Annotated in this window: 47 protein-coding genes (1 of these 47 running past the window's edge); 24 read left to right on the top strand and 23 right to left on the bottom strand. The window is 49.4% G+C overall.

Annotated elements, in window-relative coordinates:
* Positions 1–3,036, top strand: the 3' portion of a protein-coding gene (locus Undi14_RS16635) for an alpha-2-macroglobulin (protein ID WP_200181677.1). It extends 2,757 nt beyond the left edge of the window; only the last 3,036 of its 5,793 coding nucleotides appear in the window; the start codon falls outside the window, past its left edge; its stop codon occupies positions 3,034–3,036.
* A gap of 77 nt (positions 3,037–3,113) precedes the next feature.
* A complete protein-coding gene (pbpC, locus tag Undi14_RS16630) occupies positions 3,114–5,318 on the top strand; it encodes a penicillin-binding protein 1C (RefSeq protein ID WP_200181856.1) in 2,205 nt (734 codons plus the stop codon).
* 18 nt (positions 5,319–5,336) lie between these two features.
* Here the strand turns inward: pbpC and Undi14_RS16625 are convergent, their stop codons facing one another.
* The 14 genes from Undi14_RS16625 to Undi14_RS16560 all read right to left on the bottom strand — a co-directional run bounded on the left by Undi14_RS16625 (position 5,337) and on the right by Undi14_RS16560 (position 20,381).
* The gene (locus Undi14_RS16625; protein ID WP_200181676.1) at positions 5,337–6,899 is read right to left on the bottom strand and encodes a DHA2 family efflux MFS transporter permease subunit; all 1,563 of its coding nucleotides are present in this window, start codon (positions 6,897–6,899) and stop codon (positions 5,337–5,339) included.
* Positions 6,899–8,122 (bottom strand): HlyD family efflux transporter periplasmic adaptor subunit, encoded by a 1,224-nt coding sequence (locus Undi14_RS16620; RefSeq protein ID WP_200181675.1) that lies wholly within the window; start codon positions 8,120–8,122, stop codon positions 6,899–6,901. Before Undi14_RS16620 ends, Undi14_RS16625 begins: the two co-directional genes overlap by 1 nt.
* Complete coding sequence (locus Undi14_RS16615) at positions 8,119–9,612, bottom strand: efflux transporter outer membrane subunit (RefSeq protein ID WP_234030654.1); 1,494 nt, start codon at positions 9,610–9,612, stop codon at positions 8,119–8,121. Before Undi14_RS16615 ends, Undi14_RS16620 begins: the two co-directional genes overlap by 4 nt.
* Before the next feature lie 83 nt (positions 9,613–9,695).
* The gene (locus tag Undi14_RS16610; RefSeq protein ID WP_200181673.1) at positions 9,696–10,169 is read right to left on the bottom strand and encodes a MarR family winged helix-turn-helix transcriptional regulator; all 474 of its coding nucleotides are present in this window, start codon (positions 10,167–10,169) and stop codon (positions 9,696–9,698) included.
* Between the two features lie 109 nt (positions 10,170–10,278).
* Positions 10,279–12,033: a PhoH family protein gene (locus Undi14_RS16605; protein WP_200181672.1), complete on the bottom strand. Its 1,755-nt coding sequence runs from the start codon at positions 12,031–12,033 to the stop codon at positions 10,279–10,281.
* Between the two features lie 116 nt (positions 12,034–12,149).
* Positions 12,150–12,626 (bottom strand): peroxiredoxin, encoded by a 477-nt coding sequence (locus Undi14_RS16600; RefSeq protein WP_200181670.1) that lies wholly within the window; start codon positions 12,624–12,626, stop codon positions 12,150–12,152.
* A 43-nt stretch (positions 12,627–12,669) separates the two neighbouring features.
* A complete protein-coding gene (locus tag Undi14_RS16595) occupies positions 12,670–13,605 on the bottom strand; it encodes a polysaccharide deacetylase family protein (protein ID WP_200181668.1) in 936 nt (311 codons plus the stop codon).
* Positions 13,606–13,616: 11 nt separating this feature from the next.
* Positions 13,617–14,657, bottom strand: a complete 1,041-nt coding sequence (locus Undi14_RS16590; RefSeq protein WP_186883417.1) for a bifunctional UDP-4-keto-pentose/UDP-xylose synthase — start codon at positions 14,655–14,657, stop codon at positions 13,617–13,619.
* Between the two features lie 59 nt (positions 14,658–14,716).
* Positions 14,717–15,631, bottom strand: coding sequence for a formyltransferase (locus Undi14_RS16585; protein ID WP_200181666.1), 915 nt, complete (start codon positions 15,629–15,631; stop codon positions 14,717–14,719).
* Position 15,632: 1 nt separating this feature from the next.
* Positions 15,633–16,595 carry a glycosyltransferase gene (locus Undi14_RS16580; RefSeq protein ID WP_200181854.1) on the bottom strand — a complete coding sequence of 321 codons (963 nt, stop codon included), beginning with the start codon at positions 16,593–16,595 and terminating at the stop codon, positions 15,633–15,635.
* A gap of 17 nt (positions 16,596–16,612) precedes the next feature.
* Entirely contained in the window at positions 16,613–17,740 is a 1,128-nt protein-coding gene (locus Undi14_RS16575) for a DegT/DnrJ/EryC1/StrS aminotransferase family protein (RefSeq protein WP_200181664.1), read from the bottom strand.
* Positions 17,741–17,913: 173 nt separating this feature from the next.
* On the bottom strand, positions 17,914–18,285 hold the full coding sequence (locus Undi14_RS16570) for an SMR family transporter (protein WP_186883414.1): 372 nt from the start codon (positions 18,283–18,285) through the stop codon (positions 17,914–17,916).
* Between the two features lie 24 nt (positions 18,286–18,309).
* Entirely contained in the window at positions 18,310–20,007 is a 1,698-nt protein-coding gene (locus Undi14_RS16565) for a glycosyltransferase family 39 protein (RefSeq protein ID WP_200181661.1), read from the bottom strand.
* Positions 20,004–20,381, bottom strand: a complete 378-nt coding sequence (locus Undi14_RS16560) for an Mth938-like domain-containing protein (RefSeq protein WP_200181659.1) — start codon at positions 20,379–20,381, stop codon at positions 20,004–20,006. Before Undi14_RS16560 ends, Undi14_RS16565 begins: the two co-directional genes overlap by 4 nt.
* Positions 20,382–20,690: 309 nt before the next feature.
* Here Undi14_RS16560 and Undi14_RS18485 point away from each other — a divergent pair, with 309 nt between their 5' ends.
* A complete protein-coding gene (locus tag Undi14_RS18485) occupies positions 20,691–22,298 on the top strand; it encodes a methyl-accepting chemotaxis protein (protein WP_200181657.1) in 1,608 nt (535 codons plus the stop codon).
* Between the two features lie 141 nt (positions 22,299–22,439).
* Here Undi14_RS18485 and Undi14_RS16550 read toward each other — a convergent pair whose 3' ends face one another.
* Entirely contained in the window at positions 22,440–24,194 is a 1,755-nt protein-coding gene (locus tag Undi14_RS16550; protein WP_200181654.1) for a methyl-accepting chemotaxis protein, read from the bottom strand.
* 332 nt (positions 24,195–24,526) lie between these two features.
* Here Undi14_RS16550 and Undi14_RS16545 point away from each other — a divergent pair, with 332 nt between their 5' ends.
* The 4 genes from Undi14_RS16545 to Undi14_RS16530 all read left to right on the top strand — a co-directional run bounded on the left by Undi14_RS16545 (position 24,527) and on the right by Undi14_RS16530 (position 29,097).
* On the top strand, positions 24,527–25,756 hold the full coding sequence (locus Undi14_RS16545; RefSeq protein WP_190478171.1) for a pyridoxal phosphate-dependent aminotransferase: 1,230 nt from the start codon (positions 24,527–24,529) through the stop codon (positions 25,754–25,756).
* 25 nt (positions 25,757–25,781) lie between these two features.
* Positions 25,782–27,092, top strand: coding sequence for a homoserine dehydrogenase (locus Undi14_RS16540; protein ID WP_200181652.1), 1,311 nt, complete (start codon positions 25,782–25,784; stop codon positions 27,090–27,092).
* 170 nt (positions 27,093–27,262) lie between these two features.
* Positions 27,263–28,504 (top strand): MFS transporter, encoded by a 1,242-nt coding sequence (locus Undi14_RS16535; RefSeq protein WP_200181650.1) that lies wholly within the window; start codon positions 27,263–27,265, stop codon positions 28,502–28,504.
* A gap of 263 nt (positions 28,505–28,767) precedes the next feature.
* Positions 28,768–29,097: an antibiotic biosynthesis monooxygenase gene (locus tag Undi14_RS16530; RefSeq protein ID WP_200181648.1), complete on the top strand. Its 330-nt coding sequence runs from the start codon at positions 28,768–28,770 to the stop codon at positions 29,095–29,097.
* Between the two features lie 194 nt (positions 29,098–29,291).
* Here the strand turns inward: Undi14_RS16530 and Undi14_RS16525 are convergent, their stop codons facing one another.
* The 3 genes from Undi14_RS16525 to Undi14_RS16515 form a co-directional block, all read right to left on the bottom strand.
* Positions 29,292–30,035: an NRDE family protein gene (locus Undi14_RS16525; RefSeq protein ID WP_200181646.1), complete on the bottom strand. Its 744-nt coding sequence runs from the start codon at positions 30,033–30,035 to the stop codon at positions 29,292–29,294.
* Positions 30,026–30,349, bottom strand: coding sequence for a DUF4936 family protein (locus Undi14_RS16520; protein ID WP_200181644.1), 324 nt, complete (start codon positions 30,347–30,349; stop codon positions 30,026–30,028). The genes Undi14_RS16525 and Undi14_RS16520 overlap by 10 nt, the downstream gene beginning before the upstream one ends.
* A gap of 132 nt (positions 30,350–30,481) precedes the next feature.
* On the bottom strand, positions 30,482–31,540 hold the full coding sequence (locus Undi14_RS16515) for a folate-binding protein YgfZ (protein WP_200181642.1): 1,059 nt from the start codon (positions 31,538–31,540) through the stop codon (positions 30,482–30,484).
* 265 nt (positions 31,541–31,805) lie between these two features.
* Between Undi14_RS16515 and mltG the strand changes: the two genes are divergently transcribed.
* The 14 genes from mltG to Undi14_RS16445 all read left to right on the top strand — a co-directional run bounded on the left by mltG (position 31,806) and on the right by Undi14_RS16445 (position 47,803).
* The gene (gene mltG, locus Undi14_RS16510) at positions 31,806–32,792 is read left to right on the top strand and encodes an endolytic transglycosylase MltG (RefSeq protein ID WP_200181640.1); all 987 of its coding nucleotides are present in this window, start codon (positions 31,806–31,808) and stop codon (positions 32,790–32,792) included.
* A gap of 86 nt (positions 32,793–32,878) precedes the next feature.
* Positions 32,879–33,565, top strand: a complete 687-nt coding sequence (tmk, locus tag Undi14_RS16505) for a dTMP kinase (RefSeq protein ID WP_200181638.1) — start codon at positions 32,879–32,881, stop codon at positions 33,563–33,565.
* Between the two features lies 1 nt (position 33,566).
* A complete protein-coding gene (gene holB / locus Undi14_RS16500) occupies positions 33,567–34,601 on the top strand; it encodes a DNA polymerase III subunit delta' (protein WP_200181636.1) in 1,035 nt (344 codons plus the stop codon).
* Between the two features lie 19 nt (positions 34,602–34,620).
* On the top strand, positions 34,621–34,998 hold the full coding sequence (locus tag Undi14_RS16495; RefSeq protein WP_186883761.1) for a PilZ domain-containing protein: 378 nt from the start codon (positions 34,621–34,623) through the stop codon (positions 34,996–34,998).
* Between the two features lie 6 nt (positions 34,999–35,004).
* Complete coding sequence (locus Undi14_RS16490) at positions 35,005–35,508, top strand: GNAT family N-acetyltransferase (RefSeq protein WP_186883399.1); 504 nt, start codon at positions 35,005–35,007, stop codon at positions 35,506–35,508.
* Positions 35,509–35,586: 78 nt separating this feature from the next.
* Positions 35,587–36,516: a 23S rRNA (adenine(2030)-N(6))-methyltransferase RlmJ gene (locus tag Undi14_RS16485; protein WP_186883398.1), complete on the top strand. Its 930-nt coding sequence runs from the start codon at positions 35,587–35,589 to the stop codon at positions 36,514–36,516.
* Positions 36,517–36,857: 341 nt separating this feature from the next.
* On the top strand, positions 36,858–38,510 hold the full coding sequence (locus Undi14_RS16480; RefSeq protein ID WP_186883397.1) for a 3-(methylthio)propionyl-CoA ligase: 1,653 nt from the start codon (positions 36,858–36,860) through the stop codon (positions 38,508–38,510).
* 117 nt (positions 38,511–38,627) lie between these two features.
* Positions 38,628–39,863 (top strand): branched-chain amino acid ABC transporter substrate-binding protein, encoded by a 1,236-nt coding sequence (locus tag Undi14_RS16475; protein ID WP_186883396.1) that lies wholly within the window; start codon positions 38,628–38,630, stop codon positions 39,861–39,863.
* Positions 39,864–39,962: 99 nt separating this feature from the next.
* Positions 39,963–40,910, top strand: a complete 948-nt coding sequence (locus tag Undi14_RS16470; protein ID WP_200181634.1) for a branched-chain amino acid ABC transporter permease — start codon at positions 39,963–39,965, stop codon at positions 40,908–40,910.
* A gap of 2 nt (positions 40,911–40,912) precedes the next feature.
* Positions 40,913–42,199, top strand: a complete 1,287-nt coding sequence (locus tag Undi14_RS16465) for a branched-chain amino acid ABC transporter permease (protein WP_200181632.1) — start codon at positions 40,913–40,915, stop codon at positions 42,197–42,199.
* Positions 42,196–42,963: an ABC transporter ATP-binding protein gene (locus Undi14_RS16460; RefSeq protein WP_186883393.1), complete on the top strand. Its 768-nt coding sequence runs from the start codon at positions 42,196–42,198 to the stop codon at positions 42,961–42,963. The genes Undi14_RS16465 and Undi14_RS16460 overlap by 4 nt, the downstream gene beginning before the upstream one ends.
* Complete coding sequence (locus Undi14_RS16455; protein ID WP_186883392.1) at positions 42,960–43,667, top strand: ABC transporter ATP-binding protein; 708 nt, start codon at positions 42,960–42,962, stop codon at positions 43,665–43,667. The genes Undi14_RS16460 and Undi14_RS16455 overlap by 4 nt, the downstream gene beginning before the upstream one ends.
* Before the next feature lie 162 nt (positions 43,668–43,829).
* Positions 43,830–45,908: a 3-hydroxyacyl-CoA dehydrogenase NAD-binding domain-containing protein gene (locus Undi14_RS16450; protein ID WP_200181630.1), complete on the top strand. Its 2,079-nt coding sequence runs from the start codon at positions 43,830–43,832 to the stop codon at positions 45,906–45,908.
* A 293-nt stretch (positions 45,909–46,201) separates the two neighbouring features.
* On the top strand, positions 46,202–47,803 hold the full coding sequence (locus tag Undi14_RS16445) for an ABC-F family ATPase (protein WP_186883390.1): 1,602 nt from the start codon (positions 46,202–46,204) through the stop codon (positions 47,801–47,803).
* A 66-nt stretch (positions 47,804–47,869) separates the two neighbouring features.
* Here Undi14_RS16445 and Undi14_RS16440 read toward each other — a convergent pair whose 3' ends face one another.
* The 5 genes from Undi14_RS16440 to Undi14_RS16420 form a co-directional block, all read right to left on the bottom strand.
* Positions 47,870–48,457, bottom strand: coding sequence for a hypothetical protein (locus Undi14_RS16440; RefSeq protein WP_186897416.1), 588 nt, complete (start codon positions 48,455–48,457; stop codon positions 47,870–47,872).
* A 127-nt stretch (positions 48,458–48,584) separates the two neighbouring features.
* Complete coding sequence (locus Undi14_RS16435) at positions 48,585–48,845, bottom strand: hypothetical protein (RefSeq protein WP_200181628.1); 261 nt, start codon at positions 48,843–48,845, stop codon at positions 48,585–48,587.
* 2 nt (positions 48,846–48,847) lie between these two features.
* On the bottom strand, positions 48,848–50,737 hold the full coding sequence (locus Undi14_RS16430) for a ferrous iron transporter B (protein WP_200181626.1): 1,890 nt from the start codon (positions 50,735–50,737) through the stop codon (positions 48,848–48,850).
* Positions 50,737–51,027: a FeoA family protein gene (locus tag Undi14_RS16425; RefSeq protein WP_200181624.1), complete on the bottom strand. Its 291-nt coding sequence runs from the start codon at positions 51,025–51,027 to the stop codon at positions 50,737–50,739. The genes Undi14_RS16430 and Undi14_RS16425 overlap by 1 nt, the downstream gene beginning before the upstream one ends.
* Positions 51,028–51,195: 168 nt before the next feature.
* Positions 51,196–52,305 (bottom strand): DNA-binding protein, encoded by a 1,110-nt coding sequence (locus tag Undi14_RS16420; RefSeq protein ID WP_200181622.1) that lies wholly within the window; start codon positions 52,303–52,305, stop codon positions 51,196–51,198.
* Positions 52,306–52,708: 403 nt separating this feature from the next.
* Between Undi14_RS16420 and Undi14_RS16415 the strand changes: the two genes are divergently transcribed.
* From Undi14_RS16415 to Undi14_RS16405, 3 genes are all read left to right on the top strand, one after another.
* Positions 52,709–53,485, top strand: coding sequence for a site-specific integrase (locus Undi14_RS16415; RefSeq protein WP_234030653.1), 777 nt, complete (start codon positions 52,709–52,711; stop codon positions 53,483–53,485).
* A 177-nt stretch (positions 53,486–53,662) separates the two neighbouring features.
* Positions 53,663–55,306 carry a Na+/H+ antiporter gene (locus tag Undi14_RS16410; protein ID WP_200181618.1) on the top strand — a complete coding sequence of 548 codons (1,644 nt, stop codon included), beginning with the start codon at positions 53,663–53,665 and terminating at the stop codon, positions 55,304–55,306.
* Between the two features lie 585 nt (positions 55,307–55,891).
* Positions 55,892–57,442, top strand: coding sequence for an FAD-dependent monooxygenase (locus tag Undi14_RS16405; RefSeq protein WP_200181616.1), 1,551 nt, complete (start codon positions 55,892–55,894; stop codon positions 57,440–57,442).
* Positions 57,443–57,671 lie beyond the last annotated feature (229 nt).

Raw genomic sequence — 57,671 nt, 5'->3', positions numbered from 1 at the left:
AGACACAATGATTCACATCGGCGTCGTATTGTCGGTGGTTTTTATGCGTATGAAAATACAGAATCGAGCAAGGAGTTAGGCCAGCTTTGTAAAGGCAAATCTGACGCACGCGGCTTACTGATTTGCGAAGTTGAGATGACAGAATCCGGCAATATCGAATTGCAGGTCAAAGCTTCTGATAATCAGGGGCGGAGTTCTTATGCAAAAACCTCGCTCTGGGTCACAGGCAAAGGCGAGGTCTGGTTTGATGGTGAGAATCAGGATCGCATGGATGTTTTACCGGAGAAAAAACAGTATAAGGCCGGCGACATCGCGAGCTTTCAGGTGCGCATGCCTTTCCGCTCTGCGACAGCATTGGTTGCGATCGAACGCGAAGGTGTGATCGACACCATGGTGGTGGAATTGAATGGCCGGGATCCGACTATCCGGGTACCAATCAAAGCCAGTTACGGCCCGAACGTCTATGTGTCCGTGCTGGCAGTACGGGGGCGTATGCGTGAAGTGCCGTGGTATTCCTTCTTCAGTTGGGGATGGAAAGAACCCCTCAATTGGTGGAGTGAATTCCGTGAGTATCAGGCACCCGGCGCGACGGTTGATCTGGCGAAACCCGCGTATAAATATGGCATTGCGGAAATCAATGTCGGTATCGCTGCGCAGCAACTCGCAGTAACAGTCAGTAGCGACAAGCCAGCGTATCCTATCCGCGCCACATCAAAGGTCAGCATACAAGTCAGACTACCTGACGGTAAGCCTGCGGCCGGTGGTGAAGTCGCCATCGCTGCGGTAGATGAAGCCTTGCTGGAACTGCAGCCGAATGACAGCTGGAATGTACTGGCCGCGCTGTTGCAACGCCGTAGCTACGGTGTAGAAACAGCCACTGCACAAATGCAGGTGATAGGGAAACGTCACTATGGCCGCAAAGCGATTGCTGCCGGTGGCGGCGGGGGAAAATCACCGACCAGAGAGTTGCTTGATACGCTGTTGCTCTGGAAGCCTGCAGTACAGCTTGATGCCAATGGTCGGGCGCAGATTGATGTGCCACTCAACGATGCCCTGACCAGTTTCCGGATTGTGGCTGTCGCGCAAAGTGGTGATGGCATGTTCGGTACTGGAACGACAAGCATCAAGGCAACGCAGGATCTGCAAATTGTTTCAGGATTACCGCCGCTGGTGCGCGAAGGTGATCATTACAACGCAATGCTGACCGTGCGTAACACGACAAGCCGTGCGATGAAAGTGATGCTGCAAGCAAAAACCAATGGTGCCTCAGCATTATTGCCGGCACAAGAGTTACAGATACCGGCAGGCGAGGCACGTGAAGCAAGCTGGATTGTGGATGTGCCGTTGCTCGGCGCTGATGTGCAGAGTCAGCAATTGCAGTGGGAATTCAGTACACAGGAACAGGGGGCAACTAATCAGGGGGCGAAAGATGGTTTGAAGTTCGTGCAAAAACTGATTCCTGCGACACCGGTGACGGTGCAGCAAGCGACGCTGATTCAGCTTGATAAGCCTTTGACTTTACCGGTGGTCAAACCCGCAGATGGTTTGCCCGGCCGGGGCGGTATCGCAGTTTCTTTCCTGCCCAGCCTGATCAGTGGTAGCGATGGTTTGCGCCGGTATTTTGAAAACTATCCGTACATCTGCCTGGAGCAAAAGACATCAAGAGCCATTGGTTTGCGTGATGCAGGAATGTGGCAGAAGGTCGTCAATGAATTGCCGACTTATCTTGATGCCGATGGTCTGGCGTATTACTACCCGCCTGCCGATAGTGGACAAAGGCTGGGAAGCGATACGCTGACTGCCTACCTTTTGTCGGCAACGCAGGAAGCGGGCTATGCGATACCCGAATCCCTCAGAGATAAGATGCTGCAAGGCTTGCAAGCTTTTGTAGAGGGTAAGATTACCCGTGATTTCTGGTCGCCGCGCAAGGATTTAGATGTACGTAAGCTGGCGGCGCTGGAAGCCTTATCCCGTTATAACCTTGTCCAACCTAGAATGCTGGGTTCGGTGCAAATCACGCCAAACCAATGGCCAACTGGTGCGGTGTTGGATTGGTATCTGATACTGCAAAGAAGCAGCGCCTTGCCGCAACGTAATCTGGCTATGAAAGAAGCAGAACAGATCTTAAGCAGCCGGCTCAACTATCAGGGCACGCGCATGGGGTTTTCCAATGAGCGCGATGATTACTGGTGGTGGCTGATGGGGAATAGCGACGTCAATGCAAATCGTTTATTGCTGGCAATGATGGACAATCCGGCGTGGCGTGATGATTTGCCTAAGATACTCAATGGTACATTGCAAAGACAGGTACGTGGGCATTGGATGACGACAACGGCGAATGTCTGGGGATTATTCGCACTGGAGAAGTTTTCGAAAAAATTCGAAGCTGAAAAAGTCAGTGGTTCCAGTCGCATCAGTTTGCAGCAAGCGGCAAATCCGGCATTGAATTCGCAAACATTTAACTGGCCAGCGAATGGCGATGGTAAGTTGCTGTTGCCGTGGCCGCAGACAACTGCTGCTGATACGAACCTGAAAGCGACGCATGATGGCAAGGGCAAGCCGTGGTTACAGTTGCAAAGTCTGGCAGCCGTGCCATTGAAAACAGCGTTTTCCAGCGGTTACCGGATCACGAAAACGGTGACGCCTGTGGAGCAAAAACAAGCTGGAAAATATCAGCGGGGTGATATCTTGCGCGTCAACATTGATATTGATGCGCAAACGGATATGACGTGGGTGGTGGCAACCGATCCTATCCCCGCTGGCGCGACCTTGTTGGGTTCAGGTCTGGGGCGCGATTCTGCGATTGCGACCGCTGCTGAGCGCAGCTCTGGACAGGCATGGCTGGCATATGAAGAGCGTAGTTTTGACAGCTTCAGAAGTTACTATCAGTTTGTTCCTAAAGGTAAATTCAGTATGTCTTACACGATCAGACTGAATAATGCAGGTGAATTTCATCTGCCATCAACCAGAGTCGAGGCTATGTATGCGCCGGAAATGTTTGGTGAGTCGCCAAATGCCTTGATGATAGTGAAGTGAAACGGTTTTTATCTTTATCCCGACTGACGCAATTGTTCTCCGGCAGCGTTAAGGCGCCTGATTTTTCGGGAAATATTTTGCGTCAGTTCGTTTATTGGCTGAGTGTATTGCTGTTGTTATGCAGTGGCAATGTTTATGCGGTGGTCAGTTATCAGGATGTCAAAGCACGGTATTTATCCTCAGATGCCGTGTTGCTCGACAGGCACGGCGTTATTCTTCAGCAGATGCGGGTGGATGCCAGAGAGCGCAAGCTGGCATGGGTGAGTCTGGAAAATATTTCCCCTGCACTCAGAAGCGCACTGATCGCATCTGAAGACAAACGTTTTTATCAGCATTCCGGCGTTGACTGGAATGCGGTAGCCGCATCTGCCTGGGGGAACTTATGGAATACGAAAACACGCGGCGCTTCCACCATCACGATGCAACTGGCTGGTTTGCTGGAAGAAGATTTACGGCGTCGCTCATCCGCCCGCAGCACGTCACAGAAAATTTCTCAGGCTTTTGTTGCGCAATGGCTGGAGCGTCAGTGGCGTAAAGATCAGATTCTGGAAGCTTATCTGAATCTGGTGCCATTTCGCGGCGAAATCGTTGGTGCGCATGCACTCGCAAGAGTGATGTTCGGCAAGCATCCGAGTGGCATGGATCAGATTGAAGCAGCCATTGCCGTTGCGCTGATACGCGGCCCGAACGCCAGCGTCAGCAAGGTCAGTGAACGGGCTTGCCATATCCTGCGTGAGCAAAACCACCCGGAGTTCTGTGTCAATCTGGAAGGGCAGACTGCGCTGGCCTTTTCTCATCTGAGCAGTAAATCAGGTGCTGCAACCAACAGCATGTACACAACAACGCAGAACGGATTAAATCTCGCGCCGCATTTTGCCCGCAGAGTCCTGACGGCGGATGCACGTCGCGTCACATCGACGCTGGATGCCCGTTTGCAGGCGTATGCGAAAGACAGCCTGGTGCGTCAATTATCTGCATTAGTTGATCGGAATGTCGAGGACGGCGCTATCCTTGTTCTGGATAATGCCAGCGGTGATGTTCTGGCATGGGTGGGTTCCAGTGGCAGCTTATCCGATGCCGCCCATGTCGATGGCGTAGTCGCACTGCGCCAGGCTGGTTCTACCCTGAAACCATTTTTGTATGAGCTGGGTTTGGAAAAACGCCTGATCACTGCAGCGTCGGTGATGGATGACACGCCGGTCAATCTGACGACAAGCAATGGCTTATATATTCCACAGAATTACGATAAGCACTTTAAAGGATTGGTCAGTGCGCGGACTGCATTGGCGTCTTCACTGAACATTCCTGCCGTCAGGATGTTGATCAGCATTCAACCGGAAGTGTTTTTCAGACGTTTGCAAGCGCTGGGGTTGCAACTGCGTGAATCGGGCGATTATTACGGTTACAGCCTCGCCTTAGGCAGTGCTGATGTCAGTTTGCTGAGTTTGACGAATGCTTATCGCAGTCTGGCTAATCAAGGGAATTTTAGTGCTCCTCGATACAGAAATACCGACCCGCGCCCATCTTCAGTGAGAGTGATGGATACAGCTGCGTCCTATATTGTGAACGATATTTTGAGTGACAGAGCGGCGCGGGCCATGACTTTCGGATTAGAAAGCGCGTTGGCGACACGAGTCTGGAGTGCCGTCAAAACCGGTACATCGAAAGATATGCGTGATAACTGGTGCATAGGATTTTCTGAGCGTTACACCGTGGGGGTTTGGGTAGGGAACGCTTCCGGCGCGCCTATGTGGGATGTTTCCGGTGTCACCGGTGCGGCACCGATCTGGCAGGAAATCATGCACTATCTGCACAAAGATAGTCAGCCGGTCAGGGCAGGGAAACGTCTATTGCCCGACGGCGTTGAGCAACGTCACATCAGTTTTTCTGACGAGATTGAAGCCGCCAGAAATGAGTTGTTTTTAAAAGGAACAGCACAGGACAAGATCGTGCGTGCGCACTCAGATCAGATACAGACAAAAATCACCTATCCCAAATCAGGGATGATCGTCGCTGTCGATCCGGACATTCCACCCGAACGGCAGCGCATGCGCTTTGTCTCTGCTGGTGATGGTCAGGTGCTGGTGTTGGATGGGCAACGTTTAAAAGCAATGACTGTCGTCAGTCCACAGCAAGAGAAAACCTCAAAGTATGACTGGTTCCCCATCCCCGGTAAGCATGTGCTGAGTTTGCTGACGCCTCAGGGATTGTTGCTGGATCAGGTCAGCTTTGAAGTGCGCGGAGCAACGCTGGTCTCAAATAAAAAAACGGGCCAACGCTAGTTGACCCGTTCATCTTTGTTAATGCGCACCACCTGCATCAACCGGTGCCGACGATTTTTTCGGTCTGGTCAACCAGACCAGCGCGATCAGGCCGAGAAACATAAACGCTGACAGGTAAAAAATATCTGTTGCGGCCATGGTGCTGGCTTGTACGCTGATGGTTCTCTCCAGAACCGCATACGCAGCGTGGTCAGACATTCCTTGCTGCGTCAGACCTTGCATACTCTGCACGAATACCGGTGAGGCATAGCCAGTGCTTTCAGTGATGTGCGCGTGATGCATCGTGCTGCGACTATCCCACATCGTTGTCATAATTGAGGCCCCCATGCCACCGCACATAATCCGGACAAAGTTGGACAGGCCGGATGCAGCGGGAATTTTTTCCGGTGGCTGACCAGATAAGATGATCGATGTCAGTGGAATAAAGAACATCGACATTGCCGCCCCCTGAATCAGGGTTGGAATCATCAGCGACATCGTATCGACTTCTGTGTTGAAGCGAGCTCTGAGGAAAAAAACCAATGCAAATCCCAAAAATGCGAGCGATGCAACCCGGCGGGCATCCACCTTCGGTAAAATTTTCCCGATGATAGGTGACAATAAAATCGCAAAAATACCAACCGGTGCCATGACTTTGCCTGCTTCAGTCGCGGTGTACGATAACTGCGTTTGTAACCACAGCGGCATAATAACGAGGCTGCCGAAAAACAGGCCATAGCCAACAGAAATAGCAACGACACCCGCGGAAAAATTTCGTCCTTTGAACAAAGATAAATCAACGACGGGATGGTCTTGCCCTTTTTCCCAGATGATGAAGTAAATCAGTCCAACGGCGGCAATCACGGTCAGTAAAATGATTTCACCAGAATTGAACCAATCGAGTTCCTTGCCTTTATCCAGCATCAGTTGCAAAGCGCCGACCCAGATCACCAGCAGAAACAGGCCAATCTTATCAATCGGCAACGCCCTGATGGTTGATTCGCGTTTGTGGTAAATCGACCATGTCGCCCAAGCGGTGAATAGCCCGACTGGAATGTTGATGTAGAAAATCCATGGCCAGGTGTAATTATCTGAAATCCAGCCACCAAGCAGAGGCCCCATAATCGGTGCAACCAGCGTCGTCATACCCCATAGCGCAAGCGCCATCGAACTCTTGGCCGGGGTGTAACTCGATAACAGCAAAGATTGGGACAGTGGGATCATCGGGCCAGCAACCGCACCTTGCAAAATACGCGCCGCGATCAGTGTCTCGATATTCGGTGCGATACCACACAGCCAGGACGACAACACGAATAATAATATCGATGTCATGAACAATCTGACTTGCCCGAACTGTGTGGTCAGCCAGCCCGTTAACGGAACCGAGATCGCATTGGCGACGGCAAACGAGGTGATCACCCAAGTGCCTTGTTGCGGTGATACGCCAAGGTTGCCTGAAATGGCCGGAATCGACACGTTGGCAATCGACGAATCAAGTACATTCATGAACACCGCCAGCGACAGGGCAAGTGTTCCCATTGCCAACTGTGCACCTTTCAGCGGCGGATGCGCTGCATGAGCAGCGCGGGATGCAGTACTCATTACTTTGCCTTGGCGTTAGCCGTATTTGCTGTGGATAAATTAGCGTTGATAATCGAAGCGATGCGTTGCTCAACATCTTTGCCGTTTTGTTCAAATACGCTGGTCTGATAAGCAGGCGTGTTGCGGGCTGCAGCATTTGCCGTGACCGGTGCTCCTTGTTGCTGAGAGATATTGACCTGTACCTGCATGGAAACCCCGATGCGCAATGGATGTGCTTCCAATTCTTTCGGGTCAAGAGAGATACGCACGGGAACACGTTGCACCACTTTAATCCAGTTGCCACTGGCGTTTTGTGCCGGCAGTAATGCAAACGCAGAGCCTGTACCCGCAGATAGCCCAATGACTTTTCCGTGATATTCGACGTCGCTGCCATACAGATCTGAATGCATAGTCACATCCTGGCCTATGCGCATATGGGCCAACTGTACTTCTTTAAAGTTGGCATCGACCCACAGTGAATTCAAAGGAACGATAGATAATAACGGCGCTCCTGCATTGACACGCTGTCCGATTTGTACTGCGCGCTTCGCAATATAGCCGCTGACCGGGGCGGGTAAAGAGGCGCGGTTATATGCCAGCATTGCTTCACGTACTTTAGTGGCTGCACGCAGCACATTCGGGTGCTGAGTGACGGTCGTATTTTCGGTCAGTGCACGGTTAGAGCTTAACTGTTCGCGCGTAGCCAGCAACGCAGCCTCTGCTGTTTTCAGCGCATTTTTAGCATGTTCCAGTTCTTCGGTAGAAATTGCACCGGAGCTGAGTAAAGTCTGACGGCGCGCCAGATCGGATTTTGCCCGTTCAACATCCGTGCTGCGTACGTCGATATTCGCTTGCAGGCTGGCATTGTTAGCAAACAGCACCTTCACTTCACGCACAGTTTGTGCCAGTTGCGCTTCTGCTTGCTCCAACGCAACTTTTGCGTCTGTCTTGTCGAGTTCAATCAAAGGTTTTCCAGCTTGCACCAGTTCGGTATCGTCAGCATGAATCGCAACGACAGTGCCGGCAATCTGCGGTGTCACCTGGATGACGTTACCTGCTGCATACGCATCTTCTGTATGTTCAAAATTACGTGCAACTAATGCCCACCATGCTCCGTACGCAATTGCGGCGATCGCAATAACGGCGGTAACAACGAGCAGGCGGCCGCGGCGCTTGCTTTTGTCCGGCGCAGCTTCAATTGCTGGCGCGGTAGGGGGATTCGTGTTTTGTGCTGGAGCGTTCATTGCGCTGCCTCCGGTTTGTTAGGTGCTGTGAAATTGTTGGATGTTGAATTCGCCGATGCGATGCTTTCGGCCTTGCTGTCATAGCCACCGCCGAGTGCTTTGATCAGATTAATCTGACTGTCAGTGTGGCGAATAGCGATGTCCAGCGTCAATTTTTGCTGTACGAGCAGCGCCGTTTCTGCGGCTAATACAGGGAGCATGTTTGCTGTGCCTGCTTTTTGTCGTTGCTGAGCGAGTTGCAAGGCGGTTCTGGCCGCTTGTTCAGCGATGATCTGCTGTTTTGCTTGCGCTTCACTGGTTTGTAAGGTCTGCAACTGATCTGCGACCTCATGCAATGCATCTGTCAGACTCTGATTGTATGTGGCAACAGCAACGTCGTAGCCTGCGACTTTATTTTTCAATTGCGCGCGCAGACGACCACCTTCAAAAATCGGCAGACGTATGGTTGGCCCTACGCCAACGATACTGCTGCCGCTCTTGACGAAATTGTCCAGACCCAGGCTGGATAAACCGGCAAATCCAACGATATTGATGTTGGGGTAAAACTGATTTTTCGCCAGATCAATCTCGCTCTGACCTGCTTCAACACGCCAGCGTGCTGCAACGATATCCGGCCTTCTTGAAATTAATTCCAGCGGCAGATTGGCTGGTGCCGCAATCGTCATATTTGTCTGCAAACGAGGAGCAGGAATTTGCTGTCCGCGTTCTGGCCCGGCACCTAGCAATGCAGCCAGCTGGTTGCGCGTTAAGGCGATGGCTTCTTTCCAGCTGATGATGTCGTTTTTGATACTGGAAATTTGCAACAAACTTTGTTGAATTTCAGATTTAGTTTCCAGTCCTGCTTTCAGCCTCTGTAACGTCAGTTGATCGATTTTTTCACGAACGGCAAGTTGTTGTTCGCTCAGCGCGAGTTGCTGATATTGGCGCGCCAGTTGCAACCAGCTACGGGCAATCGCACTACTCAATAGCAGCCGGGCGCTTTGTTTTTCTGCTTCAGCGACTTTTTCCTGCGAGACGGCAGTGCGCATTTCTGCGCTGTGTTTGCCCCAGAAATCAAGTTCATAGCTGGCATTCAGTGCCAGCTGATTATTGCTTTCGTAACTACCGGCCAGCGGTTTGGGAATCAGCCCGTGCTCGGTAAAACGTTGGTAAGTGCTGTCCAGACTTGCGTTAACCGAGGGAAGGGTGTTGGCACTGACCGCAGCACTGACTGCCCGTGCCGCATTGATACGCGCGCTTGCTGCCTGCAGAGATGGGTTGTTGTTTAAGCCAGCATCAATCAAGGACTGCAGTTCTTGGCCGCCGATCGCAACACCCCAGTCGCTGGCCGGCCACAGGCCTTGCTGTTGCGCAAATATGCCGGAATTTCCTTCGTTAGCTATCGACTTGAGTTGTGACTGACTTTGTATGCCGTCAAAGCTGACACATGCAGAAAGCAGTGCCAGCACTCCGGCAGCCATCGCATGATAAGCAATATGCTTGCTGTTCATCTTGTTTATCTCAGGAGGTTTCATTTGGTTTGTATGTTCACAGTTGGTATCGCTGCTAATGAATTTAATTGCCTGTGCAATGATTATTTTGACGACTCTAATAAAGGGCGGTTTGCGAGTGCCTTGCGCAACAGACACTTCAGAAAGCCAAGCTCTTCTTCTGAAAACCCGGTAAAGCCGACGTTAAGAACTTCTTTGTAAAGAGGCGGCAGTTGTGCGGCCATTTCTTTGCCACTCGCGGTCAGTTCCAGCTTAAAAAGCCGTTTATCTGCCGGGTCTTGCGTTCTGAGCAGAAAACCCTTGGACTCCAGTTTATCCAGCGTTCTTTTCATTGCAGCCGAATCGATGAATAAGTCACGCGACAGATCCGCCGCAGTATGGCATTTACCGAGACCCAGCATTAAAAAAACGCTGGCTTGTGAATGTGTGATACCACGCGAACGCAAAGCGCCATCAGCGGCGCGGGATAACATCGTTCTGGTTCTCGCGATCAGATAACCCACGCTGTCTTCGACGTGGCTTACATCAAACTGTAAGGAGGATTTTTCGTCAGTCATTTCATTAAATAATCATTGCTTAGGCAATAGTTTATCTCAGGTAAAAAATAATTGCTGGGCGTAAAAAAAGCGCTGCCGTGGCAGCGCTTAAAAAGTATCTTTGAATTATTTACAAGATTTCACTGGCGTGATCTGCCAGACGTGAACGTTCGCCGCGGGCTAAAGTCACGTGACCACTGTGTGACCATCCTTTGAAACGATCAACGACATAGGTCAGACCGCTGGAACCTTCGGTCAGATATGGTGTATCGATCTGCGCGATATTTCCAAGACAGATGATCTTTGTGCCTGGGCCAGCTCGCGTCACCAGAGTTTTTACCTGCTTCGGTGTCAGATTTTGTGCCTCGTCGATAATCAGAAATTTATTGACAAAGGTACGACCGCGCATGAAGTTCAGCGATTTGATCTTGATCTTCGAACGAATCAGATCCTGAGTTGCAGCGCGTCCCCAGTCACCGGCATCATTGTCTGATTTATTCAGTACTTCGAGATTGTCGTCAAAGGCCCCCATCCATGGAGACATTTTTTCTTCCTCAGTACCTGGCAGGAAGCCGATGTCTTCACCAACAGGCACGGTGACACGGGTGACAATAATTTCGTTGTAGGTTTTGGTTTCCAGTACTTGCGCCAGACCAGCAGCGAGCGCGAGTAAAGTTTTACCAGTGCCGGCCTGACCCAGCAGGGTGACGAAATCACATTCAGGATCCATCAGCAGATTCAGTGCGAAATTCTGTTCACGATTGCGGGAAGTGATACCCCAGACACTATTCTTCACATGGCCATAGTCGCGCAGAGTTTGCAGTACGGCGGTTTTACCGTTAATTTGTTTTACCTGACCATAAAATGATGCCTCACCATTATTTGGTTCAAGATAAACAAACTGATTGACCAGCAATGATGGAATTACCGGGCCAGTGATACGATAAAACGTGGTGCTGAGTCCGTTTCTGTTTTCTTGCCAGGTTTCTATACCTTTGCCATGTTTATTCCAGAAATCGTCAGGCAGCTGTACGATGCCGGAGTACAGTAAATCGCTATCTTCCAGAACATGGTCATTGAAGTAGTCTTCTGCTGGCAAACCCAACGCACGCGCTTTGATGCGCATGTTGATGTCTTTCGACACCAGTACGATAGGGCGTCCCGGAAATTCCTGTTCCAGTGCCTGCACGACGCCAAGAATCTGATTATCCGCTTTTCCTTGCGGCAGGCCGCGCGGCAACTCTCCGACTTGCAGCTTGGTCTGAAAATACAGATGACCCTTTGCTTCTTTATTGCCTAATTTAGATAAGGGAATCCCTTTTTCTATATCCTGATGGTCGATGTCACCAACCAGCGCGTCGAGAGAACGAGAAATCTGGCGCGCATTGCGCGCAACTTCCGACATCCCTTTCTTATGATCATCAAGCTCTTCCAGCGTGATCATAGGCAGGTAAATGTCATGTTCCTCAAAGCGGAATAAAGACGTAGGATCATGCATCAGGACATTGGTATCGAGTACAAATAGCTTGATGATTCCTGATTTGTCGGCAGCACGGCTGATGCTCGATTTAACGCGGATATCAGGAATTTTTGCTTCGGTAACAGCGGTAGTTGCTGGCGTAGCAATCTTTGCTGCTGCCGGTGCTGGTGCCGGTATTCGGGTCGCTTTGGCCGGTGCTGTTTTTTGCGTTGAACGAGGACCGGCTTTTGGGGTGGCAACAGGTGTCTGCGCTTTCTTTGCAGTGGCTGCCTGATTTTCAGCGGCTCTGGTTTTTTCAGTGTGGGCGACTTTTACCGCTTTGCTTGGCTTACCTGATTCCGCTTTTGGGTAGTCTTTTGGTGACAATAATGCTGCGGGTTTGGTCGGCATTTTTGGTAATGGCATGAATACCTCAATCAAAAAGTGAGAGCTGTAAAATCAAAAAGCCGCTGTGGCGACCCCAGCTGATTGCTGGTTTTGCCCCTGGCGGCTTCTAAGTATAGAAAATTGGTAGAGTTCAATTAGGTTTTTGCGCTCACGAATTCAAGTACTTCATCAACGTGTCCTGCTACTTTGACACCTCTCCATTCTTTCACTAATTTACCTGTGGCGTCAATCACAAATGTGCTGCGCTCTATGCCGCGAGCCTGTTTGCCGTACATGTTTTTCATTTTCATGACGTTAAACAGCAAACACAAGGTTTCGTCAGGATCGGATATCAGTTCAAATGGCAGATCGAGTTTCTTCTTGAATCCTTCGTGCGAACGCAAGCTATCCCGGCTGATGCCAAAAATTTCTGTGTTTGCTGATTCAAATTGTAGATATAAATCACGGAAAGCAATGCTTTCGGTGGTGCAACCCGGGGTGTTATCTTTGGGGTAGAAATAAATCACCAGATTTTTACCCGCGTAATTACTTAAGTGAAATTCCTTGTCGCCTGTCATGGCAGCAGAAAATTCTGGCACCTGGCAATTCAAAGCGGAAAGCGTGTCAGCCACTGTAATCTCCTTGGTTAGTGGTGGAGAAGGTGTTGCTGGCAGACTATATCAGGGCAACCAGTTCTCCGGATCTTCCAGGTAAGCTGGCCCATGAAAGGGGATATGTCGGCAATTCTTTATCTTTGATAACGTTAAAATAGTCAGCCATAGATATGCAACGATAACCTTGCTTATGCCAGCCTGTCAGCAATTCCTCGAATATGGGGGCGAGTTTTTGCCCTTCAAGTTCTGCATGTAAGGTAAATACATGGTCTCGCAGATTTTTTGTCAGATCCAGTATGTGTGCTGCAATTGTCGAACTGGTCAGCTCCTGACTGTTCACTGTTCGTCCCAGCAATTCATCCAACGTAGGCAGGGTTGTCGGCATTTGTATGCATGACTTTACCTCGTTACCTACTTTTAAACGGTAAGGGCCTGCTTCTGGATTGGCAAGGCTGCCATCGTCAGTCAACATGGCGCGGCCATCAGAAGCGTATTGCATTCCAAATTGATCAAGCTGGGCAAATGCGTGTGCATTCATTTGCCAACCGGCAGCTCCGTGCGTTGCTGGTGTATGACCAAAAATCTGCTGAAATTTCTGCTGCGCTTGTTGCATCTGACCGCATGTCCAGTCTTTGCCGCGCTGCCGGACATTGTCGTGCCAGACGACGTGATCCCAGGTGTGGATGCCACACTCAAAACCGGCATCAGCAACTGCACGCATTTCTGTCGTGCAGTTACCGATGTCCGGCGCAGGTAAGAGCACGCCATACATCAGGGTTTTGATGCCGTAATGTTCTACAACCGAAGTGCGGGATACCTTTTGAAAAAACCCCGGGCGAAATGCCCGGCGCAAGGCCCAGCCGGTATGATCTTTTCCCAGTGAAAACAGAAAAGTTGCTCCAGCCTGATGTTGCTTGAGTATCCGCACCAGATTCGGTACACCTTCCTTAGTGCCGCGAAAGGTGTCGACGTCGATTTTCAGAACGATGTTCGGCATGCTGATCCGTATCAGTCCATCAGCGAACGTGCTTCAGCAACTTGCGAACGATAAGCATCAAAAATATTGCGCATCGTATCTTTCATGTCGGTCGTTGGTGCCCAGCCCAATTCTTCGCAAGTATTGGTGATTTTTGGGACGCGATTTTGTACGTCCTGATAACCTGCACCGTAGTAAGCGCCGGATGTCGTTTCAGTCAGTTGTACTTTTTTCGCTGTTTCTGCGTATTCAGGATACTCGGCAGCGAGTGTCAGCATCATGTGGGCGAGTTCGCGAATCGAGTAATTATTGGATGGATTACCGATGTTGTAAATTTTGCCGGACGCGACACCATTTTTGTTATCGATGATGCGCATCAGAGCGTCGATACCGTCGTCGATATAAGTGAATGCACGTTTTTGCGCACCACCGTCTACCAGTGAAATGTTCTCGCCGCGAACAATGTGACCGAAGAACTGCGTAACTACACGTGAGCTGCCTTCTTTTGGTGTGTGAATATTGTCCAAACCGGCACCGATCCAGTTGAACGGACGGAATAAAGTAAAGTTCAGACCTTCCATGCCATAGCCCCAGATCACGCGATCCATCAGCTGTTTCGCGCAAGAGTAAATCCAGCGTGGCTTGTTGATTGGGCCGCAAATCAGTTCTGATTCTTCAGGATCGAATTCTTCATCGTGACACATGCCATACACTTCAGAAGTCGAAGGGAAAACCAGGTGCTTACCGTATTTCGCAGCCGAACGCACGATAGGCAGGTTGGCTTCAAAGTCCAGTTCAAATACGCGCAGCGGTTGTTTCACGTAAGTGGATGGTGTCGCGATCGCGACCAGCGGCAGAATGACGTCGCATTTTTTCACATGATATTCGACCCATTCTTTATTGATGGTGATATCGCCTTCAAAAAAGTGCATGCGCGGATGGTTGATCAGGTCGCCCAGACGCTCGGTTTGCATATCCATGCCGTAGACTTCCCAGTCTGTCGTTTCCAGAATACGTTTGGACAGATGATGACCGATAAAACCGTTCACGCCGAGAATGAGGACTTTTTTCATGGTGAGTTCTTCTTAAATGTAAATGTTGGGCTATGCCGTATGACGCAGTCTGATTGTGATCAGGCCGCCCCTGTCAATTGTTTCAATTCGTTGACCGGGATAGGTTTTCCATCGCAGTGCAATTCAATTATGCGCAATGCTTTACCATCGCCGCATACGCCAAGGGCGACATTATCTACTACATGCAAGCCTGTCGGCAAATTTCCGGTCGGTAAATTGGATAAACGTGCTTTTTGAATAATGAAATGATGCCCTGACTGCTCGAAAAATGCCCCAGGATAAGGTGGCGCGACAGCACGGTGCAGGTTATATACCTGTTGAGCTGACTGCGACCAGTCTATCCGGCCATCTTCAGGTTTGCGTCCACCGAAATAACTGCCTTCGCTGAGTTTGTTTTCTAATGCTTTGTATTCGCCACTGATCAGGCCGGGCAGGGCGTACCAAAGCGTTTGCTCAGCGGCGACAGTTAATTTTCCGAACACTTCATAGGCAGTGTCGTCCGGCAGAATAGGCACGGCTGTTTGCGCAATAATTTTGCCAGCATCCGGTTTGGCCGCCATTTCATGCAAGGTGGCGCCCGTTTCCGTTTCGCCGTGCAGAACTGCCCAGTTAACCGGGACGCGACCACGGTATTTAGGCAATAAAGAGCCGTGCAGATTGTAGGCGCCGCGTTTCGCCAGCGCGAGCAGATCCGTTGGCAACATGTGGCGATAATAAAAGCTGAAAATGAAGTCAGGCGCAATCGCGGCGATACGTTGCGCCAGGTCGGCGGATTTTGGATCTGCCGGCGTGATGCTCTCAATTCCATGTTCCTGACATAAAGCGGCGACAGACTCAAACCAGATCGTTTCTGTTGGGTTGTCTTCGTGCGTCACGACCAAAGCGATATGAATGCCACGGGCGAGCAGGGTTTTAATGCTGCGTACGCCGACGTTGTGGTAGGCAAATACGACGGCAGTGGGCTGGGTACTCATGTCAGTTTTCCTTCGCTGCAGCAGGCAGGTCTTGCAAAATCGTTTGCACCACGTAACGCGGACGACCGCGCACTTGCTGATAAATACGGCCGATATATTCGCCGAGCAAGCCTATGCCGAACAGAATTACGCCCATCAGGAAAAAAGCAATGGCAAACAAGGTGAACAGACCTTCGGCTTCCGCGCCAAAAACGAAACGGCGTATCAACAGCAACGTCACCAAACCACCCGAAAGCACCGATAGCAACATACCGAGCACAGAAAATATCTGCAAAGGCATGATGGAAAAACCGGTCATCAAGTCAAAATTCAGACGTATCAGACTGTACAGTGAATACTTGGATTCACCCGCTGCACGCTCTTCATGTTCGACCACAATTTCTGTCGGTTTGCGTGAGAAGGTGTAGGCGAGGGCAGGTACGAAGGTGTTAACTTCGCTGCATTGATTAATCAGATCAATCACGTTACGACCATAGGCGCGCAGCATATTGCCCTGATCGGTGATTTTGATGCGGGTGATTTTTTCGCGCAAGCGGTTCATTGCTTTCGACGCATAGGTGCGCCATGCAGAATCCTGACGCTTACGCCGTATTGAGCCCACGTAGTCATAACCTTCACGCATTTTGTCGACCAGCGCGCCGATTTCTTCCGGAGGATTTTGCAAGTCAGCATCCAGCGTGACCACGATCTCACCACGTGTGGCTTCAAAGCCAGCCAGAATCGCCATGTGCTGGCCGTAATTGCCATTGAACAGCACGACGCGCGTGACGTCGGGGCGAAGGCGGAACTGGTCGGATAACATCGCCGCGGTGTTGTCGCGGCTGCCATCGTTGACGAAGACAATTTCATAGCTGATGCCGCGCGCTGCCAGCGTATCGAGAGCCGGATAAAGGCGGCTGAACAACTTGGCGAGGCCTGCTTCCTCGTTGTAAACAGGAATGACCACTGATAGTTCGGGTTTCATCATAAGGCGTGCCAGATTCAAAGAAGGCGGGATTTTACCGCAGACACGACGCGTTCGACATCGGCTTTTGTCATGGCAGGGAACAATGGCAAGGTCACGATCTGACTGCCGACACGTTCTGCAATCGGGAACATGCCTTCTTTGAAGCCACGGGCGCGATACATGGTGAATAAATGAATCGGACGATAGTGGTAGCCGAGGCCAATCTTCACATCCAGCATTTGCTGCATGAAGACCGCGCGGTTCACACGTTCTGGCAGCACAATATGGAACATGTGCCAGTTGGAGTTGGTGAAATCTGCGACCGGCAACTCGGCGCCCGTTTGTGCTTCAAAATCAGGGCCGAACTGCTCGAAATAATATTGCGCCAGTTCTTTACGCTTGGCATTGAATTCCGCCAGATGCTTCATCTGACCGAGGCCAATTGCTCCAGCGATATCGGTCATATTGAATTTTCCGCCCAGCAAATCAACGTCAATCCCATCAATGCCGCTGCGGGTCACGCCTTGCAAACGATATTTTTCGGCGAGGCGCGCTTCTTCTGCGTTGTTCAAGACCAGGCAGCCACCTTCGCCGGTCATGATGTTTTTATTGACCTGAAAGCTGAACGACACAAAATCGCCAAACGAACCTATGCGTTTCCCTTTCCAGGTCGAGCCTATGGCCTGCGCCGCATCTTCGACCACGCGCAAATGATATTTATTGGCAAGTTCGTAGAGCTTATCCATGTCGCAAGGCAAGCCGCACATATGCACGGGAATAATCGCTTTGGTGCGTGGTGTGATCGCAGCCTCAACCCGGTTCAGATCGATGTTATGCGTTTTCGGATCGATATCGACAAACACTGGCGTCGCACCAGTTTCAATAATCACACTGGCGGTGGCGACCCATGAATTTGGCGTCGTGATCACCTCATCACCAGCGCCGATACCGGCGATGCGTAAAGCGATTTCCATGGTGCAGGTGCCGGAGTTGAAAGTACGTACCGGACGACCACCAAAGTATTCAGATAACTGTGCTTCCAACGCCTGTACTTTAGGCCCGCTGGCGAGCCAGCCGGAGCGCAATACTTCCGTGACGGCTGCAATGGTTTCTTCATCTATGCTGGGTTTGGTGAAAGGCAAAAATGCTAAAGAGTCGCTCATATTGATCCTTTAATTGCGTCTGAGACGCGTATGTACTGCATGTTTGGTACGTATTGATGCTGTATCAGTCTAATTATACTGGGTGGAGTATATCCGGATGCCGCTTTGTTTTCGCCGACAGTCAGGCGATTTTTGCGCATACTCCCCTAAATTCCATTAATTATCTCTTCAAATCAGCTCTTCATTAATAAAGCAACGCCAATGATGATGATGCCGATTGCCAGCATGCGTTGTAAGCTCATGACTTCGCCCAGGAAATACCAGGCGCCGATCGCATTGACGATGTAACCGATCGATAGCAGAGGGTAGGCAATCGTCACCGGAATACGCGACAAGCCAATAATCCACACGACAACGGACAGACCATAACACGCCAGCCCGCCAATAATCGGCCATTGGGTTGCGATCTGTACGCCGATATGGAACCAGTTGCTGGCATTGACGTGGATTTCGCCGATTGCGTTCGTGCCTTTTTTCAGCAGCAGTTGCGCTAACGCGTTCAACAGAATGCCGGTAATGATGAAACCGAAAGTATTGATATTCATTATGGTTCTTGTGTTTTTTATTCTTTAAGGGTGAATCGTCGCGATAATCACGCGGCGCGGATCTTCACCAATCACGCGCATCGGCAGGTTTTGCTGTTGGAATTCCTTATAGATATCCGTGCGGACAATCGCAACAGCCGCTTCGCCGCGCTGATTATGGGCACGCCAGCGCGCAACGAAATCAGCGCGATCAGGTATCCATAATTCGGGTTGCTGCTTGAGGCCGAATTCCATTTCATCCGGAAATTCTACCAGTGTCAGCGTGCGTTCCAGATAAAACGGCAGCGCCTGCTCATAACGCCCAACTGCATACAATGGCGTATCCGGTTTCGTCAGTTCGGCTTTCATGGCGGGAATATGCGCCGAGCCAGCGATGTATATCCCCCACGGATCGTGACCGAGGAAGGCGACTTGCCCGGCGATAAATCCGGCACTCGCCAGCAGAATAAGCGCCCAGTCTTTGCCAATATTGCCTTTACCCGCTGCGTACCATGCTGCCAGACCACCAAGCAGCGTCAAGCCCGCAGCCACGTACAGCCACGCGGCATAGCCCTGATACAGAGGAATTTCAAATGCATTCGAGCCAAGTCCCGCTGCTTTATTTACGAAGAGCAGACCCGTCAGCCCTAACAGCGCGAACAGGATGGCAGCGATTTTTAAGGCGCGCGCCTGACATTGATCGACGTAGAAGGCTATCAGCAAGGCCAGTGCCGGGAAAATCGGCAGAATATAGCCTGGCAATTTAGAGCCGGAAATGCTGAAAAAGAAAAAGAAAAACACTGCCCAGACCAACAGCAATTTACGCGGTTGAAAACCATGAGATTGCTCTTTCACGCCTGTCCATAATCCCTGCAATAACACGCCCAGCCAGGGCACGATACCCAGCAACAGGAAAGGAAAAAAGTAATACCAGGCACCGCCACGGTTGTGCACGCCACTGGTGAAGCGTTGAAAATGTTCGTGAATGAAAAAGAAGTGTGGATGTTCTGGATTTTTCAACGCAATTAAAATGAACCAAGGCGCAGTAATCGCAAAAAACAGAATCAAACCTTTGCCCATATGCAGGCGTGTCCATAACGCCAAGTCTCTGGTCAAAAGGGTGTAGATCACCAGCACGGCGCCAGGTAACACAAAACCAATCAAGCCTTTCGACATCGTTGCCAATGCCATTCCAGCCCAGCACACCAGCATCGCGTTGCGGCGTTCAGTGTCGCTGACGCCATCGCGTTGCCCGACTAACAGGCCGCACATGCAGAGCACCATCATGCCGGATAAACCCATGTCCAGCGAGTTGACGTGACCCATGCCCGCCCAGTAAAAGCTGGAACCCAGTACGAGTGCCGCGATAATCCCGACACGACGGCTGAATAATTTATTTCCGGTATAAGCGACAGAGGCAACACCGATCAGGCCGCACAGCCCGGTCCATAAACGTGCCTGCCAGTCGCCGAGGCCAAACACTGCAAAGGTCAGGGCATTCATCCAGTTTTGCAGCGGTGGCTTCTCGAAATATTTGATGCCGTTCAGGCGCAAAGTGATCCAGTCACCGGTTGCCAGCATTTCGCGCCCCATCTCGGCGTAGCGGCCTTCATCAGTCGGCACCAGGGTTCTGGCACCCAGCATATAAAACCAGATAATCAGGAAACCAATTGCCAATGCCCATAAAGTGCGCGGTGAGTCGAATGGTGATTGTGCGTTCTGCCCTTGATTGTGCAAATTCATGTGTTCTCCATCACCATTGCGAGCGCGACTTTGCGGCCTTCCGCCATCAGAATGTTATAGGTGCGGCAAGCTGCCTGATTATCCATACATTCAACACCGATGCGCTGCGCTGTCAGTGCTGCAATCAGGCGTGGATGGATGAAGCGTTGTTTGTTGCCCGTGCCTAAAATCACGACATCGGGTTTGGTCGCATCTATTTGCGCAAAATCATCAGCGCTCAGGGCGTCAAAGCTGCTGACCGGCCAGACGACAGGCTTTGCTTCGGGTAAAACAATCAGACTATGACGATACAGAATCGCGTTGATTTCAACGCTGTCTTGTTCGTAACCTGTGATGGTTTGATATTGTTGTGTCGGTGTGGAATGCAGCTTCATCTTTTCGTTCTGTCTATGAGGTAAGCCATGTGAGTGCGGCATTGTAACTTTTTTTAACAGAGAGTTCTTTGCTTTCACCTTGCTTGCGCCATCCTTACTGCGCGTCAAAATCCCTCGTCTGAAAATATCTTGCGGAAAACTTGCACCATCATGAATCACTATTGTGGTAAAGCCGCATTTTTTACGATCTTTAAAGAAAATCTCAGACGCCAATCAATGCGATGTTGCTGTTTTCTGTTACGCTGATTTTGTGGCTTTTTGTTGTTTTTATGATATCTAAAATAGGAATCATCTTTCACGGAGGAAGTGATGTGGAATATTTCGATACGCGCGCGTCTTAATTTTGCGATGTACGGACTTGGCACCTTATTACTGCTGATCGCTATTGGCGGATTTATGGGAGTGAGGAAGTCAAATCAGTCATTGCAAACGGTCTACGATGACAGACTGGTGGCAGTTGGTCAGCTAGATATCGTGATACGAGCCATTCTTCGCAATCAGATCGAACTGGCCAGCGCCTTGTCCGTTCCGCCAGAAGCAATCCCATATTACCTTGATGAAGTCAAAAAAAATAAGGCGATAGCAGACAAAGAGTGGGCTGATTACATGGCGACGTATCTGACGCCGGAAGAAAAATTGCTGGCCGATCAGTTTGTGCAAAGTCGTTCGCGGTTTCTGGAAAAGGGACTGGTGCCGACGGTGAAAGCCTTGCAGGACAAAGATCAGAAAACTGCAGCCGAATTATTCCAAGGGTTCGTAAGGACTGAATTTGAATCGGTCAAAAAAAATATGGATGCGCTTTTGGCATTGCAACTGAGAGTGGGAAAAGAAGAATATCTGGACAGTCAGGCGAATTATCAGCGTTTTATCTGGGTGGCAGGATGTATTGTGACGCTGGGGCTGCTGGTTGCCATTGGTATGCGTTTCTGGTTGGTGCGTTCGATTTCTGAGCCGTTGAACCGCGCCGTGGATTTTGCGGATGCGATAGCGGGTGGGGATCTGACGCGTCAGATCCGGATTGATTCCCATGATGAAATCGGCGGATTGCTGCTCGCATTACAAAAGATGAGTCATAACCTCCAGGAAATTGTGCGGAAGGTCAGGCACGGAACCGAAACAATTACCACAGCCTCGACAGAAATTGCCAACGGTAATTTAGACCTTTCCGCGCGAACTGAGGCACAGGCAGGGTCGTTAGAGGAAACGTCTTCGTCTATGGAAGAACTCAACTCTACTACCAGACAAAACAGTGATAATGCGCGTCAGGCAAATACCCTTGCTGCGTCTGCCTCCGCCATCGCAACCAAGGGTGGGGAAGTGGTTTCCCGCGTGGTCGATACTATGGGTTTCATCAATGCGTCATCGCAGAAGATCGTCGATATTATCAGCGTCATTGACGGTATTGCTTTTCAGACGAATATCCTTGCGCTGAATGCCGCCGTCGAAGCGGCGCGCGCCGGTGAGCAGGGCAGGGGATTCGCAGTTGTGGCATCGGAAGTGCGCAACCTGGCGCAGCGATCTGCCGCAGCCGCCAAGGAAATTAAAACTCTGATTACCGATTCGGTTAGCAATGTCGAACAAGGTAACCGACTGGTCGCCGATGCGGGCAATACGATGCAAGAGGTGGTCAGCAGTGTTCGGCGGGTGACGGACATTATGAGTGAGATTACGGCCGCCAGTCGTGAGCAGGAAATCGGAATTGAGCAAATTAACGAGGCCTTAATTACGATGGATGGCGTGACTCAACAGAATGCTGCGTTGGTGGAGCAGGCTGCGGCCGCGGCCAAATCGCTACAGGATCAGGCCGAAGAACTGGAGCGGGTCGTCAGCGTATTCAAACTGCAGCATCAGCAGGTGGTAAACACGGCTGACGGGCGCGCTCCGCATAACCGGAAGCTTACTTTACTCGCAGGCTGAATGACGCATTGAATTTATCTTAATCGACTTAAAAAAACAGACCGGACATCATATGTTGACCGGTCTGTTTTTTTCATTGTTTTCCTTCGCTGGGATTCCGCTCATAAAAAACTCAGCAATCCCATTGATCTCAGTAATTCATCAGAACTCTTCCCATTGATCGGCATCCCCTTTCTTTGGTGGCGCCTGCGTTGTCAGCGTTTTCTTTGCTGGTAAGGTTTTTACGATGTTGCGTGCTGTCTGACGCGGTGGATTTGCCTTGCTGGCTGGGCGTACCAGTTTAGGTTTCGGTCTGGCTGTACTACTGCTGCTGATGGGCGTGGCAGTTTCATTTTTTAATTGAAAGATACTGACGGCACTCAGTAAATGCGCCGACTGTTCCTGCATCGCTGCGGCTGCAGCAGCTGCCTGTTCCACTAAGGCAGCATTTTGTTGGGTGACGTTGTCCATTTCAACGATGGCCAGATTTACCTGGGATATACCTGCACTTTGCTCGGTGGTTGCTGCAGTAATTTCCGCAATAACATCGGTTACTTTACGTACGCTTTCGAGAATATCGTTCATCGTTTCACCTGCCTGATCGACCAGCTGGCTACCGTGATTGACGCTATCTACAGAGTCATTTATCAGCGCTTTAATTTCTTTTGCTGCTGTTGCGGAGCGTTGTGCGAGGTTACGAACTTCCGATGCAACAACCGCAAAGCCGCGTCCCTGCTCACCTGCGCGTGCTGCCTCGACGGCGGCATTTAACGCCAGGATGTTCGTCTGGAATGCAATGCTGTCAATCACGCCGATGATGTCAACAATTTTTTGTGATGAGGCATTGATGACGCCCATCGTGGAAACGACTTCTGCAACGACAACACCACCTTTCTTCGCCACATCTGACGCACTCAGAACGAGTTGATTTGCCTGGCGTGCGTTATCGGCATTGTGCTGGACGGTGCTGGTCAGTTCTTCCATTGATGATGCAGTTTCTTCGAGTGAGCTGGCTTGTGATTCGGTTCGGGATGATAAATCCATATTTCCTGAGGCGATCTCGGTAGACGCGCTGGAAATCGCTTCTGTCCCGGTACGTACATCACCGATAATTTTTGCGATACTGTCACGCATCGCCTGTATCGAGTACAGCAGGCTGGACTGGTCGTTGGCTTTCAGCTGTATATCTGCCGTCAGATCACCTTCCGCAATTTGTCGGGTGATTTCTGCGGCATAAGCTGGTTCACCACCGAGTTGCGACAACAGTCCTTTTGCGATCAGTAATGAAATAAGCAATAAGATGCCAGTGAGTATTGCAGCTCCGACCGAGGACGAAAGCAGTCTTTCATAAAATGTGGCATTAACGGAATCGATATAAACACCCGAGCCTATGACCCATCCCCAGGGTGTAAAACCCTTAACGAACGACACTTTTCCCACCGGAGTCTCACTACCAGGTTTTGGCCACATATAGAAAACAAATCCTTCGCCGTGGTCTTTCACCGTTTGTACCATCTCGGCAAAAAAACGTTTTCCGGTAGGATCTTTGTTTTCGGACAAATCAGTGCCATCGAGCGCAGGTTTAATAGGATGCATGACCATGCGATTGTTTATGTCATTGATCCAGAAATATTCGTCTGTCCCATACCTTAATGCCCGCACAGCATCTTTAGCTGCCTGTTTCGCGTCGGCTTCCGACATTTTGTTTTTGCTGGACAGATCGTAGTAATGCGCGACGAGTTTTTCAACGGTTTCTACCGTTTGCCTGACATTACTTTCACGTTCATGCAGAAGCATGGCTTTTTCGGAAAAAAGAAACAGTCCTGTTAAGACAATAATGCCTAACACCGCACTGAGGATAATGATGCGTAGCTGTCGGGCAATGCTCAGCTTCTGAATAACTGATAGTACTGACATGGTGTCTCCAATCAAAAAAATTTAGTTGCTTTAGCACATCTTTGCCAGTTTTGATACTACTCCGCTTTTGTAAAATGGAATAAATAATTAACAATCTGTGGCAATTGACATTTAATTTCGAATATTCCACTGTTATTGATCTTGGGTTGATGTGAAAAACATCAATTCTCTGCATGAAATCACGGTTGTGACATGGTTTTTTCGAAAACGAATTGATCAAACAGGACGCACTGTGCAAAAATGTTCCGTTTCGCAATGCAGCAAAAGTAGATGTCGTTTAAATGTCTGTGACTTTGCTGGCTTGCATGCTTATCGATTAAGGATATTTTTCAGTGCGCCCGATACAGAAATCACAAAAGTTAGCGAACGTTTGTTATGACATCCGTGGACCGGTGCTGGAAAAAGCCAAGCAGATGGAAGACGAAGGGCACAAGATCATTAAGCTCAACATCGGCAATCTGGCCGTGTTTAATTTTGATCCGCCGGATGAAATCGTGCAGGATATGATCCGCAATATGCACAATGCTGCGGGCTATACCGATTCCAAAGGTATGTTCGCGCCGCGTAAATCCATCATGCACTACACGCAGGAGAAATTTATTCGCGGCGTGACGATAGAGGATGTTTACATCGGCAATGGTGCATCCGAACTGATCGTGATGGGTATGAATGCTCTGCTCAATAGCGGCGATGAAGTGCTGGTACCGGCACCGGATTATCCTCTGTGGACTGCGGCTGTGAGTTTATCAGGCGGCAATCCTGTGCATTATGTCTGCGATGAAAGTGCCGACTGGATGCCGGATATTGACGACATCAAGAGTAAGATCACACCGAACACGAAAGCGATCGTCGTCATCAATCCGAATAATCCTACCGGTGCCTTGTATCCGGTCGAGATTTTGCAACAAATCGTCGAAGTCGCCCGTCAGCATCAGTTGATCGTGTTTGCCGATGAAATTTACGATAAGACTTTATACGACGAAGCCGAGCATGTTTCGATTGCTTCGTTAGCAGATGACGTGTTGTTCCTGACGCTCAACGGCCTTTCTAAAAACTATCGTTCTTGCGGCTACCGTGCTGGCTGGATGGTGGTTTCCGGTGAAAAGCGTCACGCTAAAGATTATATTGAAGGCCTGAATATGCTGGCCTCGATGCGCTTGTGTGCGAATGCGCCGGGACAGTTTGCAATTCAGACGGCGCTGGGCGGCTATCAGAGCATCAAGGATCTGGTCGGCCCTGGCGGTCGTTTATTGCGCCAGCGCGATCTCGCGCATAAGTTGCTGACGGCGATACCAGGTGTCAGCTGCGTCAAGCCAAAAGCAGCGTTGTATATGTTTCCGAAACTGGACCCCGAGATTTATCCGATCCGGGACGACCAGGAGTTCATACATGAGCTGCTGACCGAGCAGCGTGTATTGTTGGTGCAGGGAACAGGTTTTAACTGGATCAAACCTGACCACTTCCGGGTGGTATTCTTGCCAAACGCGGATGATCTGACTGAAGCATTCGGACGTATCGATTATTTCCTTGAGGGATATCGTAAGCGTCACGGTACTAATTAATTCCAATTTACTGTTTAAAAATCATATGAAACCCATCAAAGTAGGTCTGTTAGGTATAGGCACTGTCGGTTCCGGCACTTTCAACGTCTTGAAGCGTAATCAGGAAGAAATTACGCGTCGCGCTGGCCGTTCAATTGAAATTGCGATGGTGGCAGATCTGAACATTGAGCGGGCACGTGAACTCACGAATGGTGAAGTGGAAGTCGTCAACGATGCCAATCTGGTTGTGAATAATCCGGATATCGATATCGTGATTGAACTGATCGGCGGTTATGGCATCGCCAAAGACCTGGTGTTGAAAGCGATTGCGAATGGCAAGCATGTGGTGACTGCAAACAAGGCATTGCTGGCAACGCATGGCAATGAGATTTTTAAAGCGGCGCAGGAAAAAGGCGTGATGGTTGCTTTTGAGGCCGCAGTCGCCGGTGGCATTCCTATCATCAAAGCGCTGCGTGAAGGGCTGACGGCCAATCGTATTCAATGGATCGCTGGCATCATCAATGGCACAACGAATTTCATTTTGTCGGAAATGCGTGACAAGGGGCTGGACTTCAATACTGTGCTGAAACAGGCACAGGCATTGGGCTACGCGGAAGCTGATCCAACCTTTGATATCGAAGGTGTGGATGCGGCGCATAAAGCGACCATCATGGCATCGATTGCGTATGGCATTCCTATGCAATTCGATAAAGCCTATGTCGAAGGCATCACCAAGCTGGAAGCCAGCGACATCCGTTATGCCGAAGACCTTGGCTATCGCATCAAATTGCTGGGTATTACCAAACGCACACCGGAAGGCATAGAGTTGCGCGTGCATCCGACGCTGATTCCTGAAAAACGTCTGATCGCCAATGTGGAAGGGGCGATGAATGCAGTGCTGGTGCAAGGCGATGCCGTCGGTGCGACCTTGTATTACGGTAAAGGTGCAGGTGCAGAACCGACTGCTTCAGCGGTGATTGCCGATCTGGTTGACATCACACGTCTTGCTACCGCTGACCCTGAACATCGCGTGCCGCATCTGGCGTTCCAACCGGCCGCGATCAGCGATCTGCCGATTTTGCCGATGTCAGAAATCGTCACCAGCTACTATCTGCGCATGCATGTCGAAGATAAGCCCGGCGTGTTGGCAGATGTGACCCGCATTCTGGCTGATCTGTCGATTTCTATCGATGCGATGCTGCAGAAAGAGCCGGGCGAGGGTGAAACCCGCACCGACATCATCATCCTGACGCACCAGACTAAAGAGAAAAACATCATCGCGGCGATAGGAAAAATCGAAGCACTGGCCACTGTCACTGGCTCAGTTATCAAGCTGCGTCTGGAAGAGTTGAGTTAAGTTACACCGCATAAGATTATTGATGACTGTCACCACGAAATAGCCGTCATCGCAGGTGTCGCACAGAAAAAGCGCGTTCATGAAATAATGAGCGCGCTTTTTTTTTCGGTCTGATCCTTGATCCGATGCGGACGCATAGACGATGAACTAAAACAGAAAGAGACGTGCAGGTGAAAGCTTTTTCGCTCCCCAGATTGCTGGCGTATGGCTTGTTTGGCTTTCCACTGGCCTTGCTCGCCTTGCCGATTTACGTCTACGTGCCACAGTTTTATGCCGAGCGTTTCGGCATGTCGCTGAGTCTGATTGGCTCTGCACTGTTGGTCTCGCGTGTGCTCGATGCTTTTTTTGATCCGTTGCTTGGCGCCTGGATAGACAAGCGTCCGGCGAATCAGGGATACGGGCGCTTTATTCTTTATTCTCTGCCGCTGCTGATTCCTGGTTTTTACGCACTGTTTCATCCGCCAGCGGCAACGATGGTGACGCCAATTCTCTGGTTTTTCTGTGCCTTGCTGATGGTGTATGCCGGATTCAGTCTCGCCAGTATCGCCTTTCAAAGCTGGGGCGCCGCGCTGACCCAATTGCCCGGTGAGCGTCTGCGCCTGACTGCGACACGTGAATTATGCGGCGTCGCCGGTGTCGTCACTGCCGCTTTGTTATCGCAATTCGCTGATATTTCGTGGCTGTCTGCGGTGCTGATCTGTAGCTTGCTGATCGCCACCTTTTCGTTGCTGCGTTTTACTCCTGACATGGTCAATCGCCATCAGGATCAGCAAAGTAGCCTGCGTTGGCGTCATTTGTTCTCGAATCCATATTTTCGCTCATTATTTCTGGTCTTTGTACTCAATGGTATTGCGGCGGCGATTCCAGCCACCTTGTTTTTATTTTTCGCCAAAGACCGGCTGCAACTGGCAGCGCATTCCGGTGTGTTGTTGCTGCTGTATTTTGTCGCTGCCGCGATGTCACTGCCGTTGTGGGTCAGAATTGCGCAGCGCATCCACGAAAGTCGCGCATGGTTGCTGGCGATGTTGTTATCGGTGCTGAGTTTTATCTGGGCTTACAGTCTGCAAGCGGGCGATCTGACTGCCTTCGCGGTGATTTGCGTGTTATCCGGTCTGTGTCTTGGTGCGGACCTCGCTCTGCCGCCCGCCTTGCTGTCGGGCGTGATACGCCAGGCGGGGCATAGCGAACGCTATGAGGGGAGCTATTTCGGCGCGTGGAACTGGGCCAATAAAATGAATCTTGCACTCGCCGCAGGTTTGTCGCTGCCTTTGCTCGACTATCTGGGTTACACGCCGGGCATCAGCTCCGGCAGCGGATTGCAAGCACTGTCATTTGCCTACGCAGTCTTGCCCTGCGTGCTCAAGTGCCTGGCTGCTTTGGTGTTGTGGCGAGCGCCGTTGCGTAAGGTTTGATTTTGCAGTCGCTTTCACGTTTCGACGACCGTGTTTGTTAATCTGAGGTCGGCAATTGCTCGTGCATGTTTAATATCCGTTGGGACTGCGGGCGACTGTAACGTATTTTCCTAAAATCAAGCAATCGCGAGAATTTTTAGGGGATTAAATTCCCATATTGTCTCGTAAGCAATGATGCTAAGATAATATTTATACGTAGCTCAAGCCTTTTAGCTCCGTACGAATGAAAAAACCTACACACCAAAACCAATATCGCCATTTTGATGAAAAATCCCAATCCTCCCGAATTTATCGTCCTCTATCGCTGTAAGATCAAGCCAGGCATGGAGGATCAGTTTATTGAAGGCTGGTCGCAAGGTACTGCACTTTTCCGAGAAATGGGTTCATTAGGTTCACGTCTACATCGGGGTTCAGATGAACTCTGGTATGGGTATGCTCAGTGGCCAAGCGCCGAGGCACGTAGCGATGCGTTCGGGAGGTCTCTGAATTCACCTTGGTTTGCTATGATGCATGAGGCAATTGAGATGTCGCTTCCAGAAATTATTCTCGAACCAATCTCAGACTTCCTTGTGTTACCGATCGCAGCAAATTGAGCTGGAAGTCTAAAACGTAAAGCGAAAAGTGAGCTACATTCACGCGAGAATAATCAAAGCGATATGGCCTAACTGTTCATCAGCGAAGATGTCTACGATATATTGAATATTAGTAGGAACGTTGAGCTTGGTTCCTACCTGCATCGTTTCATTCTTTGATCTAAATTCATCTTAAAACCGAAGCCATTGTAAATTCAGCGCAGGATTTTTTCGTGGAACTCTGCCGGGTAATCCTGGTGCATTTTCACCAGCGTTGAGACGCGGGTGCCGTAGTTGGGTGAGACGATGCAGGGCGCGGAGAGCAGGCGTTCCATTTCAAACGAGACGCCAGTATCCGGCAGGCGGCAATCGGGAGCCGGATTCGTATTGGCCAGCATTTCGAAGAACGCGTCTTCTGGTGCAAGCTGGCAGAGAAGGCTGCAGAATTCTGCTTTCGTCTTGATGACTTTGTGCCAGCAGGTGTCGAGCGCCGCATTTGAAATGCCGTAAATGCCCGGCGCCAGTGGTAGGCCGTTACGCGGATCATCGGTGTGGCGGTTCGAAAACCAGATCAGGTCTTGCGCGTCACCGACGAGCAGGTTAAAGCCATTGTAGTGATCGACCTTGCCGCGTAATTGATCGACATAATCCTGCGCAGCCATGTCATTTTGCAGATAGTCAGAAACAAGAGCTCCACGCGAAGGTGCATCGTCACGTTTTTCAGAAGGCGCGCGGACGTTGGTGATGGCGGCAAATTTTCTGGCGGGCGCATCGGCTTGCGGGCTTTGTATTCCCAACCAGGTGCCCCCGGATTGCAGATCGCGCCCTGCATAAATCTGCGGATGATCTTGCCACCAGCCTGCGGGCGCCGCCGGGCGGTCATAGAATTCATCGCGATTGGCTGCGACCAGCAGCGGCGTGGCGGGGAGTAACTTCCATGCAAAAACGATCAGGCACATACATCTACATCCAAAAAATATTCAGTACGACGTTCACTGTACTGCAATTCAGCTAAGCCCGTTTGCTGCACCAGTTTTTCCAGCAGCGCGGAAAAATCACCGGGCACATTCGCGTACATCTCCATCCAGGTGTGCAGATCATTCGCAGATTCAGGGCGTCGTTGCAATTTCCCCCTGATTCCCAATCGCGCCAGTACGAGTTGTTGCAGGGATTTTTCTGCCGCGATCACTTTTTCCTCCAGCGCGGTTCCGGCTTTGAAATAAATATAACAATCCATCGTGTGTTTTAAGGAAAAAGGGGGAGTATCTGCCAATTTACCGCTAATGTCCGCATAGAATAAGGGCTGTAAAAAATACTCCGGGGAGTATATTTTTTCCTTGAAATCACTTTTCTGAGCTTGTTTTGCGCTTATTTTGGGCGGACGAGGTCTGGATAAACGGCAGATTTAACGCGTGATATCGGTGATCTCGTAGGGTAATGGCAAGAGTTGTGCCAGCGGGCCATCAATGCTGCCACAACGGATCATGCCGCTTTCCTGATCTGCCAGCGTCATTTCGATTAAAGCCAGACTATTGTTCTCATTGATTTGTTCCGCATTCACGATCACGCCGCAGGGCTGTTTGTTTTCGCCAGCATTGGTATCGTCGCCATCGTTGACATGAAAGACATCCATGCCGTCCGTCAGCCCGGCCGCCGGAATCTGCGCCAGCGTCATGCGGCGTTTCAGCTTGCCCAGGTACTGGCTGCGGGCAACGATCTCCTGACCCGGGTAGCAGCCTTTTTTGAAATTCACACCGCCGACCAGTTCAAAGTTAATCATTTGCGGCACAAATTTTTCCTGCGTATGTTGATTGATGTGCGCGATGCCCGCCTGAATCTCACTCAGATTCCAGTCGGCGGTATTGGTCGGCTGTAATTGTGAGCTGAGCGAGCCCCAAATCGCACCGGCGTTCTCAGCAGGACAGAACCATTGATAGCGGGCGACGTTCAGCACATCGGCACAACGGATCAACGTGCCGTATGTATTGCTGACATGCGCGTTGACCACAGGTAGAGCTGGAAACCAGTTGGTCAGCACCTTTGCTGCCTGTGCGCCGCCGAGCGCGAAACTGACATACTGATCGGTGACATCGTTGAGTTTTACCTTGGCGCGCAGAACAAACATGGACAATCGTTTTTGTACCGGTGCCTGTATAGATTTGGACAGTTGTAAAACGATCGCTGCATCGGTCTTCCAATATACAAAGCTGGCCAGCATCCGCCCCTTTGCTGTGCAATACGCGGCGCGGCGAACTTCACTCGCGGACAAATGTTCTACGTCATTGCTAAGCTGGTTGTGCAAGAAGCTGGCGGCATCGTCACCGTCGGCTCGAATCAGGCCGGTATCCGGCAGCAGTGTCACGAAGCCATCTTGAAATGCTGCCTTGTTCCAGACCGATGCTTGTCCGCTGAGTTTGCCATCGTTGATCTGTAGATGCTGTTGTTCTGTAAATTCTTGCCACATGATTAGATTTACTTTCTGCTGAACTGAATGAAAACCGACGGCATCTGCGCTGTCTGCGCGCGTTGCCTGCTGACGGTATTTTTGATGAATTATAGTAGCCTCAGCAAATCTTGGTGCAGCAGGCGCATTTTTTGCTGCCCGACAACGGCAGGATCAGAGAATAGCCTAGCGACTTGCGTTACACTACGCGCCTCAGATTTAATTGGCATATGATTTCCGCCATCTTTTTTTTCGCCATCGTTCCGCTATCAACCCACGCGCTTGTATGAGACTGATCAAAACTCTTTTTCTGTTGTGTCTATTGTCAGGCGCCGCTGCAATTGCAGGCTTTATTTACTGGACTGAGCAACCGATAGCGCTGACGTCGGCATCCGTCGAATTTACGATCAAACCCGGTAGTGGCGTTCGCAGCGCAACGAAACAGATACAGGAAGCGGGCATTCCATTGCCGCCGTTTGCATTTGAAATGCTGGCACGCGTGACGGATAAGGCGAATAAGCTCAAGGCAGGTTCTTACGAACTGCTGCCAGGAAAAACCCCGGTTGAATTGCTGGATAAAATCGTCAACGGCGATTTTTCACAAAGCTCGGTCGCGATTATTGAAGGCTGGACCTTTGCACAAATGCGCAAGGTCATTGATGCGAGCACGGCATTGAAACACGATACCAAAGGGCTTTCGGATGCAGAGTTGATGAAAAAAATCGGCGCTGAATTTAATGCGGGCGAGGGCATGTTTTTTCCGGATACTTATTTATTCGCCAAAGGCAGCAGCGATATTCAACTGTATCAGCAGGCGTATGCAAGTCAGCTAAAGCGTTTGAATGATGCATGGGAAGCGCGTGCCGCGAATCTGCCTTATCAATCGAAATATGAAGCGCTGATCATGGCATCTATCATCGAAAAGGAAACCGGTCAGCCGTCGGAACGCGCACAGATTGCTTCGGTATTTGTGAATCGTCTGAAAACCGGCATGTTGTTGCAGACCGATCCAACGGTGATTTACGGCATGGGTGATAAATATCAGGGCAAGATTTATAAGCGTGATTTGCTCACAGATACGCCGTACAACACCTACACCCGTGCCGGTTTGCCGCCGACACCGATTGCCTTGCCCGGCTTGGCATCGATTACGGCAGCCTTGAATCCGGCGCGCAGCGATGCTTTATACTTCGTGGCACGCGGTGATGGCACCAGTCACTTTTCAGAAAACCTGAGTGAACATAATCGCGCAGTGAATAAGTATCAACGCTAGAACTGTGACAGTAGCAAAGTAAATAACGACGCCAATGAATGTCTGTCATCGCTGATAGTAATTACAAATACCAATAAAAAGAAAAAATGAAAGCAACTGGAAAATTTATAACGTTTGAAGGCATCGATGGTGCTGGTAAATCGACGCATATTGCGTATGTCGCCGAGCGACTCAGACAGGCGCTGTCGCCACGCGGTGTTGAGGTCATCAGCTCACGTGAGCCTGGTGGAACGCCTTTAGGCGAAACCTTGCGTGAAGTATTGTTGCAACAAAAAATGCATCTTGAAACAGAAGCGCTGCTGATGTTTGCAGTACGACGCGAACACATCGCACAAGTCATCCAGCCTGCGCTGGAACGCGGCGACTGGGTTATTTCAGACCGTTTCACCGATGCGAGTTTTGCGTATCAGGGCGGCGGCCGTCATTTGTCGCTCGATAAGCTGAACGCTCTCGAACAATGGGTACATCCGGATTTGCAACCCGATCTGACCTTGTTGTTTGATGTGCCGCTGGCAGTGGCGCGCGCACGTCTGGATGCGACCCGCGAACTGGATAAGTTTGAACAGGAAAAAGCGGATTTTTTTGCCGATACCCGCAATGAATACCTGCGCCGTGCGGCAGAATTTCCTCAGCGTTTCCGTATTATTGATTCCACCCAAAGTATCGCTGCTATCCGTGATGAACTCGATGGCATCATTGATGCGCTGTTATTGTCTGCAACAGAACAGAATCAAGTAAATCAGATTCATCAAGTAAAAACGGGTAACGCCTGATATGACCAATCCGCTTTTCAGCTGGCAAACATCTGCGTGGGACTATCTGCAATCATTGCAAGGTCGCATGCCGCATGCTTTTTTGTTGCATGGGCCTGAAGGCATAGGAAAGACAGTCTTTGCTGAGCACATGGCAAAGTCTTTGTTGTGTGAGCAGCCGGATGCCGCCGGACATGCGTGTGGTGCTTGCGGTTCCTGCGGCTGGTTCAGTCAATACAGTCACCCTGATTACCGGCGCGTCCGCCCTGAATTGCTGGATGAGGAAGAAGCCTCTTCGGCCGACACTGATAGCGAGCCCGCCGCAAAAACGAGCAAAGCGAGCAAGACGCCATCGAAAGAAATTGTGATCAATCAGATCCGGGCGCTGGCGGATTTCATGAACTTGTCCACGCACAGACAAGGGCGGCGCGTGATTGTGCTCTATCCGGCCGAGGCGCTGAATATTCCGGCGGCGAATGCCTTATTAAAATCGCTGGAAGAACCCGGCGTGGATACCGTATTTATTCTGGTTTCGAATAGCATTGATAAACTGTTGCCGACGATATTATCGCGTTGCCATAAACTACCGATGGGGATGCCGGAACGATCGGTTGCGCTCGCGTGGCTCAAGCAGCGCGGCGTGAGTGATGCCGATGTCTGGTTGGCACAGCAGGGCGGTGCGCCGCTCGCTGCACTGGCGATGGCTGAGTCGGATACGCGTACAGAGCTGGATGATTTCCTACGACAATTAGCGCGCCCCAGTGTCGATACCAGCCTGAAGTTGGCCGATAAAATGCAAAAAATGGAGATGCCGGTGACGGTTGCGTGGATGCAGCGTTGGCTTTACGATATATTTTCTTACAAACAAAGCGGGAGAATCCGGTATTATCCTCGCTATGAAAAAGAGGTAAAGGCGTTGGCTTCCGCTATATCGAATGAAGCATTACTGAGCTTGATCAAGAGCAGTAACGAACGTCAGGCAATCGCGACGCACCCTTTATCGCCGAAATTATTTTTAGAAGATATGTTGCTTGAGTATTCTGCACTCTTCGCATAACCGTAGCGAAAGTATGTCTATGTCAGATTTAGCATTAGAACCGATGCACAATGCACCGAATCGCCCGTCAGTATTATCTCTGGCGATTAAGGAAAAAGCCGCGTTATTTGCTGCTTACATGCCGTTTCTGAAGAACGGCGGTATTTTTGTTCCGACCAATAAGGCGTACCGTCTCGGTGATGAAATTTACCTGATCCTGACTTTGCTCGATGATCCTGCAAAATACCCGATTGCTGGTAAGGTGGCGTGGGTGACACCTGCCGGTGCCGGCAATAATAAGTCTCAGGGTATAGGCGTTCACTTTCCCAGCGACGAAAGTGGAACAAGAATACGCTTGCGTATAGAAGATGCGCTTGGTGCCGCTATACGTTCTAATCGGCCTACACACACAATTTAGAGTATCATGCCGGATCATTTTTCATACAGAATCGCCAATTTTGACGATTTGCCAGCGATTGTCGCTATTTATAATTCGACGATCGCCTCCCGCCAGGTGACAGCCGATACGGAACCTGTGACAGTGGAATCGCGGCATCAATGGTTTTACGATCACGCGCCAGAGCGTCGGCCTTTATGGGTCAGTGAACAGGATGGTCAAATTACCGGTTGGTTGTCGTTTTCCAATTTCTATGGACGCCCCGCATATGCAGGAACCGCGGAATTATCGATTTACCTGCATGAAAATGCGCGCGGCAAAGGTCTGGGAAAACACTTTCTGAGTCTGGCGATCGGGCACGCGCCGGCAATCAATGTCCATACATTGTTAGGATTTATTTTTGGCCACAATACTCCTAGTCTGAAATTGTTTGAGAATTTCGGATTTGGAACCTGGGCTCACATGCCACGTGTTGCCACTTTGGATGGGATAGAGCGCGATCTGATTATTGTCGGCAAGCGTGTAGCCTGACATCCCTGTTCAACGGCTTGGTTATTATGGCAATCTGCGCAGGCAGGTTGCCTTTCATTTTTTATAGGAATTCAATTCATGCTCAGTTATCGTCACGGCTTTCATGCTGGCAATCATGCCGACGTACTTAAGCACCTGGTCTTAATTCAGTTGCTGCAATACATGAATCAGAAAGACGCAGCATATACATATATCGATACCCATTCCGGCGCAGGCTTGTATGCACTGGACAGTGGTTATGCCATGAAAAATGCTGAATATGAGACTGGTATTGCTCCTTTGTGGGATAAAAAGGATCTGCCGCCAGCGCTGGCAGAATATATGGCGCTCATCAAAGATCTGAATCCCAGTGGCAAAATGCGTTATTACCCGGGGTCACCATACTGCGCCGATAAGGTCATGCGTGAGCAAGACCGGCTGCGCTTATTCGAGTTACATCCAAGCGAAATCAAGATACTCAGTGAGAACTTCCGTAAGCTCGATGCGCACGCCGCCGAACAGGGGCGACGACCAACGGTACGTGGTAAGCGGGTCATTATTTCCGATGGCGATGGCTTTGAAAGTATGAAGGCATTATTACCGCCACCATCGCGTCGTGGATTAGTGCTGATTGATCCACCGTATGAGGTGAAAGACGATTATCGTCGCGTTAAAGTAGCACTGGAAGATGCGTTGAAACGCTTCCCGACAGGGACTTATGCCGTATGGTATCCGGCATTACAACGTCAGGAATCGCGACAACTGCCGGAAAAATTGAAGCGACTGGCGTCAAAAGAATGGCTGAATGTGACTTTATCTATCAGTGGGCCATCGCCTGACGGATTTGGCTTGCATAGCAGCGGTATGTTTATTCTGAACCCGCCCTGGACCTTGATGGCAACCTTGAAAGAAACGATGCCGTATCTGGTTGCAGCATTAGGACGTGATAAAGATGCCCGTTTTGAACTGGAAAGCGGCGCACCGCTGACGGGCATGAGCGCAAAAGCATTGCGCCCTCAACGCGGATAACACAGAAATAATGAAAACTTGACGGTAGTTACTTGCATAGCAGTAATTATTCTTGCTTGTTTAATAAAAAGGGTGGCAGACATTGCGTGTCTGCCACCCTTTTTATCGTTATCAGGAGCAGCTTATTTTTTCCGTTTTTGCGCAGTGCAATATGCGGGAATGCGTTACCAGAAAAGAGTTTGTAATAAATAGAGGAAATTCTCTAAGAGCATATGTTGCTATGCAAAAAAAATAGTGATTGACGGATTAGTACGGTCGTACAAAAATCAGCTAAGAATAAAATTTAGAAAATGCAGTTAAAAACGAAGTAAACAACTTAGTAGTTCATCAGAGGAGAACAAATGTCAGCGTACCCTAAGAGTCCGGTCATGGGCCAAATGATGCAAAAGCCTTTGCTTATCTCAAGCCTTATTGAGCATGCGGATCGGTATTTTGGACAAAGCGAGATCGTCTCTCGCCGCGTTGAAGGTGATATTCATCGCTACAACTACACTGAGTGCCATCGCCGCTCGAAAAAGCTGGCGAATGCTTTATCGAATTTTGGCGTCAAAATAGGTGACAGAATAGCGACGCTGGCATGGAATGGTTATCGCCATCTCGAAGCGTATTACGCCGTATCCGGCTCTGGAGCAGTGTTACATACCATCAATCCACGTCTGCATCCCGAGCAAATCACTTACATCGTGAATCATGCCGAAGATCAGTATCTGATGTTCGACATCACGTTTTTACCGATAATCAAAGCGATTGCAGCGCATTGCCCGACGGTAAAAGGTTTCATCATGATGTGCGGGCGTGAACACATGCCCGAAGACAGCGGGGTTCCGAATCTGTTGTGCTATGAAGAATTGATTGATGCGAATACAGATGATTTTGTCTGGCCATTATTTGACGAAAATTCGGCTTCCAGCCTGTGCTACACATCGGGTACAACAGGCCATCCTAAAGGTGCTTTGTATTCACATCGTTCGACTATTTTGCATTCGTATGCATCGGCGATGCCGGATGGGCTGAATGTATCTGCAAGGGACTCTATCGTTCCTGTGGTTCCGATGTTTCATGTGAATGCGTGGGGCTTGCCGTATTCAGCACCATTAACCGGTGCGAAACTGGTTTTCCCCGGTCCGCACCTTGACGGTAAATCCTTGTATGAATTATTTGAGCAGGAAAAAGTGACTTTTTCCGCCGGCGTTCCGACGGTATGGTTAGGTTTGCTGAACTACGTGGAGCAAAATAAACTGACGTTCTCTACGTTCAGACGCACTGTTATTGGCGGCTCAGCCTGTCCTCCGGCGATGATGCACACGTTCCGCCACACCTATCACGTCGAGGTCGTGCACGCCTGGGGAATGACGGAAATGTCTCCGCTGGGAACGGCTTGTTCCTTGCTGACCAAACATATGGATCTGAGTGAACCGGAAAAAGAAGCTGTGCTGACCAAACAAGGACATGTGTTGTACGGCGTTGATATGAAAATCGTCGGCGATGATGGCAAAGAGTTGCCTTGGGACGGTAAGACTTACGGCAATCTGTTGGTCAAAGGCCCGTGGATCATTAATTCGTATTATAAAAATGAAGGTGGTGAAGTGCTGGAGGATGGCTGGTTCCCGACTGGCGACGTGGCGACGATCGACGCCGATGGCTTTATGCAGATTACCGACCGCAGCAAAGACGTGATCAAATCCGGTGGCGAATGGATAGGCACGATAGATCTGGAAAACGTTGCAGTTTCTCATCCGGCGGTGATGCAGGCGGCGTGTATCGGTATTTTTCATCCTAAATGGGATGAACGTCCTTTACTGCTGGTGGTAAAAAAGGCAGGGGCAGAAGTAACGAAAGAAGAACTCTTACAATTCTTTGAAGGCAAGGTCGCGAAATGGTGGCTGCCGGATGACGTCGCATTTATCGATGCATTGCCATTGGGTGCAACCGGTAAAATTTTGAAAAACAAACTGAGAGAACAATTTAAGGAGCACAAACTACCGACAGCATAAAAGATCAGATTGCATTACTTTGGCTGCCTCTTACATAAAACATTCCAATGAGGCAGCCAGCGCAAGACAAGTCAGCAGGGTAAAAAATTTCCATTCCTAAAAAACGGAGAGAGACAAATGAAATTCCCATTACGCGCATCTTTCGTCGCAATTGCATTCGCTTTAACTTCACCAGTATCGATGGCAGAGAATATTAAAATAGCCTACATCGATCCTTTATCCGGCCCGTTTGCACCGGTTGGCCAGAACATTCTGAATTCCTTCCAATATATCGCCGATAAGGCAAACGCTGAAAAATGGGCAGGCAATAATACTTTTGAAGTCGTTGGCTTTGACAATAAAGGCAGCCCACAAGAGTCACTGAATGTACTGAAAACAGCGATCGATAAAGGTTTTCGTTATATCACGCAAGGTAATGGTTCTGGCGTCGGTCTGGCATTGCTGGATGCAGTCAATAAATACAATGAGCGCAATCCAGGCAAGGAAATCATTTACCTGAATCATGCCGCTGTCGATCCTGATATGACGAACAGTAAATGCAGCTATTGGCATTTCCGTTTCGATGCCAATTCCGACATGAAGATGGAAGCGCTGACGACTTATATGGCGGCAGATAAGACTGTGAAGAAGGTCTATATCATCGGTCAGAATTATTCTTTCGGTCATCAGGTAACGCGGGCTGCGAAAGAGTATCTCGCACGCAAACGCTCAGATGTACAGATCGTCGGTGATGATCTTCATCCTATCGGGCAGGTCAAAGATTTTTCCCCTTACATTGCCAAAATCAAAGCTTCCGGCGCGGATACTGTCATCACAGGAAACTGGGGTGCCGATCTGGCCTTGCTGATTAAGGCAGCCAAAGATGCCGATCTGAAAGCGAACTTTTATACCTACTACGGTTCGACCACAGGCGTGCCGACTGCAATGGGTGCGGCCGGTATCGATCACGTGAAATACGTGGGCTACTGGAATGTGAATAATGAGACCTACGCCGGTAAAGATATCGTCGAGGGATTTAAAGCCAAATATAAAGACGACTACTATTCCATGGCGACGTATTCCATCATTCAGGCAATGTCGCAAGCGGTAAAACAAGCAAAGAGTGCTGAACCGGCGAAAATTGCTGCTGCACTTGAAGGTGCGACCTTTAAGAGCCTCAATGGTGAAGCGGTGATGCGTAAGGTTGACCATCAGTTGCAGCAACCTCTGTACATCGCTACCTGGGTAAAAACCAACGGTAAAGATGTGAAGTTCGATCAGGAAAATACAGGACTGGGCTGGAAAACAAATCAGAAAATTGATGCGTTTGTAGCTTCCCAGCCTTCGTCTTGTCAAATGAAGCGACCAGGTTAATTTTTTAATCTGAAAAGAGAGTCATGCCACAATTGACTCTCTTTTTTTGTCACAAAATAGTACGATCGTTCATAAGATGTCGCTGAAAGGGATGTTGCTGTGGAATTTACCCTTATTACTTTGTTGAATGGGATCAGTTATGGACTGCTGTTGTTCATGCTGTCATCTGGCCTGACACTGATTTTCAGCATGATGGGTGTGCTCAATTTTGCGCATGCCAGCTTTTATATGCTGGGCGCCTATTTTGCCTACATGCTGAGCTCCAAATTTGGATTCTGGACAGCTTTTTTTATCGCACCTTTACTAGTTGGGGTGCTTGGTGCACTGGTCGAGCGTTATGGTTTGCGCTCGGTCCATAAGTACGGACACATTCCGGAATTGCTGTTTACGTTCGGATTGTCGTATGTGATCGTGGAAGTCGTGCAACTGATTTGGGGGCGATCCGTTGTTCCTTATGCGATTCCGACATCACTGGATGGCCCGTTGTTTACTCTCTACACCACAACCTTCCCTATTTATCGCGGCTTCATGATGCTGGTCGCGTTACTCATGCTGCTGTTTATTTATCTGCTACTCACCAGAACCCGGATTGGTCTCGTGATTCAGGCGGCATTGACACATCCTGATGCGGTGGAGGCGCTGGGACATAATGTGCCGCGCGTTTTCATGCTGGTATTTGGTGGTGGTTGTGCGCTCGCAGGTCTGGCCGGCGTTGTCGGTGGTAACGCGTTCGTTACCGAACCTGGCATGGCAGCGACGCTCGGCAGCATTATTTTCGTTGTCGTCGTCGTGGGCGGAATGGGGTCGCTGGCGGGGGCGTTTGTCGCGTCTTTACTGATCGGTGTGTTGCAGACATTTGCTGTTGCACTTGACCATTCGTTCGCCACCGTACTGGCTAAGTTTGGTGTGCTGATCAGCGCAAGTTCTCCTCTGTATTCTTTGCTGAGTCTGACGATTGCGCAGATCGCTCCAGTGATGCCGTATCTGTTACTGGTGTTGATTCTGATCTTCAGACCGCGCGGTTTGCTTGGCACACGTGAGGGATAAAAATGACTACAACTTTACAATATAAGCCCTTGAATCTGGGCCGCTGGCTGACCTGGAGTAGCTTTGCATTGATTCTGGTCGTCACTCCGCTGATTTTTCATGAAGGTGCTGCCTTATCTCTGTTGTCGCAGATGGGGACGCTGATGATTTTCGGATTGTCTTTCAATATGCTGTTGGGACAGGGCGGTATGCTGTCATTTGGTCATGCAGTGTATTCTGGGCTGGGGGCATTTTTTGCAGTCCATGCGATGAACATGATCGCAGAAGGCAGTCTGCCGATTCCCGTCTCCATGATTCCACTGGTAGGGGGGATTGCAGGAATGGGATTCGGAATTTTATTTGGCTACGTGACGACCAAAAAATCCGGCACTACTTTTTCCATGATCACGTTGGGGATGGTGGAACTGGTCTTTGCATGTTCCCTGATGTTCCCTAAGTTTTTCGGAGGTGAGGGCGGAATATCGACCAACCGGGTTATCGGGCAGGCATTCATGGGTATCACTTACGGGCCGCAAATTCAGGTCTATTATCTGATCGCATTCTGGTTGTTCGTCAGCGCGGTCGCGATGTTTGCTTTTACGCAGACCCCGCTGGGGCGCATGATTAATGCTGTCCGCGACAATCCTGAACGTGCAGAGTTCGTCGGTTACGACACGCAATGGGTACGTTATCTGACCCTGATTCTGTCTGCGTTTTTTGCCGGCATTTCCGGTGGTTTGTCTGCGATCAATTTTGAAATCGTGACGGCTGAAAACGTCAGTGCCATTCGTTCTGGTGCGGTATTGCTGTTCACCTTCATCGGCGGCATAGGTTTTTTCTTTGGGCCTTTGATTGGTGCCATTCTCGGTGTGTTTTTAACGGTGATGCTGTCGGACTTCACAAAAGCCTGGCAATTGTATCTGGGGGTATTTTTCATATTGATCGTGATGTACGCGCCCGGTGGCATTGCCAGCATCCTGATGATGAATTTGCGTCTGGTGAAGTTTTCAAAATTTGGCCGCGTCTGGCCAGTCTTGTGGAAACTGTTGGTTTCATCCTTGATCGGTATCGCCGGTCTGGTGCTGGCCATAGAGATGCTGTATCAACTCTCACTCGAATCAACACAAAATCCTGTGATTTCCATTTTTGGTATGACATTCAATTCTGTTGGCGGCGGCTCATGGGCCATTGCTTTACTGACGCTGGCGACAGGTGTTGCCGGGTTTGTCCTGTTTAAAGCACCTTTCCAAAAAGTATGGGGCGAGGTGAATACAGAAATAGAAGAAGCTATGCGGAGGGCGCAGGTATGAGTGGTTTTTCGCTGGAATTAAAAGACGTCCGGAAAAGTTTTGGCAGTGCTGAAATCATCCGCGGCGCAAATTTACAGGTGCCGAAAGGCGAACGTTTCGCCATTATCGGCCCAAACGGAGCCGGAAAATCAACCTTGTTTAATCTGATTTCAGGACGATTCGGTATCAGTTCGGGTGACATTCTCCTGAATGGCAACAGCATCCGGAATCTGAAGCCATACGAGATTAATCGCAGTGGTTTGTCGCGCAGCTTTCAGATTACGAATATTTTCCACCGACTCACCGTCTTTGAAAATTTGCGCTGTGCAGTTTTGTGGTCGCTGGGCTATAAATATTCGTTCTGGCAAAGGCTGAACGGCCTGAAAGATGCTCAGGAACGTGCAGAGCATGTGCTGGAGCAGATAGGCTTAAAACGGCGGCGTGATGTCACTGCTGGCTTGCTTACTTATGCAGAACAACGGGCGCTGGAGATCGGTATTACGATTGCTGGTGGTGCCGACGTGATTTTGCTGGATGAGCCAACTGCGGGGATGAGCCGTTCTGAGTCAGATGCTGCAGTTGAGCTGATACGCAAGGTCACGGAGGGTAAAACTTTATTGATGGTCGAGCATGATATGAGCGTCGTATTTGGTCTGGCCGATAAAATTGCGGTCGTGGTTTATGGTGAGGTGATTGCTTGCGATACGCCACAAAATATACGCAATAATCAAAAAGTCAAAGACGCTTATCTTGGTGGTCACGCACCGACGGAGGAACACGCATGAGTGCGCTGCTTGAAATTAAAGATTTAAACGCGTTCTATGGCAAAAGCCATGTACTGCATGGCGTCGATCTGCATGTCAATGATAGCGAGATTGTCAGTTTGCTCGGACGTAACGGAGTAGGGCGTTCAACCACGGTCAAAGCAACGATGGGACAAGTTCATGCAACCGGATCTGTCTTATTCAAAGGCGAGCAGATGATAGGTCTGAAAGCCTTTCAGATCGCGCACAAAGGCCTGGGCTACGTGCCGGAAAATCGCGATATTTTCCCGACGCTGACGGTAGAGCAGAATTTACTGCTAGGTGAAAAATCGAACACCAAGACGAAACCACGCTGGGAAATGGAAGATATGTACCAGATGTTTCCCCGCTTACGCGAAAGGCGCAATACCCTGGCTGGTGTGATGTCTGGTGGCGAACAACAAATGCTGACCTTGTGTCGGACGCTGATGGGGGATCCTGATCTGATCATGATTGATGAACCAACTGAAGGTCTGGCGCCGAAGATCGTTGAACTGGTGGCTGAGTATCTGAAAGAGCTGAAAAACCGGGGAGTTTCAGTGTTGCTGGTAGAGCAAAAATTGGCGATTGCACTGCAGATTTCGCAGCGGGTCTATGTCATGGGGCATGGCAGTATCGTGTTTGAAGGGACGCCCGAAGATTTGCTTGCCAACGACAAAATCAGGCAAGAATGGCTGGAGGTGTAATCGGTCTGTTGAATGGCGAAAAAAGAAAATCAACAAAAATAACACGACCGTACTATTTTTAAGTTATAGTCAAGTTTGTGTGTGTTTTGTTTGAATTCGCCCACCAGATTTGATTCATTTAGAAAAACCAATTCCATTCGTATTTCAACCTTAGGAAGAGACATGAGCGCAGAATACAAAGTTGACGGCAGCATTGCCGTTATTACCCTGAACAATCCACCGGTCAATGGTCTGGGGCATGCGACCCGCCACGCGATCGTCGAAGGCATGAAGCAGGCGCAGAATAACGATGCGGTCAAAGCCATCATCATCACCGGTGCAGGCAAAGCATTTTCCGGCGGCGCAGACATCAAAGAATTTAATTCTCCAAAAGCATTTGCTGAGCCCAGCCTGCATACGGTGATCAGTGTTATTGAATCGTCAGACAAACCAGTGATCGCAGCAATACACAGCGTCGCCATGGGCGGTGGTTTGGAATTGGCTTTGGGTTGCCACTATCGTGTCGCCAGCCCTGGCGCACAGATTGCGTTGCCAGAAGTGAAGCTGGGCATTTTACCTGGTGCAGGCGGCACACAACGTTTGCCACGCGTCGTCGGACTGGAACTGGCCTTGAATATGATCGTTTCGGGAACGCCGATCGCTTCAGAAAAACTAGCGAAAACAGCGCTGTTCAATGAACTTGCTGAAGGCGATCTGATGGCAGCGGCAACCGCATTTGCGAACAAAGTTGCAGATGTGCGTCCGCTGCCTAAAGTACGCGACATCAAAATCGATTACCCAAACTACGAAGCCTTCCTGCAATTTTCCCGCAATACCGTACGCGCAATGTCAGGCCCATTCCCTGCGCCATTGAAATGCGTCGAAGCCGTGGCCGCTGCGGTAACGAAAAAGTTCGATGACGGTATTAAATTTGAACGTGACTTATTCCTCGAATTAGTACAAACAACAGAATCTAAAGCGCTGCGTCATGCTTTCTTCGGTGAACGCGCAGCCAGCAAGTTGCCGGATGTTCCTGATGACACACCGACTCGTCCGGTGAAATCGGTCGCAGTGATCGGTGCCGGCACCATGGGTGGCGGTATTGCGATGAACTTTGCCAATGCCGGCATTCCTGTACAGATTCTCGAAATGAAACAGGAAGCGCTGGACAAAGGTTTGGCAACGATACGCAAAAATTACGAAAACACGCTGAAAAAAGGCAAGCTGACGCAAGAGAAATTTGAGCAACGCGTCGCTTTAATCACAGGCACGTTATCGTATGAAGCGATTGCTCAGGCAGACATGGTCATCGAGGCCGTTTTCGAAGATATGGGCGTCAAAGAGCAAGTCTTTAAAAAGCTCGATGAAGTCATGAAGCCGGGTGCGATTCTGGCGTCTAACACATCGACGCTTGATGTCGATAAAATTGCTGACTTCACCAAACGTCCGCAAGACGTGGTGGGTACGCATTTCTTCAGCCCGGCCAATGTCATGAAGTTGCTGGAAATCGTACGCGGTAAGAAAACGGCGAAAGATGTGTTGGCAACGGTGCTGGCGATTTCTAAAAAAATCAAGAAAACAGGCGTAGTTTCTGGTGTGTGCGACGGCTTCATCGGAAATCGTATGATCGAGCAATACAGCCGTCAGGCGGGGTTCTTACTGGAAGAAGGCTGCACGCCGGAACAAGTCGATAAAGCCGTTGAAAAACTCGGTTTTGCGATGGGACCTTTCCGCATGGGTGACTTGGCGGGGAACGATATCGGCTGGTATATCCGCAAGCGTCGCTACGTGGAAAAACCACACATCACTTATTCAAAAACTGCAGATTTGTTGTGTGAGTTGGGTCGCTTCGGCCAGAAAACCGGCGCTGGCTGGTATGACTACAAACCGGGCGATCGCAAGGCTTATCCATCTGCCGTGGTGAATGAGATGATCGTCAAACATTCCGCCGATCTGGGTATCGAGCGTCGCAAAATTTCCGATCAGGAAATCGTTGAGCGCCTGATTTACTCACTGGTGAATGAAGCGGCTTACATTCTTGAAGAAGGCATCGCAACACGGGCTTCTGACATCGATATGGTGTATCTGACCGGTTATGGTTTCCCATTACACACCGGCGGCCCTATGTTCTACGCGGATACAGTCGGCTTGCCGAATGTGGTGCGGGCGATGGAGAAATATGCCAAAGGTCGCCACGGTGATGCGTGGAAACCAGCGCCATTGCTGGCAAAACTGGCCGAGGAAGGGAAGACGTTTAATTAAGTCTGCCACAGTTGATTTCAACTGAAGTATTTCAGTTTGAAAACCTGAACAAAAAGCACGACGTTGATCGTGCTTTTTGTTTTAGCAGACAAAAATGATCAAAAAAGGGCGAAATATACTCCCCCCAGTATGTTTGAACCCCCATTGTTTCTGCGGAGATTAAGCGGTTTTATGCGGATACTCCCCCAAAAACCTGATTGAAGCAAAAGACTTCAAGGCCGTAGTGAAAATCCTTCTGTTCAGCAATGTTATAATGCAAGGTTAATTCATATCATTTTGCAAAAGGTTTTTCCGTGCTATCTACCGCAAATATCACCATGCAGTTTGGCCCTAAGCCGCTGTTTGAAAATATCTCAGTCAAATTTGGCGAGGGCAATCGTTACGGTCTTATTGGTGCCAACGGTTGTGGCAAATCTACTTTCATGAAAATCCTTGGCGGTGATCTGGAGCAGTCTTCCGGCACAGTCATGCTGGATCAGAATGAGCGTCTGGGTAAATTACGTCAGGATCAGTTTGCGTTTGAAGAAATGCGCGTTCTGGATGTAGTGATGATGGGGCACACAGAAATGTGGGCTGCAATGTCTGAGCGCGATGCGATCTATGCCAACCCTGAAGCAACCGACGAAGACTACATGAAGGCGGCCGATCTGGAAGCCAAATTTGCCGAATATGATGGTTATACGGCGGAAGCACGTGCAGGCGAGTTGCTGTTGGGTGTTGGTATCCCGACTGATCAGCATCAGGGTTTGATGAGTGCGATCGCACCGGGCTGGAAGTTGCGCGTTTTGCTGGCGCAAGCCTTGTTTTCTAACCCTGATATTTTGTTGCTCGATGAACCGACTAATAATCTGGATATCAATACCATCCGCTGGCTGGAAGATATTCTGAATCAGCGCAATTCAACCATGATCATCATTTCGCATGATCGCCATTTTCTGAATCAGGTCTGTACCCACATGGCGGATATGGACTATGGAACGCTGAAAATCTATCCTGGCAATTACGACGACTATATGCTGGCATCGTCGCAGGCACGTGCGCAGCAAATGGCAAACAATGCGAAGGCCAAGGAGAAAGTCGCTGAGTTGCAAGATTTCGTGCGTCGTTTCTCTGCCAATAAATCGAAGGCACGTCAGGCAACTTCCCGCGCCAAGCAAATCGATAAAATTAAAATCGAAGAATTTAAACCATCCAGCCGCCAGAATCCTTTCGTGCGCTTTGATGGTGAGAAGAAGTTGCACCGCCTGGCAGTAGAAGTGCAAGGTCTGACGAAGGCATACGATCGCACGCTGTTTAAGAATGTCGATCTGATGATCGAGGCGGGTGAGCGGGTAGCGATTATCGGTGCCAATGGTATCGGTAAAACGACTTTATTACGTTGCATTGGTGGCGACGATATTGCTGGTCTGCACGCTGATCGCGGCACTGTTAAATGGGCAGAAAATGCGAATGTCGGATATATGCCGCAAGATCCTACCGAAGAGTTCGCATCAGACAAAAATCTGACGGACTGGATTGGCCAGTGGACGCAGGAGGGCGATGATGATCAGGCCGTGCGCTCCATCCTTGGACGCCTTTTGTTTGGCGGCGACGATGTGAAGAAATCAGTGAAAGTGCTGTCCGGTGGTGAAAAAGGACGAATGATGTACGGCAAGCTGATGTTGGGTCGTCACAATGTGTTGTTAATGGATGAGCCGACGAATCACATGGATATGGAATCGATCGAGTCATTGAATATCGCATTGGAAAAATATGCGGGAACCCTGATTTTCGTCTCGCATGACCGTGAATTTGTATCGTCGCTGGCAACCCGCGTACTTGAGATCAAAGAAAATGAAATCATTGATTTCCAAGGTACTTACGAGGAATATCTGAGCAGTCAGGGGATTGAATAAACTACTGCGGCAGCGCACGTGGTGTAATAAAAAAAGCCGGGCTATCCCGGCTTTTTTATGTACTGATTACTTGTTACTAAAGTTGATTGCACTATCACGTAATAATGTATCGCTCTGCTGCACTTGTTCACCTTTGTATAGCAGATAATCGAGTCTGTCCCGCAAACTCCGCGCCATTTCCCTTCCTTTTGATTTCAGCACCGCTTCCAGATAAGGCTGCCGTAACTTCTTGAAATCATCCAATGTACCTGCACGCTCAACCTTCATCTGTAAGGTGAACCCGCGCAATCCAAGAACACTTTTAATCGTTTCGTTGAAGAAGGTATATACCTCGCGAAATTGTTCAGATTCACTCATCTCTTCAACCGCAACAGCGACGGGCGGAGGTAAGTCGCTGACGAGATTAATTTCAGGCGCAGCAGCGACGGGCGCTTCCCCGGCTTTGCTGACAACGGTGATAAATTCCTGATCTAAAAGTTCCTGTACATTATTTTCGTCAAACCCTAATGCGGATACTTTTTTCAATAAATCTGTGGCGCTTTGTTTTCCGTCCACCATGACCAGCAATGTGCGAAGACGGTTAGCCAAGTGATGTTTGCGGGTAGCGATTTCCTCACGCCCTTTTTCTGTCTTATCGTAAATGCTGTTCAACATATTGAGCATCGGCCCCAAATCATTGTTACACCAGAATCAGTATCTGGAACTCAGCAAAAGAATACAACACACTTGCCGTCGATGCTACAGGTATTGAAGGGTGCAACGGATAAAACACCTGACAATGTCAGATTTTATGGATAGGAATGATAGGTTTAGAGTGTTGGCTCAATTGCGTGGGACGCGATGTTTCATCGCAACTATGACACGATGAAGAGCAAGAACTGGCGCAGCTTTTCGCTGCACCTTCAAAGTGACTGGCGAGCTTGGGATGGCGACCACTCAGCTTGACCTGTATTTTTTTTCTGACAGACGCTGGCATCCATTTCAGCAGGAGATAGATCAACGCTGCGAATAAAATCAGAAAAGTGATTGCCATTTGTAACATGATTAAGCCCCGGTAAAAAATAGCGCCAATCGATACGTAATAAAAGACGCAACATAGGCAAGGCCAAATAAATACGCTGCCATCAATACAGGATATCGCAGGGTATTCGTTTCACGCTTTACCACACTCAAGGTTGCGATACATTGCGGCGCGAAGACATACCAAGCCAATAAAGATAAGGCGGTCGGAAGACTCCAGGATTGCGCAATAAGCGGCTCCAGCATGCTGCTAAGCTCGTCGCCGGATTGTGACAGGGCATAGACAGTGCCAAGTGCGGCAACGGCGACTTCACGAGCGGCAAGTCCTGGGACCAGTGCAATACAAATCTGCCAGTTAAATCCTATCGGGGCAAAAACGAATTCAAGCAGACGTCCGAGATGACCGGCGATGCTGTAATAAATCGGCGGTTGCGTTGCATTTTCAGGTGCGCCAGGGAAGCTGCTGAGAAACCACAGCAGAATCATTAACGCCAGAATGATGGTGCCGACGCGGGTGGTAAAGATTTTTACCCGCTCCCACAAGCCTAACAGTAAATTGCGCGTGTTCGGCAGGCGATAATCGGGCAACTCCAGCATGAGTGAATGCAGCTCGGCTTTACCCCATTGATATTTAAAAAACAGAGCGACCAGCATCGCAGAAACAATGCCGGCAATATATAAGGCAAACAAGACTAAACCTTGCAGACTCAGAATGCCGAGTACTGTTTTTTCAGGAATAAAAGCCGCAATAATCAGAGCGTAGACTGGCAGTCGTGCAGAACACGTCATCAGAGGGGCGATCATGATGGTAACCAAACGATCGCGCGGGTTTTGAATTGTGCGGGTCGCCATGATGCCAGGAATGGCGCAAGCAAAACTGGATAATAAGGGAATAAAAGCACGGCCGGATAAGCCTACTTTCCCCATAATTCTATCGAGTAGAAACGCTGCCCGGGGAAGATAGCCAGAGTCTTCCATGACGAGAATAAAGAAAAACAGGATGACAATCTGTGGCAGGAAAACCAGAACGCTACCGGCACCGCCGATGACACCTTTGACTAGCAGTTCTTGCAACATGCCTGCTGGCAGGGCTGATTCAACCAGACTGCCCAAACCTTCAATGGATGACTTAATCAAGTCCATCGGTAACTGCGCCCAGGCAAACACAGCCTGAAATACCAAAAACATGAGGCTAGCAAAAATCAGCGGGCCGAATACCGGATGCAATATCCATCGGTCTATGCGGTAACTGAGTGGGGCGTCTTCTTTGCCTGCATCTTTTACTTGCTGTACGCATGCGGCAATTAATGTATTTACGGCAAGTTGAATTTCTTCAGGTGATCGTGTTAATGCAGTCGCTGCGGGCGGGGCATTATCAGTACCATCTAATGATTGCGCGAGTATTTCCAGTTGACGAAGCAAGGCGTCAACACCTTCAGTTTCAACGGCAATCGTCTCAACAACGGGAATATTCAGTGCCGATGCCAATGCATTGATATCTATATTAATCTGACGTTTTTTTGCCAGATCCATCATGTTGACAGCGAGAATCAATGGTAAACCGAGGTCTTTAAGTTCAAAGGCAAGTCGCAGGCCTCGCTTGAGATTGGTTGCATCCACGACGCAAAGAATGGCATCAGGCAAAGCTTCGTTAGCGCGCTGTCCCTTGACGACTTCTTCTGTGATTTTCTCGTCGGGTGTGATCGCATTCAGACTATATGTGCCTGGAAGGTCAAGCACACTCCAGTGACGACCATTTGGTGCCGTGAAGTGTCCTTCCTTGCGTTCTATTGTTACACCGGCGTAATTGGCGACTTTTTGTCTTGCGCCAGTCAGTCGGTTAAATAAGGCGGTTTTACCGCAGTTGGGGTTGCCGACTAATGCAATGCGCTGTGGCTTAAGATGGTCAGTCATTACGCCACCTCCGTTTTGCTGACGCCTATTAAGGCTGCCTCAAAATTCCGGAGGGCAAACGTCGATTCTCCGACCCGGACCGCGATGGGTTCGCCACCAAAGTAACCTTTGTGCAATATTTTGATCTTCTCCCCATGAATGAATCCCAATTCCTTCAAGCGGCGGATGATATCTGTTGCCTGAATCAGGTTGCTTTGGGCTGGCTGGAACAGATCAGTCACGATGGCGGCATCGCCAACGCGAAGATGATTCAGGGTGATCGGGGAGGGGGATACAGGCAAACTGCTCATGGCACCAGACGGTAATTGATGTGAAGTAACTCTAAATGATAATGAGAATATATATCAATATCGCAGTCTATTCAATCATTCTTCCGCGTTCTTCCTGCTATTGAAAGTGAAGCGATTGATTTTACTTGGTTAAATTGAATTAAATATCTTCAGATAATATTAGCCGCTTCAGCGATCTGGCTTCGTTGTCGGGACGTCTTGTATGAGATGCTTGCTTTGGCTTTCAAGTGCCGGGTTGTCGTTAAGATTTTCGTTAGACGTAACATCATTTACCCTGGTTTTGATGAGCTCTATTATCAGTGCCTGTTTTTCCTCTTCAACCTGTCTTGTTTTTATTTCAGACTGCTTCAGTTGCTCAGTCAGTACGTCTTGTAACTTTGCTGAGACGGCAGCGGATGTCTGTAAACGTTGCGATTCCAGTTGAGCTGCTGACAGATCCTTTTTGAGAAGGAAATTTTCTTGCTTCGTTTCTTGCAAGAGAAAGTCTGTTTGATAATGCTTTATCTGAAGGGCATCCAGATCTTCTTTGCGCTTTTGCGCATTGTTGGCAATTTCAGCGTTAATTAATAGTAACTGCTGAATCTCTGCTTCCTGCTTTGTCTGAGTGCTTTCCAAAGTTTGATTATTTTTTCTGGCAAGCTGCAGCTCGCTTTCTATTTGTGTCATGCGAGCTTCGTAAGTTCTTCTGTCGTCGGCGCGTTGATTCGCTGTTGCGGTCTGGAAATGCTCAAACTGATGACGCATTGCCTCATTTTTCTGTTTTAACTCTTTGACTTCCTGACTTCTGTCGTCAAGCCGCAGCGTTAATCCTTCTTTTTCACTTTGCATGCCAGTGAATTTTAATTGAAGGGCTGAATATTTCTCCTCGATTGACTCCAGCTTTTCCTGTGTTGCTGCTAGTTGTGCCTCAAGAGTGATTTTGCTTGTAGTGAGAGACTCTATGAGGTCGCTAAGCGTTGCCTGCTGGGTCTTTGCGGCCTGAATCAATGCATCGTTTTCTGCGATCAGCGCAATAATCTTGTTCTCACAGTCGCTTTGCAGCAGCGCGTAAACTCCACGTACCGCATTCAGAATGGATTCAGGTAGACCAGATTTGGCTGCCTGAGCTTCGTCCTGATGTTCCTCTTTCCAGCGTTTAAGCATGGGGGCAATTGTACTTTTGCTCCCTGTGTCGCCCATCATCTTTCGCACATTATCTACGGTAGCGGCTTCTCCTTTTGCCGCAAGTTCAGTGGCGGCTCGTGCAACGTCAGAATAAAGAATGCCTGCTCTTGCCATTACTCACCTCAATAAGGTAATAAATTACGTAATACGTAATATTACGATAAAAATTAAAAAAATCTATTTTTATTTCTTAGAAATATAAGTATTGATAATGTATATTATCGAATGTTATATTTAAATTTAATCCAGTTTTCCCCGTTGCCTGTTACGAAATATGAATTCACTGCCAGAGTCAATCCAACTAACAGATAACATTTCTGAGCCAGGCAGGAATACGCGGTCAGTGTTGCTGCCTGGTTCGCAAAATGGATCTTTGACTACCTCCGCACAGCAACTGGCTGTATTTCTCGCGGCAGCAACGTCTGAGAACACCCGCCGGGCGTATCGGTCGGCCATCAGACATTTTTTGGAGTGGGGCGGACTGTTACCCGTCGATGAGGCCAGCCTGATTCGTTATATGGCAGAACATGCGGGGAAACTTAATCCTCGCACGCTATCTTTACGAATTACGGCGTTATCTCAATGGCATAAACATCAGGGCTTCCCTGATCCCTGCACTCATCCTAACGTACGAAAAATCCTGACTGGCATTACGCGAGTCCATGCGAAACCCAAAAAAAAGGCGAGGGCATTAGTTATCGAAGAGCTGGAGCGCATTGTGCTTTATCTCTCCGAACAGAGTGATATAAGAGCAATAAGGAACAGTGCTTTGCTGCAAATAGGCTTTTTCGGAGGTTTTCGTCGCTCTGAATTGGTGAGTTTGCGGTGTGAGGACGTGAAATGGGAAGCAGAGGGAATTACCCTGCTGCTGCCGCGATCAAAAACTGATCAGGCGGGGGAGGGAATCGTAAAAGCAATTCCTTATGGCGATAGCAGTTGTTGTCCTGCGACGGCGTTGAAACGATGGCTCAGTATTTCTGGTGTTTATACCGGCGCAATCTTCAGGCGGATAGATCAGTGGAAGCATGTCGGCGAACAGGCTTTGCATGCGAACAGCGTGAATAAAATACTGACTGAATGCGCGACTGCAGCGGGCTTAGATTACGTCCCTGAATTCAGCAGTCATAGCTTGCGGCGCGGCATGGCGACCAGTGCTTACCGTGCCGGCGCAAGCTTCCGGGATATTAAGCGCCAAGGTGGTTGGCGTTTCGACGGGACTGTTCAGGGTTATATTGAGGATGCAGATCAATTCAAAGAAAACGCCATGCATAGTCTATTGCGTCAAAAGAAATAAACTCAATGACAAATCGCTGACGCAATAGCGGCGTTCTGATCCGATAACAAGGTAAGACATTGATGATTTCTCGTGAATCATAGGAATTACCGAGATAAGCGGTAAATAGCTGTAACTCTTCTGCTATGATAATTGAGGTGCTTTCTTGGTCTGGAAAGCAATTTTTCCGGTTGAACGATGCAAATAATAACAATGGTTTTGATTCTGCTGCTTGCTGTTACTGTGAGCGGTTTTATTGTCAGATTGTCCCCGGTCGCACTGCCATTGCCACTGATTCAGATTGCAACCGGCGCCATTATTGCTTCTTTTTCCCCGTTTGATGTCTCGCTAGATCCAGCCATCTTTTTTCTGTTATTTATTCCCCCTTTACTATTTTTGGATGGCTGGCGCATACCGAAAGAAGCCTTTTTTCTCGATATGAAGCCCATACTGATGCTTGCCATCGGCCTGGTCATTTTTACGGTTGTTGGTATGGGGTTTCTGATCGACTGGCTGATTCCAGCGATTCCGTTACCAGTAGCATTCGCCCTGGCAGCAATTTTATCGCCAACTGATCCGGTCGCCGTTTCTGCAATTGCGTCCAAAACACCGATTCCACCGAGGCTGATGCACATTCTTGAAGGCGAGTCGCTGTTAAATGATGCGTCTGGTCTTGTCTGTTTTCGTTTTGCTGTGTTGGCAGCATTAACCGGGAATTTCTCCCTCGCCAAAGCGTCCTGGACTTTCATGCTGGTGGCTGGTGGCGGTGCTTTGATAGGAATTGTGCTGACCTACACCATTAATCTGGCAAATCGTTGGCTGATACGGCAAACCGGAGAAGAACCGGGTGTACAGATTATGATCAGCTTGCTGATCCCGTTCGCTGCTTACCTGACAGCCGAACATCTGAATGCATCAGGAATTCTGGCTGCGGTAACCGCCGGAGTTACCATGCATTACTCTGATCTGACCGGCCACACTTTGGCGGCAACCCGCATGCAACGGCGTACTGTATGGGATACGGTGCAGATGATATTGAATGGCATCATGTTTATGCTGTTGGGTTTGCAGTTGCCGCGAATACTCGAAAGCATAGAGGAAATTGCGATTGATACCGGTATCGCCAGCCTTGCACATTTATCTGCGTATATTGTTTGCATTACTTTTGCACTGACGACTTTGCGTTTAATCTGGGTTTGGGCTTCGCTCAAACTGACATTATTTGGCAAAAAGGGAAATGTCGCAGATAAAAAGTCCTTTCCCCGGTTATTGCTGGTAACCGCGTTTGCAGGTGTGCGTGGGGCAATTACCCTGGCGGGTATTCTCACTTTACCCTTGACTATGTTAGATGGCACCGATTTTCCGGCTCGTGATCTGGTGATTTTTCTCGCAATGGGCGTTATTTTGCTGTCGCTGATTGTCGCCAGCATTGCATTGCCTATCCTGGCTGCCGGCTTTGAGTTCTCCGAGCCTGTGGCTCAGATTAATAAGGAAACGGTTGCGCGTAATGCTGCGGCGTCTGCTGCAATCCGCCGGGTTGAAGATTTGTATCGTGGCATCCCCAATGATCAGCCTGAGAGCCTGGTGCAAATGGAAGCTGCAATGCACGTAATTGAGTTATATCGACGCCGCTTGGCACATGGGTTGCGGCAGAATGGCTCGTCACACCATATTCGGGAATTGGATGTCGAACGGCAGATGCGCATCGAAGCTTTACGTGCCGAGCGCGATCAACTGTATCAATTGCGGTTAAACAGGCAACTGGATGACGTCTTACATCGTCAGTTGGTGCATGAAATTGATCTGATAGAAACAGCGCTGACCAAACAAAAACAGCACTAATGTGATGCATCGGTATGATTTCTTGTTTTAAGGCGGCGCAAAAAAAATCATTGATAATCAGCCCCATCTCAAAAAAGAGTGACGGATAAAAAAATAGCCCGCTACGAGCGGGCTAAAATCCAAACCTTGACGGTGTTGGAGGAGACAGGAATGACTTTACCGCATTGCAGCAAATATTCAAAATCAAATTTACAGATATCGATTATTCATTAATTTAATAACTCTGATCTTTGGGCTCACTGAGATAGGTAGTCGAGATTTTCTGAAATACGCGATTTTCGAACCATGCAACGCCTTGAGTATTGCCCTTATCGACATGTTTTTGTGTGTGATAAAATCTCCGCTGTCGAAAAAGGTAGACCGGCGTGGTGAGCCCCGGTCAGCGTCCAACCATGGGACGCCAAATGCATCTGAAATTGTTTCGGATGACCACGGCGAGAGCGGACGTGCGCCGATTTCTCGTGGAGCCTTTGATCGACAAACGAAACGGTAAATTCCGTTTTCCCTCTAAAGTTTTCTTCACGGTAAGCACACGTCCTAATTCTGTTTATGGCTAATTCAATGGCCAAATATTAAGGACGAATCATGTCACATACTCCTGTTCTCATCGTTGGTGGTAGTCTTGTTGGTTTATCTGCATCGGTCTTTCTCGCTTGGCGCGGAATACCTCATATCTTAGTAGAAAAGCACTCCGGCAGCTCCACTCATCCGCGTGCCATGGGTTATACCGAAACCACGCTGGAGCACTACCGCATGGTCGGTATTGCCGACCGTATACCCCAAACACCTCAAAATTTCCGCTTACGCCGCGTTAAGGCATCAAGTCTTGCTGGCGAATGGCAAGGTGAACAGGCTTGGACGCCCGGCGAAGCCGACACGTACAATACTGGCTTGTCACCCAATACGGGAGCCGCCATTGCGCAAGACAAACTTGAACCTATCCTGCGCATGGCAGCGATCGAGTTCGGTGCAGATCTTCGCTACAGCACTGAGTTGCTACATTTCGAGGATCGTGGCGATAGTATTGTGGCGCAGTTACGAGATCGAAATGTTGGTCGAGATTATGCAATCTCAGCTGATTACATGATCGCAACAGATGGCGCCGATAGTCCCATTCGCGAACGTCTTGGCATTGCACGGGAAGGTGTGGGAAATATCCGGACAGTCCGCAGTGTACTGTTCAAGTGCCCGGAGGCGGATCAGTATCTCGCTAGTGGCGTTCAGCAGTTCGAGATCGAGCAAGAGAATTTACGGGCTTTTCTGACAACTTACAACGATAGCCGCTGGTTGTTAATGTTCATCGATGATATCGAGCGTAGCGATGATGAATTGCGCGTCGCTATCCGTAGAGCTTTAGGGCGCGATATGGCTTTTGACATCATAACCACAGGTCGCTGGGAAATGGCTGGACGCATCGCCAGGCATTACAGAAAAGGGCGTGTATTTCTCGCTGGGGATGCAGCCCACCAGCTTCCTCCAACCCGCGGCGGCTTCGGTGCCAACACCGGGATTGACGATGTGTGGAATCTTGCGTGGAAACTTCAGCGAGTACTGGAGAGCAGTTCAAATGCGACGCTGCTCGATACCTACGATGACGAAAGACGTCCTATCGGATGGCTGCGGCATCAACAAACCTTTTCCCGGCCGGATTATGTGAAATGGGTAAATTCTGATTTCAAAGCCGATCCCTTGTTTAGTAACGAAGCCATGGAACTAGGTCAGATTGTCCGATCCTCCGCCGTGCTTGGCGCCGGACTAGAGCTTCCTCCCGCTGCATCGCCTACAGATTGGCAGGGACAACCTGGCACGCGAGCTCCGCATGTCTGGGTTACAACAGCGGCAGGTGATGTGATATCCAGTCTGGATTTGCTCGGTAGAGAATTTGTATTGTTCGCGGTTGAGCCAGCTTGGCAAATGGCAGCAGATGCGATGAAGCTGAAATTTGTTCACATCAATCATGACATTTGCTTTTCAGAACCGGATACATTTGCAGCTATATTCGGCGTCAGGCAGCAAGGTGCAGTGTTGATTCGCCCTGATGGCATTATTGCCTGGCGAAGCAATAATACCGCCGAGGATGGGGGTGTTGATGAGTTGAAAATAGCATTTAATCAGGTTGCCGCATCGCCGTGCTAATGAAACTCTGAATAACGAAACTTCAGACTGAATGAAACATTTTCATCCAATCAGCATGAATCTTTTATATTAAATAATTCGGCCGTTCCGGTCTCTTGACCAGTAATTCCGAACAATCGTGACCGATTTTGGATAACGCAAGACCGGTCACGACTTAGTATCCATCGGTTTAAACTCCTGATTTGATAGATTTTCATAGAGGAACTAATTTTCATACATCCTGCAAAAA

Source organism: Undibacterium sp. 14-3-2, assembly GCF_016595265.1.
Lineage (GTDB): Bacteria > Pseudomonadota > Gammaproteobacteria > Burkholderiales > Burkholderiaceae_D > Undibacterium > Undibacterium aquatile.
This window is presented reverse-complemented; position numbering and strand designations above follow the sequence as displayed.

Excerpts from the sequence above, each read along its gene's own strand:
- Undi14_RS16625 (WP_200181676.1), bottom strand. The coding sequence starts at position 6,899 with ATGAGTACTGCATCCCGCGCTGCTCATGCAGCGCATCCGCCGCTGAAA.
- Undi14_RS16620 (WP_200181675.1), bottom strand. The coding sequence starts at position 8,122 with ATGAACGCTCCAGCACAAAACACGAATCCCCCTACCGCGCCAGCAATT.
- Undi14_RS16615 (WP_234030654.1), bottom strand. The coding sequence starts at position 9,612 with ATGAACAGCAAGCATATTGCTTATCATGCGATGGCTGCCGGAGTGCTG.
- Undi14_RS16610 (WP_200181673.1), bottom strand. The coding sequence starts at position 10,169 with ATGACTGACGAAAAATCCTCCTTACAGTTTGATGTAAGCCACGTCGAA.
- Undi14_RS16605 (WP_200181672.1), bottom strand. The coding sequence starts at position 12,033 with ATGCCATTACCAAAAATGCCGACCAAACCCGCAGCATTATTGTCACCA.
- Undi14_RS16595 (WP_200181668.1), bottom strand. The coding sequence starts at position 13,605 with ATGCCGAACATCGTTCTGAAAATCGACGTCGACACCTTTCGCGGCACT.
- Undi14_RS16590 (WP_186883417.1), bottom strand. The coding sequence starts at position 14,657 with ATGAAAAAAGTCCTCATTCTCGGCGTGAACGGTTTTATCGGTCATCAT.
- Undi14_RS16585 (WP_200181666.1), bottom strand. The coding sequence starts at position 15,631 with ATGAGTACCCAGCCCACTGCCGTCGTATTTGCCTACCACAACGTCGGC.
- Undi14_RS16580 (WP_200181854.1), bottom strand. The coding sequence starts at position 16,595 with ATGAAACCCGAACTATCAGTGGTCATTCCTGTTTACAACGAGGAAGCA.
- Undi14_RS16575 (WP_200181664.1), bottom strand. The coding sequence starts at position 17,740 with ATGAGCGACTCTTTAGCATTTTTGCCTTTCACCAAACCCAGCATAGAT.
- Undi14_RS16570 (WP_186883414.1), bottom strand. The coding sequence starts at position 18,285 with ATGAATATCAATACTTTCGGTTTCATCATTACCGGCATTCTGTTGAAC.
- Undi14_RS16565 (WP_200181661.1), bottom strand. The coding sequence starts at position 20,007 with ATGAATTTGCACAATCAAGGGCAGAACGCACAATCACCATTCGACTCA.
- Undi14_RS16560 (WP_200181659.1), bottom strand. The coding sequence starts at position 20,381 with ATGAAGCTGCATTCCACACCGACACAACAATATCAAACCATCACAGGT.
- Undi14_RS18485 (WP_200181657.1), top strand. The coding sequence starts at position 20,691 with ATGTGGAATATTTCGATACGCGCGCGTCTTAATTTTGCGATGTACGGA.
- Undi14_RS16550 (WP_200181654.1), bottom strand. The coding sequence starts at position 24,194 with ATGTCAGTACTATCAGTTATTCAGAAGCTGAGCATTGCCCGACAGCTA.
- Undi14_RS16540 (WP_200181652.1), top strand. The coding sequence starts at position 25,782 with ATGAAACCCATCAAAGTAGGTCTGTTAGGTATAGGCACTGTCGGTTCC.
- Undi14_RS16530 (WP_200181648.1), top strand. The coding sequence starts at position 28,768 with ATGAAAAATCCCAATCCTCCCGAATTTATCGTCCTCTATCGCTGTAAG.
- Undi14_RS16525 (WP_200181646.1), bottom strand. The coding sequence starts at position 30,035 with ATGTGCCTGATCGTTTTTGCATGGAAGTTACTCCCCGCCACGCCGCTG.
- Undi14_RS16515 (WP_200181642.1), bottom strand. The coding sequence starts at position 31,540 with ATGTGGCAAGAATTTACAGAACAACAGCATCTACAGATCAACGATGGC.
- mltG (WP_200181640.1), top strand. The coding sequence starts at position 31,806 with ATGAGACTGATCAAAACTCTTTTTCTGTTGTGTCTATTGTCAGGCGCC.
- tmk (WP_200181638.1), top strand. The coding sequence starts at position 32,879 with ATGAAAGCAACTGGAAAATTTATAACGTTTGAAGGCATCGATGGTGCT.
- holB (WP_200181636.1), top strand. The coding sequence starts at position 33,567 with ATGACCAATCCGCTTTTCAGCTGGCAAACATCTGCGTGGGACTATCTG.
- Undi14_RS16495 (WP_186883761.1), top strand. The coding sequence starts at position 34,621 with ATGTCAGATTTAGCATTAGAACCGATGCACAATGCACCGAATCGCCCG.
- Undi14_RS16490 (WP_186883399.1), top strand. The coding sequence starts at position 35,005 with ATGCCGGATCATTTTTCATACAGAATCGCCAATTTTGACGATTTGCCA.
- Undi14_RS16485 (WP_186883398.1), top strand. The coding sequence starts at position 35,587 with ATGCTCAGTTATCGTCACGGCTTTCATGCTGGCAATCATGCCGACGTA.
- Undi14_RS16480 (WP_186883397.1), top strand. The coding sequence starts at position 36,858 with ATGTCAGCGTACCCTAAGAGTCCGGTCATGGGCCAAATGATGCAAAAG.
- Undi14_RS16475 (WP_186883396.1), top strand. The coding sequence starts at position 38,628 with ATGAAATTCCCATTACGCGCATCTTTCGTCGCAATTGCATTCGCTTTA.
- Undi14_RS16465 (WP_200181632.1), top strand. The coding sequence starts at position 40,913 with ATGACTACAACTTTACAATATAAGCCCTTGAATCTGGGCCGCTGGCTG.
- Undi14_RS16460 (WP_186883393.1), top strand. The coding sequence starts at position 42,196 with ATGAGTGGTTTTTCGCTGGAATTAAAAGACGTCCGGAAAAGTTTTGGC.
- Undi14_RS16455 (WP_186883392.1), top strand. The coding sequence starts at position 42,960 with ATGAGTGCGCTGCTTGAAATTAAAGATTTAAACGCGTTCTATGGCAAA.
- Undi14_RS16450 (WP_200181630.1), top strand. The coding sequence starts at position 43,830 with ATGAGCGCAGAATACAAAGTTGACGGCAGCATTGCCGTTATTACCCTG.
- Undi14_RS16440 (WP_186897416.1), bottom strand. The coding sequence starts at position 48,457 with ATGTTGAACAGCATTTACGATAAGACAGAAAAAGGGCGTGAGGAAATC.
- Undi14_RS16435 (WP_200181628.1), bottom strand. The coding sequence starts at position 48,845 with ATGTTACAAATGGCAATCACTTTTCTGATTTTATTCGCAGCGTTGATC.
- Undi14_RS16430 (WP_200181626.1), bottom strand. The coding sequence starts at position 50,737 with ATGACTGACCATCTTAAGCCACAGCGCATTGCATTAGTCGGCAACCCC.
- Undi14_RS16425 (WP_200181624.1), bottom strand. The coding sequence starts at position 51,027 with ATGAGCAGTTTGCCTGTATCCCCCTCCCCGATCACCCTGAATCATCTT.
- Undi14_RS16420 (WP_200181622.1), bottom strand. The coding sequence starts at position 52,305 with ATGGCAAGAGCAGGCATTCTTTATTCTGACGTTGCACGAGCCGCCACT.
- Undi14_RS16415 (WP_234030653.1), top strand. The coding sequence starts at position 52,709 with ATGGCAGAACATGCGGGGAAACTTAATCCTCGCACGCTATCTTTACGA.
- Undi14_RS16410 (WP_200181618.1), top strand. The coding sequence starts at position 53,663 with ATGCAAATAATAACAATGGTTTTGATTCTGCTGCTTGCTGTTACTGTG.
- Undi14_RS16405 (WP_200181616.1), top strand. The coding sequence starts at position 55,892 with ATGTCACATACTCCTGTTCTCATCGTTGGTGGTAGTCTTGTTGGTTTA.